This window comes from Okeania sp. SIO2C9 (genome assembly GCF_010672455.1).
In the GTDB taxonomy this organism is placed as follows: Bacteria; Cyanobacteriota; Cyanobacteriia; order Cyanobacteriales; family Microcoleaceae; genus Okeania.
In genome coordinates, this window is record NZ_JAAHGO010000012.1 from 116,698 (window position 1) to 174,368 (window position 57,671).

The 57,671-nt window shown below is 35.7% G+C and carries 46 protein-coding genes and 2 pseudogenes (1 of these 48 running past the window's edge); 25 read left to right on the top strand and 23 right to left on the bottom strand.

What is annotated here, in order from left to right:
* From F6K23_RS11105 to psbM, 3 genes are all read left to right on the top strand, one after another.
* Positions 1-2,516, top strand: a 2,516-nt coding sequence (locus F6K23_RS11105) for a TolC family protein (RefSeq protein WP_367267686.1), incomplete at its 5' end; no start/stop codon positions are given.
* A gap of 391 nt (positions 2,517-2,907) precedes the next feature.
* Positions 2,908-3,213 carry a 2Fe-2S iron-sulfur cluster-binding protein gene (locus F6K23_RS11110; protein WP_293154731.1) on the top strand — a complete coding sequence of 102 codons (306 nt, stop codon included), beginning with the start codon at positions 2,908-2,910 and terminating at the stop codon, positions 3,211-3,213.
* A 53-nt stretch (positions 3,214-3,266) separates the two neighbouring features.
* Positions 3,267-3,371, top strand: a complete 105-nt coding sequence (gene psbM, locus F6K23_RS11115) for a photosystem II reaction center protein PsbM (protein ID WP_124147322.1) — start codon at positions 3,267-3,269, stop codon at positions 3,369-3,371.
* Positions 3,372-3,670: 299 nt separating this feature from the next.
* On the opposite strand, the gene F6K23_RS11120 is transcribed toward psbM, so the two are convergent.
* Positions 3,671-4,525 carry a universal stress protein gene (locus F6K23_RS11120; RefSeq protein ID WP_293154734.1) on the bottom strand — a complete coding sequence of 285 codons (855 nt, stop codon included), beginning with the start codon at positions 4,523-4,525 and terminating at the stop codon, positions 3,671-3,673.
* A 104-nt stretch (positions 4,526-4,629) separates the two neighbouring features.
* Here F6K23_RS11120 and F6K23_RS11125 point away from each other — a divergent pair, with 104 nt between their 5' ends.
* The 8 genes from F6K23_RS11125 to F6K23_RS11160 all read left to right on the top strand — a co-directional run bounded on the left by F6K23_RS11125 (position 4,630) and on the right by F6K23_RS11160 (position 14,150).
* Positions 4,630-5,112, top strand: a complete 483-nt coding sequence (locus F6K23_RS11125; protein WP_293154737.1) for a thioesterase family protein — start codon at positions 4,630-4,632, stop codon at positions 5,110-5,112.
* A gap of 220 nt (positions 5,113-5,332) precedes the next feature.
* Entirely contained in the window at positions 5,333-6,298 is a 966-nt protein-coding gene (gene hpsE / locus F6K23_RS11130; RefSeq protein ID WP_293154740.1) for a hormogonium polysaccharide biosynthesis glycosyltransferase HpsE, read from the top strand.
* Positions 6,299-6,449: 151 nt separating this feature from the next.
* Positions 6,450-7,973 carry an alkaline phosphatase family protein gene (locus F6K23_RS11135; RefSeq protein ID WP_293154743.1) on the top strand — a complete coding sequence of 508 codons (1,524 nt, stop codon included), beginning with the start codon at positions 6,450-6,452 and terminating at the stop codon, positions 7,971-7,973.
* A 14-nt stretch (positions 7,974-7,987) separates the two neighbouring features.
* Positions 7,988-9,589 (top strand): hypothetical protein, encoded by a 1,602-nt coding sequence (locus tag F6K23_RS11140; RefSeq protein ID WP_293154746.1) that lies wholly within the window; start codon positions 7,988-7,990, stop codon positions 9,587-9,589.
* A gap of 151 nt (positions 9,590-9,740) precedes the next feature.
* Entirely contained in the window at positions 9,741-10,907 is a 1,167-nt protein-coding gene (locus tag F6K23_RS11145; RefSeq protein ID WP_293154749.1) for a glycosyltransferase family 4 protein, read from the top strand.
* A gap of 568 nt (positions 10,908-11,475) precedes the next feature.
* A complete protein-coding gene (locus F6K23_RS11150) occupies positions 11,476-11,778 on the top strand; it encodes a sulfotransferase domain-containing protein (RefSeq protein WP_293154752.1) in 303 nt (100 codons plus the stop codon).
* Between the two features lie 168 nt (positions 11,779-11,946).
* The gene (locus F6K23_RS11155; protein WP_293154755.1) at positions 11,947-13,134 is read left to right on the top strand and encodes a glycosyltransferase; all 1,188 of its coding nucleotides are present in this window, start codon (positions 11,947-11,949) and stop codon (positions 13,132-13,134) included.
* Positions 13,135-13,316: 182 nt separating this feature from the next.
* Positions 13,317-14,150: a sulfotransferase gene (locus F6K23_RS11160; protein WP_293154758.1), complete on the top strand. Its 834-nt coding sequence runs from the start codon at positions 13,317-13,319 to the stop codon at positions 14,148-14,150.
* Between the two features lie 148 nt (positions 14,151-14,298).
* On the opposite strand, the gene F6K23_RS11165 is transcribed toward F6K23_RS11160, so the two are convergent.
* The 3 genes and pseudogenes from F6K23_RS11165 to F6K23_RS11175 form a co-directional block, all read right to left on the bottom strand.
* Positions 14,299-14,472, bottom strand: a complete 174-nt coding sequence (locus F6K23_RS11165) for a hypothetical protein (RefSeq protein ID WP_293154761.1) — start codon at positions 14,470-14,472, stop codon at positions 14,299-14,301.
* 878 nt (positions 14,473-15,350) lie between these two features.
* A complete protein-coding gene (locus F6K23_RS11170; protein ID WP_293154764.1) occupies positions 15,351-17,273 on the bottom strand; it encodes an efflux RND transporter periplasmic adaptor subunit in 1,923 nt (640 codons plus the stop codon).
* Positions 17,274-18,495: 1,222 nt separating this feature from the next.
* A pseudogene (locus F6K23_RS11175) lies at positions 18,496-18,681 on the bottom strand (PadR family transcriptional regulator); the annotation flags it as partial.
* Positions 18,682-18,925: 244 nt separating this feature from the next.
* On the opposite strand from F6K23_RS11175, the gene F6K23_RS11180 reads away from it, so the two are divergent.
* Positions 18,926-19,183, top strand: coding sequence for a hypothetical protein (locus F6K23_RS11180; protein ID WP_293154767.1), 258 nt, complete (start codon positions 18,926-18,928; stop codon positions 19,181-19,183).
* Between the two features lie 584 nt (positions 19,184-19,767).
* On the opposite strand, the gene F6K23_RS11185 is transcribed toward F6K23_RS11180, so the two are convergent.
* Positions 19,768-20,016: a hypothetical protein gene (locus F6K23_RS11185; protein WP_293154770.1), complete on the bottom strand. Its 249-nt coding sequence runs from the start codon at positions 20,014-20,016 to the stop codon at positions 19,768-19,770.
* A gap of 911 nt (positions 20,017-20,927) precedes the next feature.
* Here F6K23_RS11185 and ftsH point away from each other — a divergent pair.
* On the top strand, positions 20,928-22,919 hold the full coding sequence (gene ftsH, locus F6K23_RS11190; RefSeq protein WP_293154773.1) for an ATP-dependent zinc metalloprotease FtsH: 1,992 nt from the start codon (positions 20,928-20,930) through the stop codon (positions 22,917-22,919).
* Positions 22,920-23,709: 790 nt separating this feature from the next.
* Here ftsH and F6K23_RS11195 read toward each other — a convergent pair.
* Positions 23,710-24,372 carry a M23 family metallopeptidase gene (locus tag F6K23_RS11195; protein ID WP_293154776.1) on the bottom strand — a complete coding sequence of 221 codons (663 nt, stop codon included), beginning with the start codon at positions 24,370-24,372 and terminating at the stop codon, positions 23,710-23,712.
* An 898-nt stretch (positions 24,373-25,270) separates the two neighbouring features.
* The gene (locus tag F6K23_RS11200) at positions 25,271-26,641 is read right to left on the bottom strand and encodes a sensor histidine kinase (RefSeq protein ID WP_293154779.1); all 1,371 of its coding nucleotides are present in this window, start codon (positions 26,639-26,641) and stop codon (positions 25,271-25,273) included.
* A 1,314-nt stretch (positions 26,642-27,955) separates the two neighbouring features.
* On the opposite strand from F6K23_RS11200, the gene F6K23_RS11205 reads away from it, so the two are divergent.
* Entirely contained in the window at positions 27,956-28,099 is a 144-nt protein-coding gene (locus F6K23_RS11205; RefSeq protein ID WP_293154782.1) for a hypothetical protein, read from the top strand.
* Between the two features lie 174 nt (positions 28,100-28,273).
* Here F6K23_RS11205 and F6K23_RS11210 read toward each other — a convergent pair whose 3' ends face one another.
* Positions 28,274-29,644 carry a sensor histidine kinase gene (locus F6K23_RS11210; protein WP_293154785.1) on the bottom strand — a complete coding sequence of 457 codons (1,371 nt, stop codon included), beginning with the start codon at positions 29,642-29,644 and terminating at the stop codon, positions 28,274-28,276.
* An 845-nt stretch (positions 29,645-30,489) separates the two neighbouring features.
* Between F6K23_RS11210 and F6K23_RS11215 the strand changes: the two genes are divergently transcribed.
* From F6K23_RS11215 to F6K23_RS11240, 6 genes are all read left to right on the top strand, one after another.
* A complete protein-coding gene (locus tag F6K23_RS11215) occupies positions 30,490-30,873 on the top strand; it encodes a hypothetical protein (RefSeq protein WP_293156114.1) in 384 nt (127 codons plus the stop codon).
* Between the two features lie 280 nt (positions 30,874-31,153).
* A complete protein-coding gene (gene nfi, locus F6K23_RS11220; protein WP_293154788.1) occupies positions 31,154-31,813 on the top strand; it encodes a deoxyribonuclease V in 660 nt (219 codons plus the stop codon).
* A gap of 885 nt (positions 31,814-32,698) precedes the next feature.
* Entirely contained in the window at positions 32,699-33,838 is a 1,140-nt protein-coding gene (locus F6K23_RS11225; protein WP_293154791.1) for a glycosyltransferase, read from the top strand.
* Between the two features lie 240 nt (positions 33,839-34,078).
* On the top strand, positions 34,079-34,495 hold the full coding sequence (locus tag F6K23_RS11230) for a XisH family protein (protein ID WP_293154794.1): 417 nt from the start codon (positions 34,079-34,081) through the stop codon (positions 34,493-34,495).
* Entirely contained in the window at positions 34,483-34,818 is a 336-nt protein-coding gene (locus F6K23_RS11235; protein ID WP_293154797.1) for a XisI protein, read from the top strand. The genes F6K23_RS11230 and F6K23_RS11235 overlap by 13 nt, the downstream gene beginning before the upstream one ends.
* Before the next feature lie 51 nt (positions 34,819-34,869).
* The gene (locus tag F6K23_RS11240; RefSeq protein ID WP_293154800.1) at positions 34,870-35,427 is read left to right on the top strand and encodes a Uma2 family endonuclease; all 558 of its coding nucleotides are present in this window, start codon (positions 34,870-34,872) and stop codon (positions 35,425-35,427) included.
* Positions 35,428-35,639: 212 nt separating this feature from the next.
* Here the strand turns inward: F6K23_RS11240 and F6K23_RS11245 are convergent, their stop codons facing one another.
* Both F6K23_RS11245 and F6K23_RS11250 read right to left on the bottom strand, forming a co-directional pair.
* The gene (locus F6K23_RS11245; RefSeq protein WP_293156117.1) at positions 35,640-36,161 is read right to left on the bottom strand and encodes a methyltransferase; all 522 of its coding nucleotides are present in this window, start codon (positions 36,159-36,161) and stop codon (positions 35,640-35,642) included.
* 185 nt (positions 36,162-36,346) lie between these two features.
* The gene (locus F6K23_RS11250) at positions 36,347-36,664 is read right to left on the bottom strand and encodes a hypothetical protein (protein ID WP_293154803.1); all 318 of its coding nucleotides are present in this window, start codon (positions 36,662-36,664) and stop codon (positions 36,347-36,349) included.
* Positions 36,665-37,372: 708 nt separating this feature from the next.
* On the opposite strand from F6K23_RS11250, the gene F6K23_RS11255 reads away from it, so the two are divergent.
* Positions 37,373-38,305 carry an Rpn family recombination-promoting nuclease/putative transposase gene (locus tag F6K23_RS11255; RefSeq protein ID WP_287274257.1) on the top strand — a complete coding sequence of 311 codons (933 nt, stop codon included), beginning with the start codon at positions 37,373-37,375 and terminating at the stop codon, positions 38,303-38,305.
* Positions 38,306-38,500: 195 nt separating this feature from the next.
* Here the strand turns inward: F6K23_RS11255 and F6K23_RS11260 are convergent, their stop codons facing one another.
* From F6K23_RS11260 to F6K23_RS11275, 3 genes and pseudogenes are all read right to left on the bottom strand, one after another.
* Positions 38,501-38,839, bottom strand: coding sequence for a XisI protein (locus F6K23_RS11260; RefSeq protein ID WP_293154808.1), 339 nt, complete (start codon positions 38,837-38,839; stop codon positions 38,501-38,503).
* Positions 38,827-39,179, bottom strand: a pseudogene (locus F6K23_RS41745) (element excision factor XisH family protein). The gene F6K23_RS11260 and the pseudogene F6K23_RS41745 overlap by 13 nt, the downstream one beginning before the upstream one ends.
* A gap of 410 nt (positions 39,180-39,589) precedes the next feature.
* On the bottom strand, positions 39,590-39,679 hold the full coding sequence (locus tag F6K23_RS11275) for an element excision factor XisH family protein (protein WP_293126488.1): 90 nt from the start codon (positions 39,677-39,679) through the stop codon (positions 39,590-39,592).
* A gap of 152 nt (positions 39,680-39,831) precedes the next feature.
* Here F6K23_RS11275 and F6K23_RS11280 point away from each other — a divergent pair, with 152 nt between their 5' ends.
* Both F6K23_RS11280 and recQ read left to right on the top strand, forming a co-directional pair.
* On the top strand, positions 39,832-40,011 hold the full coding sequence (locus F6K23_RS11280) for a hypothetical protein (protein ID WP_293154814.1): 180 nt from the start codon (positions 39,832-39,834) through the stop codon (positions 40,009-40,011).
* A 202-nt stretch (positions 40,012-40,213) separates the two neighbouring features.
* Positions 40,214-42,409, top strand: coding sequence for a DNA helicase RecQ (gene recQ / locus F6K23_RS11285; RefSeq protein WP_293154817.1), 2,196 nt, complete (start codon positions 40,214-40,216; stop codon positions 42,407-42,409).
* A gap of 604 nt (positions 42,410-43,013) precedes the next feature.
* Here the strand turns inward: recQ and F6K23_RS11290 are convergent.
* The 7 genes from F6K23_RS11290 to F6K23_RS11320 all read right to left on the bottom strand — a co-directional run bounded on the left by F6K23_RS11290 (position 43,014) and on the right by F6K23_RS11320 (position 49,389).
* Entirely contained in the window at positions 43,014-44,153 is a 1,140-nt protein-coding gene (locus tag F6K23_RS11290; RefSeq protein ID WP_293154820.1) for an ATP-binding protein, read from the bottom strand.
* Entirely contained in the window at positions 44,140-45,648 is a 1,509-nt protein-coding gene (locus F6K23_RS11295; protein WP_293154823.1) for a hypothetical protein, read from the bottom strand. The genes F6K23_RS11290 and F6K23_RS11295 overlap by 14 nt, the downstream gene beginning before the upstream one ends.
* A gap of 352 nt (positions 45,649-46,000) precedes the next feature.
* Positions 46,001-46,309, bottom strand: coding sequence for a hypothetical protein (locus F6K23_RS11300; protein WP_293154825.1), 309 nt, complete (start codon positions 46,307-46,309; stop codon positions 46,001-46,003).
* A 189-nt stretch (positions 46,310-46,498) separates the two neighbouring features.
* Positions 46,499-46,636, bottom strand: a complete 138-nt coding sequence (locus F6K23_RS11305) for a hypothetical protein (RefSeq protein WP_287286945.1) — start codon at positions 46,634-46,636, stop codon at positions 46,499-46,501.
* A gap of 218 nt (positions 46,637-46,854) precedes the next feature.
* Positions 46,855-47,157, bottom strand: coding sequence for a hypothetical protein (locus tag F6K23_RS11310; protein ID WP_293154827.1), 303 nt, complete (start codon positions 47,155-47,157; stop codon positions 46,855-46,857).
* Entirely contained in the window at positions 47,154-48,056 is a 903-nt protein-coding gene (locus F6K23_RS11315; RefSeq protein ID WP_293154829.1) for a hypothetical protein, read from the bottom strand. The genes F6K23_RS11310 and F6K23_RS11315 overlap by 4 nt, the downstream gene beginning before the upstream one ends.
* Positions 48,057-48,282: 226 nt before the next feature.
* Positions 48,283-49,389: an AAA family ATPase gene (locus F6K23_RS11320; protein WP_293154831.1), complete on the bottom strand. Its 1,107-nt coding sequence runs from the start codon at positions 49,387-49,389 to the stop codon at positions 48,283-48,285.
* Positions 49,390-49,592: 203 nt separating this feature from the next.
* Here F6K23_RS11320 and F6K23_RS11325 point away from each other — a divergent pair, with 203 nt between their 5' ends.
* Positions 49,593-49,790 carry a hypothetical protein gene (locus F6K23_RS11325; RefSeq protein ID WP_293154834.1) on the top strand — a complete coding sequence of 66 codons (198 nt, stop codon included), beginning with the start codon at positions 49,593-49,595 and terminating at the stop codon, positions 49,788-49,790.
* Between the two features lie 330 nt (positions 49,791-50,120).
* Here F6K23_RS11325 and F6K23_RS11330 read toward each other — a convergent pair whose 3' ends face one another.
* Positions 50,121-51,488, bottom strand: coding sequence for a spondin domain-containing protein (locus F6K23_RS11330; protein WP_293154837.1), 1,368 nt, complete (start codon positions 51,486-51,488; stop codon positions 50,121-50,123).
* Between the two features lie 1,387 nt (positions 51,489-52,875).
* Entirely contained in the window at positions 52,876-53,778 is a 903-nt protein-coding gene (gene murI / locus F6K23_RS11335) for a glutamate racemase (RefSeq protein WP_293154840.1), read from the bottom strand.
* A gap of 1,798 nt (positions 53,779-55,576) precedes the next feature.
* On the opposite strand from murI, the gene F6K23_RS11340 reads away from it, so the two are divergent.
* Complete coding sequence (locus F6K23_RS11340; protein ID WP_293154843.1) at positions 55,577-56,965, top strand: ATP-binding protein; 1,389 nt, start codon at positions 55,577-55,579, stop codon at positions 56,963-56,965.
* A gap of 609 nt (positions 56,966-57,574) precedes the next feature.
* On the opposite strand, the gene F6K23_RS41750 is transcribed toward F6K23_RS11340, so the two are convergent.
* Positions 57,575-57,671, bottom strand: the end of a protein-coding gene (locus F6K23_RS41750; RefSeq protein WP_367267687.1) for a recombinase family protein. The gene runs 110 nt beyond the window's last position; the window shows 97 of its 207 coding nt (coding positions 111-207); its start codon lies beyond the right edge, outside the window; the stop codon is at positions 57,575-57,577.

Below are 57,671 nucleotides of genomic sequence, written 5' to 3' on the forward strand. Positions count from 1 at the left end.
CAAAGTCTGGCAATTCTCCCAGAGCAGCAGAAATTAATCCTGGTAATGAAACAGAATTTCAACAGTCAATTACTTTGGCTGGTAAAGGTGCTGAAAAAACTGATGTAGACTCGAAAAAATTGGCTGAATTAGAGAAATCAAATTCCAGTTTATTAGATTTATTACAGTCAAAGTCTGGCAATTCTCCCAGAGCAACGGAAATTAATCCTGGTAAGGAAAAAGAATTTGAACAGTCAATTACTCTGGCTGGTAAAGGTGCTGAAAAAGTTGATGTAGAATCGAAAAATGTGGCTGAATTAGAGAAATCAAATTCCAGTTTATTAGATTTATTACAGTCAAAGTCTGGCAATTCTCCCAGAGCAACGGAAATTAATCCTGGTAAGGAAAAAGAATTTGAACAGTCAATTACTCTGGCTGGTAAAGGTGCTGAAAAAGTTGATGTAGACTCGAAAAATGTGGCTGAATTAGAGAAATCAAATTCCAGTTTATTAGATTTATTACAGTCAAAGTCTGGCAATTCTCCCAGAGCAACGGAAATTAATCCTGGTAATGAAACAGAATTTCAACAGTCAATTACTTTGGCTGGTAAAGGTGCTGAAAAAACTGATGTAGACTCGAAAAAATTGGCGGAATTAGGGAATTCAAATTCCAGTTTATTAGATTTATTACAGCCCAAATCAAGTAATTCTGAGGTAGCAACTGAAGTTAATCCTGTCAACGAAACAAATAACCCCAAAACAACATCGGAAATAAATTCAATTCTAGGAAATTCTTACCGAGTAATGACAAGCATCAATCGAGCACCAATAATGGAGACAGTCAATGATTTAGCACAGACTGAAACCCAAGCATTAGGCTTAACTAATCCCCTAAGATTACCCGGTAGAAATAACCGAAATTCAACCACAACTATTCTTAATCCTCCTACTTTTGGCAATACTTCAACACAGAAAAAATCAGCCCAGATAACCACAGGTCTCAATCAAACTTCAAACAGCAATACTGTTCCTAATTTAGCCAGAATAGAAAATCAAAAACCTTCATCAAGAAATAGTGGCTTTATCATTGTTCAACAAACAACAGAAAGTTTTCCTCCACCAGTACCAGACGGAACCTTACAAACAAATCCTCCCCCTCAAATTCAACGAAAACCTAACCCACTAAACTTTCCAATTACCCCCGATGAAGTACAGATAGAAGAAACCATACCAATTACTTTAGAACAAGCAATTGACTTAGCCCGACGCAATAATCCAGAAATAGAAATTGCTCAATTAGAAGTCGAAAGAAGTAGAGCAAGTATGCGAGAAGCTCAAGCCGCTTTATGGCCTAGTCTAACTTTTGAATCAGCCCTACAACGTACAGAAAGTGCTAGTGGTGATTTGCAAGCTAGAGCTCAACAACGACTTGCAGAAAGTAGGGGTACAGAGTTTATAGACACAGATATTCAAAATTTCCCAGTCACGACTTTTGATAATACATTTCGATTTGACTATGACCTTGGCCTTGGTAAAGCTCGTTCTGCTAGAATTGGAATTGCTAGAGAGCAAATGCACCTCCGAGAACTAGAATTAGAAAGAGTTTCGGAACAATTGCGCTTTGATGTATCTGACGAATACTACGATCTGCAGGAAGCAGATGGACGAGTCAGAATTGGGGAAGCTGCTGTGGCTAACGCTAGAAAAAGTTTAGAAGATGCAGAAGCATTAGAAAGAGCTGGAGTCGGAACTAGGTTTGATGTACTGCAAGCTCAAGTAACATTGTCAAACGAACAACAAAACCTCACAAACGCATTTCGAGACCAGCGTACTGCTCAACGTCGCTTAGTAGAAAGATTGAATATAAGTCAGTTAATCAATTTAACGGCTGCTGACCCAATTGAACCAGCAGGGTCTTGGCCTTTATCTTTAGATGAAACAATTGTGTCTGCTTTTCAAAACCGAGCTGAGTTAGAACAGCAGTTAGTGCAAAGAGACTTAAGTGACGAGCAGCGAAAATTAGCTCTCTCAGCAGTCAGACCAAGCTTAAATTTCTTTGCCACTTACAATGTACTGGCGTTAACTACTGATAACTTAAGCCCTTTTGCCGCCAGGGGTTGGGCTGATGGAACTACCGTAGGATTCAACTTTAGATGGAATTTCTTTGATGGTGGTGCAGCTAGGGCGGCTGCTAGACAGAGTATTTTAGATCAAGATATTGCAGAAAATCGGTTTGAGCAAGTTAGAAATCAGGTTCGTCGTGAAGTTGAAGAAGCCTTTTTTGGTTTGGAAGCCAGTTTTGAGAATATTTCTACAGCAGAATTAGGCGTCGAACAGGCCAGAGAGGCTTTACGTTTGGCGCGACTAAGATTTCAAGCTGGTGTGGGAACTCAGTTAGAGGTTATTGATGCTGAGACAGACTTGACCAGAGCTGAGAATAATTTGCTAACTGCAATTATTGATTATAATCGTTCTTTGTCTGAGCTACAGCGAGCTGTTAGTAATCTTCCTGGTGGAGATTTGTCGGATACTCCTTGAAGAAGTCAAAAGTCAAAACTCAAAAGTCAAAAGTTAAAAGTTAGGAAATTCAGAAATAGAATAGGGTAAAAAGCGGATGCGACCCTGCGTCGGCATCAGACGCAAGGGAACGCGCACCAAGCAGGTAGAAAAATGCTCTCTCATATCATGTCCGGTTGAATAATTAGGGTTTGCACTCATAAAGTCTTTTTGCTGAGGTAGGAGACAGGAGTGGGTTGTCTCCTGTCTCCTGTCTCCTGTCTCCTGTCTCCTGTCTCCTGTCTCCTACCCTTACCCATAAGACTTTTTCAGCAAACCCTAAATAGATATAGCAGCAAAGCGAGTTAAACTTCTCAACATTAGTTAACATTTTTTTAGAATAGCCAATCTCAATATAAGTTAATAATTCATAATGGCCAACATCAAATTTGAACAAGAAAACCAGGAAATAATTGCTGCTGACGGAGCAAATTTAAGAATCAAAGCTCTAGAAAACCGTATTGACCTCTACACCTTTACAGGCAAAATGATGAATTGCGGAGGCTATGGACAATGTGGAACCTGTGTCGTAGAAGTTGTCGAAGGCCTGGAAAATCTTTCACCCCGTACTCCAGTAGAAGAACAAAAGTTAAAAAAGAGGCCCCCTTCTTATAGATTAGCCTGTCAAACCCTAGTTAACGGTCCTGTTACCATCAAAACAAAACCAAAACGCAAATAACAAATAATGGTATTCTTAACCTTGTGGTTTTTTCAATTCAAGGTGGGTTAATCATGGCAGTTAATGATTTAGGCTTTGTGGCAACCATTTTGTTCATATTTGTGCCAGCCGTTTTCTTAATCATTCTGTATATTCAAACTGGCAACAACGAAAGCTAAATTAGCAGCTTACAAACTCAGAGTAGGAGCATAATTTTAAAAATTGTCCTCCTACTTTGCCGTTTTTGTCTAATGAGGGTTTGCTGATTAATTATCAAAGCATTGACTGATATTGGCTTTAGTCTTTTTAGGGTCGAAAAAAGTGCCTGGTTTTCGGTACCTCAGAGCTAAAAAATATGAGCATTTTGGGCAAGAGTTGGGCAGAAAAATCCCAAATTGACAATTCTTACTCCTACCTCCTGTCTCCTGTCTCCTGTCTCCTGACTCCTCCCCTTACCAAAAGACTTTTTCTGCAAACCCTAACTAGCACTCTGGCGAGCTAACAATACAGGACAATTGGCATAAACCCGCACATAGTCCGATAGAGAATTTCCTAATAGTCTATCAAGGTCCACAAGATTCTTAGCACTGGATGGACGGCGGTCTGGTGAACCCAATATCAATAGGTCTACATTCAAATCCTGGGAAATTTTACAAATTTCTGGACCAGGTTTACCACTAGCAGCAACACAACGATATTTAATACCCATTTTTTTGGCTTCTGCTGCAGCTTCAGCTACAACAGGGTCTTTTTCTGCATCGGCAGTGTAATCTTGCATAGATTTTCCACTGGGGTCTTTCTTCACGTGACTCAAAATTAATTGTCCCCCAGGAACTTGATTAACCAAGTCAATACCCAACTTTAGACAACTTTTTCCTCCTTCCGATGAGTCTAGAGCTACCATCACATTTCTAATTTTTTTGATGTAGATATCGTCTTTCACCAGTAACATCGGATGAGAAGTTAACTGGAAAACATATTGACTAACTGAATTTTCCAGAATAGCTTGCAGTTTGCCTAAGCCCCGCGAACCCATAATAATTAGCTCAGATTGTTCTTCATCAGCTACTTGACAAACAATATCCTTGGGGTCTCCTTGTTTGAGTCGGGGATTTACTTTTTTTGGATCTATTTTTAAAGATTGGACAGCTTCTGCCAGAATTTTTCCACCTTCTTCTAACTTAGCAGACATACCTTCTGCACTAGCTTGAGGGGGGACAACGTGCAAGACAGTCACAGATGCTACTTGGAAGTATGGGACTTCTATCAACATATTGAGCATCTGCTCACATAGTCCCCGACCAGCAACAGCTAACAAAATTTTGTTGATCATTTTTTAATTGAGTGAATCAGCAAATAATAACGTTTAAAAATAGCATAAATCTCCCGCACCCATGATAACTTTGAGAAATGTAGCGTTTTAGCAAATTTTGTAAAGTGGCCTCATCAGAACAATCTCAATCTCAGTTACCCACAAGTGCGATAGAAAATCAATCTACTCAGAAATCAGATGCTTGGTTTGAATATATAATCCGAGTTCATCCTCACCACACTGACTATGCTGGTGTTGTTTGGCATGGGACTTATATTTCCTGGATGGAGGAGGCACGAGTAGAAAGTTTGCGTTCTATTGGTATAGAGTATGCTGAGTTGGTTAACCTTGGTTGTGATTTACCAGTAGTAGAACTTTCAGTACGTTATCACAAAGCAGTCAAGTTGGGGATGGTAGTTGCAGTGAGGACTCGTATGACAAATACTGAAGGAGTCAGACTAGACTGGGATTACCAAATTCAGTCTTTGGATGGTAAAGAATTATATGTTACAGCCAGAGTAATATTAGTAACTGTTGACCGAGAAAAAGGCAAAATTATGCGCCGTTTACCTCCAAAAGTAGAAGCAGCTTTAACTAAGCTTTATTAATAGTTGAAATTGGTTTTTATGATTACTATTGGGAAGGTAATAGACGGATGAAATTTGTAATCACCTCCCATTTTAGTAGCGATTAATAAAATCAAACAAATTTTAACTGTTATTAGGATTAAAATTTTAATATGATTAATAGACTTTGAAGTTAAAAATGAAAAGTGACTTTTGATTGTTGATTTTAGTAGATGAAAGTTAAGTTTTTAATTTATGTAATATGTTTAACTTTAGCACTGCTATTCGTACCTATAATGGAGAAAAACGTCTACCATTACTCTTAGAAAAACTGCGATCGCAAATCAATACAGAAAATCTTTCCTGGGAAATAGTTATTGTTGATAATAATAGTGCAGACAATACTGCTAAAATTATTCAAGAATATCAGTCAAACTGGCATATATCGTGCCCAATTCAATATTATTTTGAACCTCGACAGGGAGCATCTTATGCCAGGCAAAGGGCGATGAAAGAAGCTAAAAGTCCACTGGTAGCCTTTCTGGATGATGATAATTTACCCTCTCCTGACTGGGTAGCTTCTGCTTATGCTTTTGGGAAGTCTCATCCCCAAGTAGGTGTATATAATGGTCTAATTCACCCTATTTATGAAGTTTCACCTCCCAAAAATTTTGAGAGAATAGCTTCTTGTTTAGCAATTATAGAATGGCCGCAAACAGAACCATTTTGTTTGAATTCAAAAAAAACAGGAGGACTTTTACCCCCAGGAGCAGGGATAGTTATTAGGAAACAAGCTTGGGTAGAAAACGTTCCTGATACTTTAGAATTGAAAGGACCTGTAAGTGGTTCTTTAACTGCAAAAGGAGAAGATATAGAAGCATTTTTGTATATCAGAAATGCAGGATGGGAAGTTTGGTTTAATCCAGCAATGCACATATACCATCAAATTACAAAAAGTCGTTTAAAAAAGGAATATTTGATCCGATTATTAAGGGGTGTTGGTTTAAGTCGTCATCGGACAAGAATGTTAGGATATAAACCTTGGCAAAGACCTTTAGTAATTCCTTTATATATGGCTAATGATTTACGGAAAGCAGTTAGTCACCGACTCAAATATGGAAAAGAATTAGAAGCTGATATAGTTGCTGCTAGTGAAATGGAAATGTATTTAGGAAGTTTGGAAAGTCACTTGCTAGGATTAAGAGAATTTTTGAGAAAAAAAAACTAATAAAAAAATATAAAATATCTACCTAAGTAGTCCCTATAAAGAATAAATTAAATAATATTTTTAAACAAAATTGTCAATTAAAACAAGTTTAAACCAGTGTTAAATTGTTAAAATAATACTTGGATAAATAAAAAAATAATGAGTGAAAAACATGGCAACAAAAAAGATATTATTCATTGGCTTAGATTCTGTTGAACCAGAACTTCTGAAGCAGTGGTGTGAAGATGGTAGTCTCCCTAATTTGCAAAAAATTTGGCTTAGTAGTATCTGGGGAAATGTAAAAATTCCCACGGGTTTTAGTAATGGTGCGATGTGGCCTTCTTTATTTACAGGTGTCGATCCTAGTAAACACGCTAGATATAATTACCTTTGCATTGAACAAGGTACATATAATTTTAGGAATTTTTTTGATGATGATACTGACTATCAAGTGTTACCTTTTTGGGTTGATTTGAGCAAACAGGGAAAACGAGTGGGAATTGTTGATGTACCTAGAGCACCTCTGACTCCAGACATTAATGGGTTTCAAATAGCTGATTGGTTAACTCATGATCGCCGAAAGGCTATTGCTAGAAGTTATCCAGAAAGTTTAGCTCAAAGTGTAATTGATACTTTTGGTGAAGATGAAATGGGAGAAAAAGCAGAATTGTACCTTCACAATCATAGTTATCAATCTTTTCTGGAATTAATGAAAAAAAGAATTGCCCTGAGAGCAGAGCAAACAATTCAACTAGCTCAAGAATCAGATTACGATTTTTTCATGACAGTGTTTGGCGAACCCCACGATGTTGGTCATATGTGTTGGCATTTTCACGACCGTACTCACGAAAACCATGATGGTAGCTTTGGCGATCCAGTTAAAGATGTTTATATAGCTCTAGATGAAGCGATCGGTAAAATAATTAAAAATCTTGAATATACTGAGATTATGATATTTGCTGGACCAGGAATGACTAATAATTATGGTGCAGATGAAGGCTTCGAGCTTATATTACAAAAAATCGAACAAAATTATTTAAAACAATCTAAACTGACAAAAAAAAGACATCAATCTCTGATTCCTCAAATCAGAAGTTTGGTAAGAAAATATCTACCAAAAAAAATCCGAAATAAGATTTATAGTCAAATACCTGAAGCTGTAAAAAAACAGGAAAAAAAATTATTAGCAAGTCAACGAAGATTGTTTATTTTGCCTTTCGGAAATACTGGTTGTGCAATTAGACTTAATGTAGTTGATAGAGAACCTAATGGCTTGATTAAAAGAGGTCAAGAATATAATGAAATATGTGATTTTCTGCGTGATTCTGTTTCTACCTTAAAAAATCTTGAAACAGGAACTCCTTTGTTAAAGGATGTTATTCAGTTAAATCAGATTTATCATGGGCAGGCTTTAGATAGACTACCAGATATTATTGTCACCTGGAATAGAGAATATCCTATTAGAAGAGTAGGCTCAAAAGAACTAGGAGAATTTGAATTAAAATGCTACACTAAAAGAACAGGAGAACACAATGATCGTGCAGTATTTTGGCTTGATAGTATATCTTTGACTCCTCAAAAACTGGAGAGTTCTATCAGGGTAGAAGATTTAGCACCAACGATAGGTACTTTATTAGATGCAGATTTACATAAGACAGATGGTACACCTATCCAGGAAGTTTTAAGTAACAAATAAAGATTATTTCAACTATGAATAAGAGTCAACAAATTCGTTTTTGCTTGTCTGCCTTAATTACTTTACTTGGATATATTTTCTTTATTAGTTTACAAAATGTCATAGAATCTCATCCACCTCTACAAGTCGGCATTTTAATGGCTTTAGGATTTGGCTGTGTTTTCTGGATAATTACTAGCCCTAAATTTTTTCATCAGTTTGTGAGAGAAACTTCAGCAGAATCTCTGGCAATAATTAGAATTATTGTCTGTAGCATTACCTTTTTTATAATTCTTTTATTTAGTGATGTTTCCCAGACAGCGTTACTTCCAGAATCAATGATTCAACCAATGGGGGTAATGCAATTTTTTTATGTGATTCCGGGATTAATGGAATTAGGCAGAAATCAAGGATTTTTACAAATTTTACAGTGGGTTACAGCTTTAATTTTATTTTTGGGAATTATTGGTTGGCAAACACGAATAGCAATACCATTAGGAGCTTTATGCTTTCTATTTTTAGGAGGTATTGAACGACAATATTCCTACTTAACTCATCAGGGTATTATTTTATTTGATTTACTGATTGTACTTTCTTTTACCCCTTGTGGTAATGCGTTATCTATTGATAGTTATAGAAATTTCTCTCCAAAAGAATCTAACTCCGATTCTCAAGAGATGTTATCTATTTATGGTTGGTCGAGATATGCTTGTTGGGTAACAGTTGCTGTGACTTACTTTATTGCAGGTATGAGTAAGCTTCGCATCGGAGGTTTTTTTTGGTGGGAGCCGATTAATTTGAAAACAAAACTTTATCAATGCAGTTTAATTCCTTGCGATAACATTAGTAATTTTGATTATTCTTTGAAACTAATCCATGCACCAGATCTAATGTTCGCTATTTTCGGGATATTTGGGTTTTTTGGGGAATTAGCATTTGTTCTAGTTCTGTTTTATCAAAATTTTCGCATCGTATTTCCTCTGCTAATGATTTCAATGCACATAGGTATCTTATTCTTACAAAATGTACTATTTATTGACTTTATTTTATTGCAATTAATTTTCTTTGATTTAGAAAAAGTAAAAATTATCTTTCCCAAAAAGTTATCATTGTTCCCTTCTATTAAGCTACCTCTATTCAAATTTAAATTGTCCAAAATTAACCAGCAAACTAATGTTAAAAATTCCATACTTTTTTATCCTTCAATGATCAGCATGATTGTGATAATTTTGAGTATATCTTGGTATTATCAATTTAAATTTTATCCCTTGACCCCCTGGGCTGTTTACTCCAATCGGCAAACTTCAGGGAAAATTACTTATTACAAGCTTAATGCTAATTATGAGTCTGGATATTCCGGTTCTGCTCATCCAGAAAAACTTTCTACTGACTCATTATATAATGCCTATAAAACAGCTATTAAAAATTGTTTTTCAGAGGAAAAAGCGCAAGTTGCTATCTGTGAAGAATTTGTTCAAGTATATCCAGAACTTAACAAGCAAAATATAGATCGAAAAAATCAAATAAAAAGCTTAAAATTAGAACAATGGCAATGGGATTTCAAGAAATATCCTGGCGATAAAAATTACGGTAATTTAATAGATTCTCGCAGTTACAATATTGAAAATAATCAATAATTTTTTACTGATATACAGATATTAAAAAAAACTTAGATATTTATGTTTTTTAGCTCAAGTAATTAACCTTGTAAATTATAATTTACTATTTAATTTTTAAATAGAATTGGTATGATTTTAATGTATTAACACTCAGTACCTAAACTTTGTAATGGATAACTCACAAAAAAATTCTCTGAAACTAGGTATTATTTGCAATGAATTTTTTGCTCTCTCTCAAGGGAGAATGGGAGGATTTGGTCGTGCAGCTAGTCTGGTGGCTGAATGTTTTAATAATCATCCAGAATTAGGAATAGAAGTCGTTTTTTTGGCAGGAGAAGGTTATGGAGAACCAAATCAACCCAATCCTATTATTCATGATACTCCTTTAATATTACGGCAAAGAAATAAATTAGCTTACGCTCTACGTATTTGGCAAGAAAAAATAGACTTGATTTTATCCATAGATTATCGCTCTAACTATCGTCCTTTATTTTTGCTTTTACCCCGCACTCCAATTATAGTTTGGGTTAGAGACCCTCACCCTCCAGAAGATATCGTTAAGATTAATACTGTGCGTATACCTGGTCAGGAAAATATCCAACCTCAAGGCTTAAAATCTGCTGATTGTACTTCTTTAGCTGGAGTTTTTAAGACATCTAAATTCTTAAAACGTCAGGTCTTATTTGCAACTGTATCACCTTTCTTAAAAGCAAAAATCGAAGGAACTTATGGAGTTCAACCAAAGGAAGTGACAATCTTACCTAATATTATCAATTTAGAGCCAAGGGAAATTAGGAAAAGTGCAAAACCTACCGTTATATTTTTGGCACGTCTCGATCCCTATAAACGACCTTGGTTATTTGTGGAATTAGCTCGTCATTTTTCAGATGTAGATTTTCTAGTTTTAGGCAAATCTCATTTTCAAGGAAAAGGAGCATGGCAACCAATGAATTTACCTGAAAATATTCAATTAATGGGTCATGTGGGAGGAGAAGAAAAAACTCAAATAATTACTTCTGCTTGGGTATTAGTTAATACTTCTATTCACGAGGGTTTAGCAATTAGTTTTCAAGAAGCTTTACAGTGTGAAACACCTCTTTTAAGCTGTGTTAATCCTGAAAATGTGGTATCTGAATTTGGTATTTATGTAGGACGCTACGATGGTAGTGGGATGGAAGGAATACCCAAATTTGTAGAAGGTTTAAAAACTCTTTTAGAAAACCATGAATTACGAACTAAGTTAGGAAAAGAAGGAAGAAAATGGGTAACTAAAACCCATAATCAGGATAACTTTAAAAAAGTCTTTTCTGATTTGTGCAAGAAAGCAAAAGTATAGCGCTGCTCGCTTCTGTCAAAATATACTGAAGAATAAATGAAAAATTTTGAAATTTTCCCCAAAATTCAAAGATTTAAAGTTCGACTAGATGATTGGCTTTTAGCAAAAAAAAATTATCAAAGGTCAAGATAAGTATCAAAAATTTATTGTTCTCACTCGTGCTAGAACAGGCTCAAATTTTTTAATTAGCTTATTGCAGTCTCATCCTAAAATTCGTGCATTTGAATAAATTTTTTTCAGAAAAGAAACAAAAATTCATTGGGGTTATACAAAGTATCCTCGGTCTTCTGAAGTTCTGAAAATTAGAGAAGAGCAACCTGTAAAATTTCTAGATGAAGTTGTCTTTCGGCAATTTCCTCCCTCTGTCTCAGCCGTGGGTTTTAAATTATTTTATTATCAAGCTCAATCGGTAGAAAGACAACAAATATGGCAATATTTGGAGGGAGATAAAAATATAAAAATTATTCATTTGAAAAGAGATAATTTACTAAAAGTATACTGATCTCATTATCTGGCGAAAACTACCAATCAATGGATTTTGAAAGATGAAAAGTCTCGACATAATTCTATGGCAGTTCAACTAGATTATGATGATTGCTTGAAACAGTTTGAAGAAACTAAAAAATGGGAAGAGGAGTATGATAGCTTTTTTAACAAACATCAAAAAATTGAAGTAATTTATGAAAAATTAGTACAAGATACTGTTCAAGAGACTAGGCGAATGCAGGATTTTTTAGGAGTGAAGCCACAAAAATTATATTCATTAACACTCAAGCAAAATCAAGGTACATTGTCTGAAAGAATTTCTAACTACTATGAGCTAAAAGAAAAGTTTAAAGATTCTCCTTGGATCAAGTTTTTTACTGATTGATATCATTGATTTATTTAGGTATCAGTAAGCAAGATTTAGTTTAAAAAATAATTTACTAACTACAAATATATTTATTCTTTGCTGAAATTGAAAGAATTGTTTGCCAATGTTGATAATTTTACAGGACATAAAAAAGTCTAATATTGTTCTTTTTTGCCAAAGCAACTAATGAAACCAACAGTAATTATCTATCGCGACCAATTAATTCCCTACTCAGAAACTTTTATCCCAGCACAAGTAGAAAATTTTTCCTCCTATCAAGGATTCTACGTTGGCTCCTCTGGTTTCCCTACTGCCAAATCAATGCTTCCCCAGAATAGAACGATTATTCTGGGTGACTTAGCCTCTCCTCCTGGTCTCTGGAAAATAGCCTACAAATTAACTGGTTTTATCCATCCTCGCTGGCTGAAATGTTTGCAAGATTTATCGCCTCAGTTAATTCATGCTCATTTTGGTCTAGATGGGGTTTTAGCACTACCACTGGCAAAAAAGTTAAAAGTACCCCTCATCATAACTTTTCATGGTTATTATGCTACCACAGAAAAAACCCTGAATCAATCTAAAGGTTTTTATACACAGACCTGGAATTTTGTCAAGAATCGCGGTCAATTTTTTCGAGAACTATATTTTAGGAATCGCGATCGCCTATTTCAAGAAGCGGACTATTTCATAGCTGTTTCTGAATTTATCCGCTCCCAACTAATAGAAAAAGGATGCCCGTCAGAGAAAATAAAGGTTAATTATATCGGTATAGATGTAGATAAATTTACACCAAATCCAGAAGTAAAACGAGAACCAATTGTTTTATTTGTCGGACGGTTAATAGAAAAGAAAGGATGTGAATATTTGATTCGGGCGATCGCTCAAGTACAAAAAACTATTCCTAATATAAAATTGGTAGTTATTGGCGACGGAATATTACGTTCATCTTTAGAAAGTTTAGCTGGAAGTTTATTGTCTAATTACTGTTTTCTTGGAGTTCAACCACCTGAAGTTGTCAAAGAATGGATGAATAAAGCTTTTTTATTAGGAGCGCCGAGCATTACTACTGCTACTGGAGAATCTGAGGGTTTACCAATAGTTATTCTAGAAGCACAAGCAATGGGATTACCTGTTATTAGTTCGATTCATGCAGGTATTCCAGAAGCAATAATTGATGGAGAAACAGGTTTTTTGGCGCAAGAAAAAGATTGGGAGAGTCTAGCTAAATATATTTTGAATCTGCATGAAAATGTGGAATTAAGAGAACAATTTTCTGCTTTGGGTCGCAGACGAATAGAAACAGAATTTAACCTCAAATTAAATGCTGTAAAACTAGAAGAAATATATCACAAGATTATTAAAACAACATATTGAGCATTTGCTCGCAGAGTCCCCGACCAGCAACAGCTACTAAAATTTTGTTTATCATTTTTTAATTGAGGATATTATGTCCGGTAGCATCGTTTGTGTATAGAATTAGGTCAAAATTGGAAGAAACCCTTCTGCCTTCTGGCCTCAGCATAGCTGCCTTTCTATCAAAATATACTGAAGAATAAATGAAAAATTTTGAAATTTTCCCCAAAATTCAAAGATTTAAAATTCGACTAGATGACTGGCTTTTAGCAAAAGAAATTATCAAAGGTCAAGATAAGTATCAAAAATTTATTGTTCTAACTCGTGCCAGAACCGGTTCAAATTTTTTAATGACCTTATTGCAGTCTCATCCTAACATCCGTGCATTTGAAGAAGTTTTTACAGAAGAAAAAAGAAAAATTCATTGGGGTTATCCAAAGTATCCTCGGTCTTCTAAAGTTCTGAAAATGAGGGAAGAACAGCCAATAAAGTTCATAGATGAAGTTGTCTTTCGTAAATTTCCTCCTTCTGTCTCAGCCGTAGGTTTTAAATTATTTTATTATCAGGCTCAATTGTCAGAATTACAACAGATATGGCAATATTTAAAGGAAGATAAAGAAATCAAAATTATTCATTTGAAAAGAGATAACTTACTCAAGGTATGCTTATCCTATTATCTGGCGAAAACTACCAAGCAATGGATTTTGAAGAATGAAAAATATCGACATAATTCTGTGGCAGTTCAACTAGATTATGATGATTGCTTGAAACTTTTTGAAGAAACTAAAAAATGGGAAGAGGAGTATGATAGCTTTTTTAACGAACATCAAAAAATTGAAGTAATTTATGAAAATTTAGAACAAAAAACTATGCAAGAAACTAAGCAAATACAGCATTTTTTGGGAGTTAAACTACAAAGATTATATTCATTAACGCTCAAGCAAAATAAAGGTACATTGCCTGAAATAATTTCTAACTACTATGAGCTAAAAGAAAAATTTGAAGGTTCTCCTTGGAGCAAGTTTTTTACTGAATAACTGAAGTTTTTTGAATAAACAGTTAAGCGATCGCCATAGTCATATCAAATCCGGTAGCATCGGTGTTATTCAGCATTCTAAAGATAAGAATCTATATTGTAGGGGCGAATGGCATTCGCCCTTACCCATTGTATTATGATCGACTGAATTATATTACTCCGAATTTGAGTTTAACGATCGCTTGCCCTTTGGATACAAAAACTGCTTCATAAAACTGATATAAAACGTCACATAGCGTGACATTCCAATGTTTACTTCCTGCTTTCCTACGGAATGCTACGCAAACCACCGGAACTGTCGGCAGCACTCCGTCCACAGGCATTAACGGTCAAGCCGACCGCATTCCTTAAATTAAGCGTGATCAAAAATCTTTTCCCTTCTAACTCATATTCCGCACGTCAATTTGTAGCATTAAAAGTAGTATTAAAAATGATAATTTGGTCAGTATTTATACTGTATAAATCATCGTCATTGACCTTTTTCAGGAGTCAAAATTTCAGGAAAATATTAAGTATAAATACTTGATCTACCCAGACATAAGCTGTACATCATTTCCTACTGACTACTTGTCTTTATCCTACATTTTGTCGTGCAGGATGTAGATTCTAACCTCTTCTTTCCTCCTGCCTCCTGCCTCCAACATAGCTCTTAACTCCTCCGGAGTGTAAGTATTCAACCGGACATGATATTAAAGGGCTAAAGCCCAACTACAAACAAAAACTTATCAATAATTATCCGATAGTGTAGCTCCCCTCCTGGGGGCAGGGCTGTTTCATTCTCGATAGACACGGAGACATGGAGACACGGAGATGGGAGAAACAGGCAACGGTTTCGGTCATTTTATGTGAATAAATTTTCTTGAATTTCAGCAGAAAATTTCAGTAAATTGATGCAAATAAGAGCCATAAACTTGGAGATAAATTGAATATAAAAAGCTTTATTACCTTAGCTACCCTAAATTTTAGCCTTATTCAGCAAGCCCTAATTATCCGAATACTATATGATATCAAATCCGTTGGCTTCGGAGTAATATAATTCCGTCGATCGTCATACAATGGGTAGTGGCTTTCTGGCATTGGCGTTCCGCCAAGCTCCGAATTGCGCCCTTACAATAATGTTCCATCACAAGCGCCATTGCCAAATATTTCCCCTACTCCCCTACTCCCCACACTAATTACACCAATGCTACCGGATTTGATATTACTTCTTCTTTTTTCCTTCTTCCCTCTTACTTCTTCCTTCTTCTAAATTTAAAAGCTTCACAGCAGAACCATCCTTCAACTTTTGCACCCCTGAAACAATCAACTTATCGCCAGGTTGTAAACCAGACACTACCTCAGTCACATCACCCTTAACCAAACCTAACTCAATGATTTGGCGTTTTGCTTTCTGCTCTTCACCCGCTCCTTCCAACAAATACACAAACCTTTCTTCTCCTAGAAAACCTACCGCCGTCATTGGTATAACCACAGTTTGACGTCTATCCCAAATCATATTTACCCGCACAAACTGACCATCTTTTAACTTTCCAGCACTATTATTCACATCTGCTTTAACTAAAATAGTTTGAGAGTCACTACTAACAGTAGGAGAAATAAAACTAACCTTCCCCATTCCCACAGGTTTCCCTTCTGAACTCTTAATCTCCACAGGTAAACCCAATTTTAAATCCCCTCGTCGCTCTAAAGGAATTGGTAAATTTATTTCCAATACTTGATTTGCCGTCACAGTAGTAATAGTGTCATCATCAGTAACAAAATCTCCCATTTTCACAATCATATTTCCCACAATTCCAGCAAAGGGAGCTACAACCACCGTATCCTGTAACTCCACTTCTAAACTCTCTACCTCTGCTTGTGCTGCTGCTACCTCTGCGGTGGCCTGAGCAATTTCTTCGGGACGAGTACCATTTTGTAACTCCTCTAAATTACTACGAGCTTCTGCCACCTCCGCTTCTGCTCTAGCAATTTCTTCAGGACGAGTGCCATTTTGCAACTCCTCTAAATTACTACGAGCTTCTGCTACTTCCGCTTCTGCTCTGGTAATTTCTTCAGGACGAGTGCCATTTTCTAACCTTCTCAATACTTGGAGTTGTTGTTCCACCGCTGCTTCTAATGTCTCAATTGTAGATTCTCGATTTCTTTGCAATTGAGTCACTCGTCTTTTTGCTTCCTCTACTCTTGCTTTAGCTGCCTTCTCTTGTTTAAAAATTTCCTGAAACGTTAATTCAGCGATCGCTCCTTCATCTCTCAAATTTTGATTTCGCTTTACTTGTTCGCTAGCTAAGTCTAATTCTGCTTGTTGTACTTCTATTTGCGCCTTAGCTTGAGCAATTTCTTCTAACATACTACCTGACTTGGCATTTGTCAGTCGTGCTTCTGCCTCTTGTAGTTGTGCTTTAGCCTGAGCAATTTCTTCATTACGAGTACCTGCTCGTAGTTCCGCTAAACTTGCTTGAGATTGGTTGAGACGCGCTCTAGCTGCAGCAATTTGTTCTGGCCTTGCTCCAGTTTTGAGTTCTGCTAAACGTGCTTGAGATTGGTTGAGACGCGCTCTAGCTGCAGCAATTTGTTCTGGTCTTGCTCCGGTTTTGAGTTCTGCTAAACGTGCTTGAGTTCGCCGGAGATTTGCTTTGACTCTTCTTAAGTTGGCTTCCACATTATCACTTTTGAGTTTGGCGATCGCCTGTCCTTTGGATATAAAGGTTCCTTCCTGGACTAAAATTTCTATTACCCTACCATCTATTTCTGGTCTAATTCTGACTGAGCGTTTAGCTTCGAGAGTCCCGACAAATTCTGAAGTTTCTTGGAGGGAGGTAGTTTCTATTGGTATGGCTTTAACTAGGGTACTTCGTCGTCTACCTGGAGTTGCTGTTGATGGTTTGTTAGCTGTTTCGCTACTTTGAGACTCCCACCATTGTCCTCCTAAAAATCCTATTCCGAGAGTGGTAATAATTACTGTTGCCCAAAGTACGCCAGAAAAATTCTTTTTCTCAGGTTTAAACCATTCCGGAACAGTTTTTGTCTGGTCTTTATATAGTTCTATTGTGGTATTTCCCTGAATATTTTCTGGTGGTTTAGTTTTGTCTTTAATTGCTGAGTTTGATGAGTTGAAGTTTGGCATTTTTTTTGACATTTATTGTTTATTATTTTGACTAATTATTTCGTAAGCATTTCCTAGGTCATGCTGCGCAAACAGCCGTCAGCTATTAGCTATTAAGCTATTAATTTTGGAGAAGGTAAAAGCAATTTAGAAATTGATAAAGAATAAAAAATTACCGAAAAATTGTGATTGAAAGCCTCCTCTTTTAAGAGGATAAAAAGCGGTCGTTTGCGCAGCATGACCTAGGATGGGATGGCGAGGTCAAAGGAGCCATATCCAATCGACTCCTGTGAAGAAAAATTTTCATCTCTTTGTCAATCCTATCCGTTTTAAAGGAGAGGTAATTCTAAATTCGCGCATTCTAAATTCTAAATTATTGAATGCCAAAGCACCCTTCCTACACCTTAGAAGTAATTATTTATTCTTAATTGCTGTTAACGCAGTTCCTCCGGAGGAGGCTAGCTGACTGCTAATAGCTAAATGCTTACTATTTTTGTAGTTAATATATAGTTTAAAATAGTTTTTTTTGCTTAATCGGGTTCAAAATTTATCAGTTATAATTCTTTTACTAATTATTCCCTGAGCCATTGCATTTCTGCATTTAGCATTAATTTTGCTCGATTAAAAGCAGAATATTGATAGTAGTATCGTGGCATATTCTCAGATTGTTGACTATCTAAATAGGGCTTGCTGATTAAATATAAAAGCATTTACATATAAATATTTTAGCCTTTTTGGAGTCGAAAAAACTGCGCCTGTTTCAGTCTAAAACGCTCAAAAAGTTAGTATTTTAGGCAAGAGTTAGGCAGAACAATCAAGGGACAATTCTTACTTCTACCTCCTCGCTCATTCCCATTTCTTCTGTCTCCTGTCTCCTGTCTGCTACCCTCACCCATAAGACTTTTTCAGTAAACCCTAAATATTTTTGATGTAGTTGACAAACTATTAAACGATGCTCGATAAGTTTGACTCGTCCAGTAGGTTCTAAATCACTGAAAAAGAAAAATTTAATCAGAAATTTAGAGCGACCTTTTACCGAATAATTAAAGTAAAAATCCTCTCCTTTAAAGGAGAAAAAGCGGTCGTTAGTTTAGCTTTCCGAAGGTTAGGATGGCGAGGTCTCGGAGCCATATCTGATCGATCAATAGAAGAAAAAAATTTTCCTTTTGCGTCAATCCTCTCCTTGAAAATAAGAGGTAATTGTTAATTATTAATTATTAATTATTAATTATTAATTGTTTAAGGCTTCCCCTAGTTCTTCTGTAACCACAAAAACATAACCCCGCTCTTCTAATCGTTTCAGCAAAGGATATATAGCACCATAATTGATGCTAATACAGCTACTCATAAATAATTCTAACTGTTGCTTTAAACGATAGCCGTGCAGAGGTTTCTTTTGTAGTAAACCGAGGGCAGATAACTCAAGCATTTATATCAGTCTGATATATTTGTTTATTTTTTAATTATATTTCAATTAATTTTATCTGACGAAATAAAAATTAAAAAATCTTCAAATTATATTCTATGCCCTGGGAGTTGGGTAAGGGAAGCATCGGATTTGCGGTGCATAGAAGTCATAAGTCAGAATGGTTGGGGGTAAGTTTAGATAAGTCCAGTGTTAACATCTTCCTTCTCTTTTATTGCGTATGTCGCAATAATACAATGTAAGACAAATGTGTTTCAGGCGTTGGCTCAGAGACACAGAGCGATCGCCTATATCAGATATAAAACCCTTATGGAAGCTATTTAAAAATAGAGGTACAGAATTTTGTGAGGTAGTTCTATTTCAGCAAAGGCGGATACCTTATACCATCTCTCAAAAACTTTTCTACATTTTCTTGAGCTGGGGAGTAGGGGCAAACGACCGTTTGCCCCTACAGAACTTTATGAATATTGCTAATGGGGTTGGTGAGGCTGATATGAAATACTAAAATTTTGGCGACAAATACCCACGGCTGTTTCCAGGGCTCAAGCAGCCAAAAGCACAGAGCGTGGGCTAATATTCCGTAAGGGTTTTATAAAGCTCCTAGTTAACATCTTCCTTCTCTTTTATTGCGTATGTCGCAATAATACAATGTAAGACAAATGTATTTCAGGCGTTGGCTCAGAGACATAGAGCGATCGCTGGTATCAGATATCAAACCCTTATGGGAGCTATTTAGGGTTTGCTGTCTTTTTCAGGAGTAGGGGACCCACCCCTAACCCCTATCCCTTAACCATAAGTCTTGAAACCCTTGTGGGGAGCAGGGGAGCAGGGAGCAGGGGAGAAGGGATAAAAAATCGTAGTAGCTAAGTAAAACTACTGAAATAGTCAAAAAAAAAGTACTTTTCTATACATTTTTTTTTCCGAAAAAGCCGAGCCAATACTTATGCATAACTCGTCTATTTTGTCAAGCTTTATGTTAAGAAAGATGTGGGTAAAGCATAGCCCTAACCCCCAGGGTCAATTTATTGTCACGCTTAGAAAAATTGGCGTTGGTGAAAAGAGGTATGATATCATGTCCGGATAAGAGTGCTATAGAACTCCGTTCCGCTTACGCGATCGTGCTGACGCAACGCTTCGCGTTAACCTGCGTTTTGCGCCAGCAAACAAAAAACTTTCTCTTTCTACTCTTCTTTCTTCTTCTTTCTTCTTCTTTCCTCCCTCCTGACTCCTGTCTCCTAAGTAATTAAGATTAATATCATACAGTAATTCACCAACGCCGAAAAATTGATGGGGAGATGGGGAGATGGGGAGATGGGGAGATTCTGAATATTTGCACAATTATAAATATTCTCTGACGACAAATAATTAGTCCTGCTCCCAGGAGAGAAAGAGGGAAATGGAGAGTAGTTAGGAGGAGCGGAGAATAGAATTTAATTAGGAGGTAGTCGGATATATTTATCCCTTAATTATTGCTCTGCTGATTAAATCTAAAAGCATTGACATATAGAACCCATTTGGGATCTTCATAAATATCAAGTTTTTTTAGCCTTGAGTCAGGAGACAGGAGACAGGAGACAGGAGGCAAGAGGGAAGATGTGGGTTCGTGATAATACAAAAAATTCAACACACCAACAGAAGATTTTTCCTCAGAATTGATGCGCGAAAAGACTTGACTACCATAATTATATAGCGATCAAATGGGTTCTATCAAGACAAGTGCCTTTTTGGAATTGAAAAAAGTGCCTGTGCCTGGTTTTCAGCTCTTCATGGTCGTGCATGGAGCGTATTAATGGCAAGAGTTGGGCAGAAAAATCCCAAATTGACAATTCTTACTCCTACCTCCTCGCTCCCAAGCCATTTCTCCCCTCCTGGGAGGGGCGCGCGGGTGGGTTGTCTCCTGTTTCCCCCTCCTGGGAGGGGCGCGCGAGTGGGTTGTCTCCTACCCCTACTACTCATACTTTTTCAGCAAACCCTAATTATTTTCTTGAGACGGGGAGTAGGGGAGTGAGGAAGTGGGGGAGAAGTAAAAATTAGAATAATTAATATTAACTAGCTAATAATTACCAAAAATGTCATTTGGCTTGTGTTAATTACTTAATAATTGAAGTGCTACTTAAGTTAAGCATTAATCCATGGTAATTGGTATCAGATATGAATCAAACTACCACTACTGCAAAAATAATGAAATACGCTATTGATATAGATATATACCCTTAACCTAAATAAAAGGCCACCACTCAAGAATACTAATGAAAAATTTCTGGAAACAAATAGAAACAGATGGGCTAAATAAAATTAACAACCATCACCCATCACCACGCAACCCTAAAGCTAATACCCAAAACACCAAAACTATTCTTTTTCAAAAATATAGAAAACTTATATGGAGAATTTTGGCGACTGGGATAATTACTCAAAGTGCCTTACTAGGAACTCCAGCTTTTGCTAATAAAACTAACACTCAAAACACTCTCACCTACACTCAACTATTAGAGAAAATTAACGCTGGAGAAGTTACAGAAATAGATGATTATCCCTCTCAAGGAATTTTTAAAGTTAGCCTGAAAGGGCAAAAAAGTAATGAACCTATGTATACCGTCAATGTATTTGAGTATAACCCAGAGTTACTGGACCGAGTTCGCGCTCAAAAAATTGACTTTGAACTGAAGCGCTCTGCAGACAATAGCGCTGCGATGGGTATTATATTCAATATCCTTATAGTCTTTGTAGTTATCATTGTACTGCTAAGTATTCTGCGTCGTTCTAGTCAGTCACAGGGAAATGCTTTAAACTTTGGCAAGTCCAGGGCACGTTTTCAGATGGAGGCCAAAACAGGAGTATTATTCGATGATGTGGCAGGTATCGAAGAAGCAAAAGAAGAACTTCAGGAAGTAGTTAGTTTCCTCAAAAAGCCAGAAAAATTTACAGCTATTGGGGCAAAAATTCCTAAAGGAGTACTTTTGGTAGGACCTCCGGGAACAGGTAAGACTCTATTGGCAAAGGCGATCGCTGGAGAAGCAGGAGTTCCTTTTTTTAGCATCTCTGGCTCAGAATTTGTGGAAATGTTCGTGGGTGTGGGAGCTTCTCGTGTAAGAGACCTATTTCGCAAAGCCAAAGAAAATGCTCCTTGCATCATATTTATAGATGAAATAGATGCGGTGGGTAGACAACGAGGAGCTGGTATTGGTGGGGGTAATGATGAACGGGAGCAAACCCTAAACCAGTTACTTACAGAGATGGATGGGTTTGAAGGCAATACAGGCATCATTATTATCGCTGCAACTAACCGCCCTGATGTCCTGGATGCTGCATTATTACGTCCTGGTCGGTTTGATAGACAAGTAACTGTAGATTTACCTACTTATAATGGACGCTTGGGAATTTTAGAAGTCCATGCTCGGAATAAAAAACTAACTCCAGAGATTTCCTTAGAGGCGATCGCTCGACGGACACCAGGTTTTTCGGGAGCAGATTTAGCGAATATGCTGAATGAAGCAGCTATTCTAACCGCTAGAAGACGTAAGGAGGCAATTACACCTTCAGAAATTGATGATGCTATTGACCGAGTGACCATCGGTTTGAGTTTAACTCCATTATTGGATAGTAAGAAAAAACGGTTAATTGGTTACCATGAAGTCGGACACGCTTTGTTAATGACTTTGCTCAAAAATGCCGACCCTCTGAATAAGGTGAGTATTATTCCTCGTTCTGGAGGAGTGGGTGGTTTTGCTCAACCAATTATGGATGAGGGAATGGTTGACAGTGGGTTATATACCCGTTCTTGGTTAATAGACAGAATTACAATTTCTCTAGGTGGACGTGCTGCGGAGGAAGAGATTTTTGGTCCTGCGGAGGTAACAGTAGGAGCTGCTAACGATATTAGGAGTGTGGCTAATTTGACTCGTGAAATGGTAACTCGTTATGGAATGTCTGATTTAGGGCCAGTTGCTCTGGAGAATCCTAGTGAGGAAGTCTTTTTGGGTCGAGGTTGGCAGTCACAGTCAGAATATTCTGAGGAAGTTGCGACTAAGATTGACCATCAAGTTCGAGCAATGGCTGTTCATTGTTATGAGGAAGCTCGCCGAATCATTAGAGAAAATCGTGTGGTGATGGACAGGTTGGTAGACCTTTTAATAGAAAAGGAAACTATTGAGGGTGAAGAGTTCCGGAGAATTGTTTCGGAATATACAACGTTACCTGAGAAACAGGCTCTTTCTATTAATTTAGAAAAGAAAAGTTGAGGTTTAATCTATAGCAGGGAATAGGGAATAGGAAATAGGCAACAGTGGGGAAAATATTTCCCTGTCTTACGGTTTATTATCAGCATAAGTCTTAATACCAATTCACTTTAAAGATGTCACAAATAGTTTCAAATTACATAAGTGAAATAATTTCCTGAAATTAATGTGGCATAAAAGTTTGGAGCCTATAAAATCTTACTTTTGAGTTTTGAGTTTTGATTTTTAACTTCCGTGAAAGGGTATAACCAACCTATTCTTTGCTATATAGCACTACGCAATTAGGGGGCGGACAATACTAAATGCTGAAAGTAAGTCAGAGATTACTTTTGAATTTTGTACGGGTACCATTCGGAACTTTGCGTTAGCAAATGGCAATTTGACCCTACTGATTTTTAACTTACCGAATAATTAAGGTTTAAAGTCTATCCTTTAAAGGAGAAAAAAGAAAAAATTTTCACGCTCCACGTCTATCCTATCCGTTTTCAAAGAGAGTTTAATAATGGATAATTGATAATTACCTCTCCCTAAAACGGATAGGATTGAATAAAAGGAAAAAATTTATTCTTTTGGTCGATTGGATATGGCGAGGTTTCCTCGCCATCCCACCCTTCGGGAAGCTGCGAAGATCGACCGCTGTCTTGGTTGATTGGATATGGCGAGGGGACCTCGCCATCCCTCAACCGCTTTTTTCCCCTTTAAAGGGTCGGCTTTAAACCTGAATTATTTAATTATTTAATTATTAATTCTTCGGTAATTATTAATTATTAATTGTTAATTATTAATTGTTAAACTATCTACCTTGTAAACCTGATAAACTCCTGGTTTGTTGAGCATACATCTCTCGTAAAATTAAACCAGGGTCTACCCAACGACCCCCATATTTCAAGCCCCAATGAAGATGGGGGCCACTGGTTCTACCAGTCATTCCCACTCTAGCTATTCGAGTCCCAGCGGGTAGCATTTGACCTTGAAGTAACATAATTCCACCACCACGATCTACTAAATAACGACGTCCGCCATGAGTTTCTACTCTTCCTTGAACATGGCAGTAAACGTGTTCCCAATAGCCTGACTTAACGACAATGCCAGTACCACATCGCCTATCTTCCCAGACTTCTACAACTTTGCCTGCCCACCAATTTCGGATGTAGCTTCCTTGAGGTGCTGCTAGGTCTAACCCATAATGAAATCCTCCACCTCTAGGGCCAAAGGGGGATGTATATCCTTGAAAGTTTTCGACTGGGAAGGAAGCATTTTGCCAGTTATTGACGTAGGCTATTTGTTGATTATTAATTGTGGGTTCTTGAGCTGTGACTAATTCTTGTTTGAGTCCTGTGGTTGTGAAGCCAACTCCGATAATTCCTAGTAATAGTAAAATTTTTTTTGATTTATTAAAATACTGCTTTATAGGATTAGATACCAAAGGCAAACCAAGGGGAATTGGATTTGACATGGTTTTTATTCACTCCTCAATTTCTTGTGACCAGGGATGATTTGACGCATCTGAAGATTCTGAGGAATTTTATCATAATTTAACCATGTTGCCATTAGACATCTCCACCAAAAGAGGGGGTAGGGAGTAGGGAGTAGGAATTAGGGGGAAAGAATTGATAATTTATGTGCGATAATTGATTTTATTTTTGATTATCACTAGATGTCTATTATGAAAAAATTAGTTTACTAAAAATTTGGGTATCAAGCTCTGTCCCTTAAGGAAAAGTTTGTGAAGCTATAGTGTTATGTATGTAGTGTTTTAACTGGTTAAATGGAAAATTATGACTCATTTTTACTGAGTAAAACACCAATAGACATCTGTTCAACAATGAATAATGAATAATTACCTCTCTATGAATTGAAGAGGATTGACAAATTCATGAAATTTTTTTTTATTATCCCCTTAAAAGGGGAGGCGCATACCCACAATTTTTCGGTAAAAATCAAAAATAAAATCAATTCTTATCCATCTGTGATCAATTATTTTTCCCTGTTGCCTTCCGGAGCTGTTGCCTCTTTTGGAGGAGATGTCTAATAGTTATCTTTTTGCCCATGACCAGACTATCGATATAGTCAGTGTAGTAATGTACTCCAGCCATATTCCTGTCAAATAAATATTCGCTGCAATTTTGTTTAACTTATTTCCTACTGTTAAAGGTTCAGCTAGAGAAAATTCACTATACACTTTAAGAGACGATTTTTGAATATTTTCGTCCAGCACTGGTACATACGCTATTGGTATATCAGTCGAAGGAAAAGGCACGGACAGTCAAAAGCTTAAAACTCAGACAAAACAAGATTTCTCCTTCTCTCCCAGATAACTAAAGCCTTCTTATTTCTGCTATATATCAGTATCTTTATGTTGGTATTTCAATCACAAATTTCGCTCCTTTTTCAGGAGAAGAAATACATTTGATTCTGCCCTCATGTTGTTCAACAATAATTTGATAACTTATCGATAATCCTAAACCTGTGCCTTTACCAACTTCTTTAGTAGTAAAAAAGGGGTCAAAAATTTTATAACTATTTTCCTCTGTCATACCCAAACCATTATCAGAAATATAAATCCCTATCCAATTATTTTCTAATTTTTTTGTTTTGATACGAATTGTTGGTTGTTCTTCTGTAAATTTATTTGGAGAAAATTTTGTTTCTAGTGCATCAATAGCATTATTGATAATATTCATTATTGCTTGGTTGAATGCACTAGAATAACAATTCACTAGAGGTAATTCACCATAATCTTGAATCACTTTAATCTGAAACGGTAGATTTTGTAAACGAGCTTGAAAAATTAGTAAAATATTATCAATATCTTGATGAATATCTACATATTTTATTTCTGCTTCATCTAGGCGAGAAAAAGTTCGTAATGATTTGACAATGTTACTAATTCGATTTGATCCGCTTGCCATGGAACCTAATAGCTTGGGTAAATCTTCTTCAATATAATCTAATTCCATCTCTTCAATTTTTGCTTCAATTTCATCTGGTAAATTTGAGGAATTTTTCTGAAAAAGGTGAACTAAATCTAATAAATCTTTTATATAGTCGTTAACATGATTTAAGTTACCCGAAATAAAGGTTACAGGATTATTAATCTCGTGAGCAACTCCAGCAACCATTTGCCCCAAAGCAGACATTTTTTCAGCGTGAATGAGTTGAGTTTGAGTTTTTTTCAACTTTTCCAGAGTGTTTTGTAAGTAAATATTTTGCTGTTTTAAGGCTTTTTCAGCTAATTGACGCTCAATTTCAGCTGCAGACCGAGCTGCAAATATTTTTAAAATAGATTCTTGTTGGGAATAATTGTATTTTAAAGGTTTAGTATGTAAGCCTGCAATATGACCAATATTTTTTCCATGACTATCTACAATAGCAATTCCTAAATAACTTTCAGCTTGCAAAGTTAATAAGTCTTTATCTTCTGGGAAAAGCTGTTGAATTGAATTTGGATAAATTTGCAGACCTTTTTCATAAACAATACCACAGGGAGTTCCGGTTAAATTATATTCAAAATTAGACCCAAAACAACCTCCTGTCCAAAAGGCTAAGATATTAGCTTTTGGCTGCTCGTTATCTACAAATTCTGCAATTAGTGCATATCTAACTTGCAACACTTGAGCCAGGTATTGAACACAAACCTGAAAAAATTCTTCGCCGATTTTAGATGCAATTCCTGCGACAATAAGTTTGAGATTATATTCCGATTCAAAATTATGATTTGTCATAACATTATTATATGATTATAGGTATTATTTCTATATATTTGTCTTGATTTGTAAATCATTCTTAGACTATTTATTGAAGTTCACTCAGTATTATTTCTGAGAGATTTAGTAATCATATTTGACTTTATTTTTGTCTTCTTAAGTATCTTCAATATAAGATATAATCCAGAGCTAAACTTCACCCATGTAGCTATTTTAGCATCGCCTAATTTAGGTGATTTTTCTGCTTGAGTAACAACAGATAATACTAATTATTTAATTTCATCTTTATGCTTATATAGATATAGAGAAGAAAAACTATATTGCTATATATATAGCGCTACGCGCTAGGTAACAATAGACTTTGAAAGAGTTCCAGGATGTAGAAATGTCAAGTGCCAATATACGTAGTGCTATATGTAGTGTTTCAACCCTTAAAATGGAAAATTATGGCTCATTTTTGCTGAATAAATGTAGAGCTCTGAGTCATTTAGTCTCTAAGAATTTTCAGTAGTTTCTCTCAAAACGGGATTTCGGAGATTAACGCTAAATATAGAGAAGAAAAACTATAGTGCTATATATATGTGGTGTTTGAATCTCTAAAATCGAAAATCCTGACATCTTTTTACTCATTTGGCTCAATATAGAATTAGTCTATAGGCAAATATATGAGCCGATATCCAGGAATTATAAGATTAACGCTAGATATAGAGAAGAAAAACTATAGTGCTATATATATGTAGTGTTTGAATCTCTAAAATCGAAAATCCTGACATCTTTTTACTCATTTGGCTCAATATAGAATTAGTCTATAGGCAAATATATGAGCTTATCTCCAGAAATTTCGAGATTAAAGCTAAATATAGAGAACAAAAACTATAGTGCTATATATATGTAGTGTTTGAATGGTGAAAATCCAAAATCCTGACACATTTTTACTCATTTGGCTCAAATAGAATTAGTCTATAGGCAAATATATGAACTTATCCCCAGAAATTTCGAGATTAACGCTAAATATAGAGAACAAAAAATATAGTGCTATATATATGTAGTGTTTGAATGGTGAAAATCCAAAATCCTGACACATTTTTACTCATTTGGCTCAATATAGAATTAGTCTATAGGCAAATATATGAACTTATCCCCAGAAATTTCGAGATTAACGCTAAATATAGAGAACAAAAACTATAGTGCTATATATATGTAGTGTTTTAGCGACTCAAATAGAAAATCCTCACTCTTTTTTGCTGAGTAAATTTAGAGGTCTGAGCAATTTACCGAAAAATTGGGTTTAAAGCCTCGCCCTTGTAGGGCGACTTTTTATTTGATTTGCAAGTGAATTGGATATATGCTAAACTGTTATTAGTTGCCGGGGGGCACTCGGAAACTCTAAACGGACGTGGAGGGAAGCATCAGACTACCGCCAAGGAAGCAGCACCCTGTGAAGCGTCAACCCGCCGAAGAGCTACGGCTAAGTAGGAATCCCCGCGCCTTTAGGCCGGGGAGGATGTCAATGCCCAATCATTTTTAGTAGTTTCTATTGGTATAGAAGTCTAAGAAAAGGGAGCAGGCACATCAAAAGCTCTAAACTCAGGCAACACAAAATTTTCCCTTCTTCCTTCTTCCCTCTTCCTTCTTCCTTATCAAAACATTTCAAGTTGGTATTTCAATAACAAATTCCGCTCCTTTTTCAGCAGAAGAAATGCATTTTATTCTCCCTTCATGTTGTTCAACAATAATTTGATAACTGATTGATAGTCCTAAACCTGTGCCTTGACTGACTGGTTTAGTTGTAAAAAAGGGGTCGAATATTTTAGAGCAATTTTCCTCTGTTATACCTAAACCATTATCAGAAATATAAATCCCGAGCCAATCATTTTCTAATTTTTCTGTTCTGATAGAAATTTTTGGTTGTTCTTCTCCAAATTTATTCTGAGAAAATTTTATTTCTAGCGCATCAATAGCATTATTCATAATGTTCATTATTGCTTGCTTTAATGCATTAGGATAACAATTAACTAGAGGTAGATCGCCATAATCTTGAATGACTGTAATATGAAACAATGGATTTTGTAAACGGGATTGAATAATTAGTAAGATACTGTCAATAATTACATGAATATCTACAGGTATTACTTTTGCTCTATCTAAGCGGGAGAAAACTTGCAATGATTTAACAATTTTACTAATACGGTTTGCCCCTCCTTCCATTGAATCTAATAACTTGGGTAAATCTTCCTCAATATAATCCAATTCAATTTCTTTAATTTTGTTTGTAACTTCATCAGGTAAATTTGAATAATTTTGATGCAAAATATTAGCTAAATCTAATAAATCTTTCGTATAGTCATCAATGTGATTTAAATTACCCACAATAAAGGTTACAGGATTATTAATCTCATGAGCAACTCCGGCAACCATTTCTCCCAAACTAGACATTTTTTCTGCCTGAATAAGTTGAGCTTGAGTTTTTTTCAATTTTTCCAGAGTTTCTTGTAAATAAGTATTTTGTTGTTTTAAAGCTTTTTCAGCTAATTGACGCTCAATTTCAGCTGCAGAGCGAGCGGCAAATATTTTTAAGATAGATGTTTGTTGTTCATCATTGTGTTTTAAAGGTTTAGTATCTAAGCCTGCAATATGACCGATATTTTTTCCATGACTATCTACAATAGAAATCCCTAAATAACTTTCAGCTTGCAAAGTTAATAAATCTTGATCTTCTGGGAAAAGTTGTTGAATTGAATCGTGATAAATTTGCAGACCTGTTTCATAAACGTTACTACAGGGAGTTCCTTCTAGATAGTATTGAAAGTTAGGTATAAATCTGTCTCCTGACCAAAAAGCTAATACCCTAACTTCTGGTCGATCGCTGTCTAGACATTCTGTAATAAATCCATATTTTATTTGCAAAACTTGAGCCAGATATTGAGCACAAGCCTGAAAAAATTCTTCACCAATTTTAGATGCAATTCCTGCAACAATAAGTTTGAGATTATATTCCGACTCAAAATCATGATTTTTCATTACATTATTATATTATTCTAGATGTTTATATGTATATTTATCTTGATATGTAAATTATACTTCGACTATTTATTCAAGTTGATTAAGTATTAGTTCTGAGATATTTAGTAATCATGTTTGAGTCGATCATTGTCTTTTTAAACATTTTCAATATAAGATATAATCCAGAGCTAAACTTCACCCGTATAGTTATTTTTTCATCGCCTGATTGGGTGATATAAAAGCTGAGAACCTTGAGATATAAACTATTATTATGTTGATTTAAAAATTCTATTAACTTGTTCTAGATAAAATCCTAATTTAGGTGATTTTTCTACTCGAGTCGCGACAGATAATACCAATTATCTAATGGAACTTACACGGTCGTAGAGTCATAAAATAGTCCTAAATATATTACAGGTAGAGAGTTTCACATCAAAAAGGTATAATTCCTTCGCAAGCAAGGGTTACAGCCATTTTTAGGGCATTGACGTAATTGCCTTATTATATATAGACTTTTCCTACGGAATGCTACGCAAATAGGCATTTTTTAACCAGAAAATGTGTAATATCAAATCCGGTTAAACAGTTATAGATTGCTTAAGTAAGGAGGACTCAGGTAGGGGACTCGTCGGATTGGCGACGTACAGGAGGATCGAGTCAGGAAGAGAGAGAATCACAAAAATGAGCGTATTTATGACGATTGAAGAATTTTTTTATGTCCAATTAAACGGATTTGATATCAGTACCACTAATTTCATGTCAATGTTTAATTGAATACTTAAAATATAATCATCACTGAAATTTGCTATAATCCAAGGATTTAATATTTTGCCTAAAAATAAAATATAAGATTAAAAAAAATGATACTTGAAGAAATTTTTCCCTTTAGATTGGCCATTGATGCCACAGCGATCGCAGGTGCATCTCTCTGGTCTTTGGCCTTATATTGGGGTTTTTCCCCTCTGAGTGAGTGGGTGACGTTACAACTTAATCGTTGGTTTAATTTTGCAGAAAGAGCGTTGTATACATCTGAGAAAGAATTTGAAAAGACCCGTAAAGCAAGAGAGTCTCAGAATGCTTTTTATGCTTCTATTTTTAGTATTGTGCCTTTTTTAATTGTAGGAAGTTTGTGCAATTGGGGTGTAGAAGTTGGTTTAGATAAAAGTTGGTCAATTAGTATTGGGATAATTGTTTGTGTAATCTGCGGTGTTTATGAGTTGGGAAGAAGAGATAGTAAATCTTCTTAAGTAAGACTTCTTGCAGAAGTCAGGCAATAGTTTAATAATTAATAATTAATAATTAATAATTAATAATTAATAATTAATAATTACCTATCCTTGAAAGTGGATAGGATTGACTAAAAGGAAAAAATTTTCTTGTTTCTCCTTTAATGGAGAGGCTTTTTACCTTAGTTATTCGGTAATATGAGGAGCAGCATAGGAAACAAGTAAAAAATATTTACCCCGTCAACTCTACTTCATAATTTTGGAAATTGCTGTAGCTGAATTATTAACCTCTATATATATTATGAAAATAGACCAAAAGTTTCCTTTTCCTACTGATGTAGAAACAGCGATCGCTCTGCAACAAAAACTTCGTCATCAAGTAATAACTGAAGACCAATTTGGAACTATTAAATATGTAGCTGGTATTGATGTTGGTTATAGTGATTCAGATAAGATTACTCAAGCAGCAGTAGCAGTTTTAAGTTTTCCACAATTGGAATTATTAGAACAGTCTATAGTTAGACGTCCTACTTCTTTTTCTTATGTTCCTGGGTTATTATCTTTTCGAGAGATACCTGCTATTTTAGATGCTTTAGAAAAGCTAAATATTACTCCTGAATTATTGCTTTGTGACGGTCAAGGATTGATTCATCCTCGTAGATTTGGTATAGCTTGTCATTTAGGAATTTTGGTTAATATTCCTAGTATTGGTGTAGCTAAATCTCACTATATTGGTCAACATAATTCTGTTGGTTTAGAAAGGGGTAATTGGCAACCAATAATAGACGAAGAAGAAGTGATTGGTGCAGTTGTGAGAACTCGTACTGGAGTTAAGCCAATTTATGTTTCAACTGGTCATAGAATTAGCTTAAAAACTGCCATAAATTATGTGTTGAAATGTACTACTAAATATCGGTTGCCTGAAACAACTCGTTGGGCAGATAAATTAGCTTCTAACTAAGAAGGAAGAAGGAAGAAGGAAGAGGGAAGAGGGAAGAAGTAATATTATGTCTGGTTAAATACTTATAAATAACTACGGAGGAGTCAGGATTCAGGAGAGAAAAAGAAGGAATAAGGAAGAATAAAATAACCAAAAAAATTGTACAGTAAATTCTAAATTAATGTTGTATAGTTAACGGGATAAATATTTTTTGTTTGTTCCCTATCCTGCTCCTTATCTTACCGAATAATTAGGGTTTAAAGCCTCTTCTTTAAAGTAGAAACAAGCGGTCGAGGGATGGCGAAGTCCCCTCACCATATCCAATAGACCAAGAGAGAAAAAATTTTCCTTTTAGTGGTACTTAGACATTTTTTGATAGGAAAAATGCGTCAAAGTCAGTCTAGACAAGGGAATTACGTTAAAGCCTGAAAAATGGCTAGAACCCGTGCTTATTCAGGATTTATGCCTTTTTGACGTGAAAGCCTCTGCCCATCTATAATTTGAGTCTATTTTATGTTTATTTTGTGTAAGTCCCATTAGTCAATCCTCTCCTTGAAAAGAAGATATAATTAGGGCTTGCTGATTAAATCTAAAAGTATTTACAGATAAAGGTTTTAGCCTTTTTGATGCCTTGAAAAAGTGTCTGGTTTTCAGCTCTTCACGCTCAAAAAGGAGCGTATTTTAGGCTCATAGTTGGGCAGAAAAATCAAGGGACAAAACTTAGCTCCTACCTCCTCTAAATTCCCTTTTCTCATGTCTCCTGTCTCCTATCTCCTGTCTCCTACCCTCACCCATAAGACTTTTTCAGCAAACCCTAATTATTAATTATTAATTATTAATTATTAATTGTTAAACTATTCCTACAATTGTTCAATCCTTAAATAGTTAAATAGTTAAAAATATACTGTGGAAATAAAATATGCTCTTGTTCATGAATGGTTAACACCTAAAGCAACTGGTGGTTCAGAACTGGTTGTTAAAGAAATTATCCAGCATATTAATGCCGATTTATATGCTTTAATTGATTTTGAATCTAGCAATCCTGAAAGTTATCTTTATCAACGTAAAATAGGCAAAACATTTTTACAACATTTGCCTTTAGCTCGTAACGGAGTACAAAAATATTTACCTCTATTACCAATAGCAATTGAACAATTAGACTTGCGAGAATATGATGTAATTTTATCTTCCTCTCATGCAGTGGCTAAAGCTGTTATTACTACACCCTATCAACTGCATATTTGTTATTGTCATACTCCTATGCGTTATGCTTGGGATTTAACTTTTGACTATCTAAATAGTAGTAAATTAGGTAAAGGTATCCCTGGTATTTTTACTAGATATCTTTTACATAGACTCAGGGAATGGGATGTAATTTCTGCTAACCGAGTAGACTATTTTATTGCTAATTCTCAACATACCGCCCGCAGAATTTGGCGTTGTTATCGACGTGAAGCAGAAGTAATTTATCCGCCAGTAAATGTGGAAAAGTTTCCTTTTCAATCTCAGAAACAAGATTTTTATCTGACAGTTTGTAGATTAGTGAGTTACAAAAAAATATCTTTAATTGTCAAAGCTTTTAATCAGTTAGGACGAGATTTAATAGTTATTGGTACGGGTGAAGAATTAAATAAATTACGTCATCTTGCTAAATCTAATGTCAAAATTATGGGTTGGCAACCTGAAGAAGTAGTTGCTCAATATATGTCAGAAGCAAAAGGTTTTATTTATGCTGCTTGTGAAGATTTTGGGATGGCTTTAGTAGAGGCACAAGCTTGTGGTACGCCAGTTATTGCTTATGGGGTTGGTGGAGCGACTGAAACAGTTTTAGATATGAGAAAATATCCAGATTCAGCAACAGGTTTATTATTTCCCGAACAAACAGAAAAAGCTTTAGTTGAGGCGGTAGAAAAATTTGAAAATTCTCAGGCATATTTTCAGGCAGAAATTATTAGAAAGCACGCCTATAAATTTTCTCCAGAAGTATTTCAAAAACGTTATTTAAATTTTGTGGAAAAGTGTTACGAGGGAAAAGGTAATGGGTAACGAGCAAAATATTTATTATCATAAAAATCAAATTAGAGACTGTTGGTCATTTCAGTTATCAGTTATCAGTTATCAGTTATCAGTACCTCTGCAATAAGGAGGCAAGAAAATACGGAATTCTCTTTTTTTTCCCTTAAAAGGGGGAGCTTTAGACCACGATTTTTGGGTTAAATAACTATTAATAAACTTGTTGTTCGACTCCTATTGAACAAATTTGCTTTTGAATTAAAAATAGAAAAAATGGCAGCAAAAGATATTTTCCATGAAGCCGTAAAACGAGCTTTAGAGAAAGACCAATTGATTATTACCAAAGAGCCACTAGAATTAGAATGGGAAGAAGTTATAGTTAAGATTAATTTAGGTGCGGAAAGATTAATTGCTGCTAATAGAGGCAACGAAAAAATTGCTGTGGAAATTAAAAGCTTTGTCAGTATATCTGCTATCAGTAGTTTTCATACTGCTTTAGGCCAGTTTTTGAACTACCGCATTATGCTAGAAGTGAATGACCCAGAAAGGTTGCTTTATCTAGCAGTTCCTGTTGAAGCTTATCAAACTTTTTTTCAGAGTCGTTTAGCTCAGGTGGTAATTAAGCCTTATCAACTTAAACTTATTATTTACAAACCCAAAACGGAGGAAATTATTCAATGGATAAGTTAGAAAGTTATCGTTCCTGCATTGAAATTTTGTTAGAAAAGTATGCTCAATTTCAAACTGAAAATAAAGAGGTAGAAAATCAACTATTTTTTGACCCAATACGAAATCATTATCAATTTATGCGAGTAGGTTGGAAAGATTTAGAACGAATTTATTATACCGTTTTACATTTTGATATTAAATATGGAAAAATTTTGCTTCAGCAAAATGCAACGGAGAGTGATGTTGGTCAAGAATTAATAGAAATGGGCGTTGATAAAGAGGATATTGTATTAGGGCTACATCCACCTTATAAGCGTCCTTATACAGGCTATGGTGTTGCTTAAATAACCACCTAAAATACACCTAAAATAGAACAAAATTGATAATAATTGACTATGAGAACTGTTTTAGATTTAACACCATTAATTACATTAACAAAAGAAGATTTTTATCAACTCTGTCAAGTTAATCCAGACGTACCATTAGAACTTAGTCGTAATGGAGAATTGATTATTATCTCGCCTGTAGGTGGAGAAAGTGGTAATCAAGAGGCTAATTTAATTGCTGATGTTATTATTTGGAATCGAAAAACTCAGTTAGGATTTGTATTTAGCTCCTCAACAATATTTAATTTACCTGGTGGTGGTAGTCGCTCTCCTGATGTCTCATGGGTAAAACGAGAAAAATGGGAAGCTTTAACTGTCGATGAAAGGAAAAAGTTTCCGCCTATTTGTCCTGATTTTGTGATTGAATTACGCTCTCCTAGCGTTTGCGCAGCATTCCGCAGGAATAGATTAAAACCTCTACAAGAAAAAATGAAAGAATATTTAGATTGTGGTTTGAGATTAGGATGGTTAATTAATCCTCAAGATAAAACTGTAGAAATTTATCGCCCTCAAAAATCTGTGGAAATATTAACTTTACCTGTCTCTTTATCTGGAGAAGATGTTTGACCTGGATTTAATTTATTCATCTAAGCATTCAGCGGTTAGCTATCAGCTATTAGCTAATCATTTCAGTTATCAGTACCTCTGTAATAAGGAGGCTTGAAATACGGAATTATCTTTTTTTTATGCCTTTAAAAGGGGAGGCACATACCCATAATTTATCGGTAAGATTTTATTAAAACAAAATCTTGTAAATTTATTAGTTTTTGATGAAAAAGTTACAGACTTGGTTTGAGATAAAACCATTTCATAATTGTTGGACGTCCTTCTGATAATAGTCGTCTGCGATCGAGTAATCCGTAATCTTGTAATTCCTCATAACAGTAAGAACAATTTGCTTTGATAACATGGCTTATACTTTCAATAACAGTGATCGAATGAGTATCAGAAAAGAATTTTCGCAATGTAGAGGAAATACTAGGATCAATAAAATCATGTATTTCAATTAATAAATCAAAGTTCGCGAAGAAGGAAACATCTTGTTGTGTAAATAGTTGTTTTTCATAGCCCTCACAATCACTAATAATCAGAGCTTTTTTTGTAAATGGAATACTTTTAAGGGTATTGATATCACAGAAAGATCCAGTAATTACTCTATCAGCTACATTGTTAATTTGAGCCATTTGTCTACATAAATCTATTGCTTGACCTTTTATATCATATGCAAAGACTCTAGCAGTAGGTATTCGCATTGCTAAACCAACTGCATAATATCCTTCTGCACACCCTATATCAACTATTTCACTATAATCCGTGTTACCGAAGAATTAATAATTCAATAATTCAATAATTCAATAATTCAGGTAAAAATCCTCCCCTTTCAAGGGGAAAAAAATAAATTTTTTCCTTTTATTCAATCCTATCCGTTTTTAGGGAGAGGTAATTATCAATTATCAATTATCAATTATCAATTATCAATTATCAATTATTGAAATATTTTGCCTATAATCTGATGAAGTTCTGATTCATATGAACCTACAATTTTAGGGATTAAAGCACTACCAACTGATTTCTGGTCAGGATATTTCATCCCTTTAAAAGGACCGTGTTTAACGATTAAATCAGGAGATATTGATAAAACTTTATCTTTATGATTAACAACCTGTTTACAGTTTGGTTCTTGTAAAATAATCCTTTCAGACTTAATAAATTCCGAAGCCCTAACTACAGTATTATAAAGTATTCTCCAACCAATATCATTTTGGAGAATTTGGGAAACAATCTTTTTGAAAAAAAATTTCATTATTTTATCTTTTATGACATAGTAATTTGAACTTTAACTACTTTAGCATAAATTAAATTGGTCTAATGCTAATGCTAGAGAAGCTGTTACCAAGTGCCAACTCCAATTTCACAATTTTTAGTCATTTTTTAAACTGTTTTGATAACGTACTTCCTGCACAATTTCGCAAATTTATGCTGTTATTAATTGGTTAGGATCGGGGTTAGTTGCTTCAACTCGTCGCCCCCATTCATCCCAGTCAAAACCCTTTTTAATCTTCTGAAAAACTAAGCTATCTTCTGTCATTGTAATTTTATCTAAATAATATGGGTCTAAAACCCCGCCTTTTAAGGCGCAATATTTTTGGAGAGTTGCTCACGCATCCCCGTTACAAAAATAACTTCTAACTCTCTTGGTGCGCATTCCCTTGCGACTGGCGTCGTCGCGGGGTCGCACCGCTTCTGACTTCTGACTTCTGACTTCGTTAAAGCGATCGCCTGGAGTAAGTTGGCTTTGAATTTCCGCAGGAATTTTTAACTGCTTGTCTTGGGTAACATTAACTATAATTTATCGTTTCATAGATACTTCTAGTTGTTAATTTTATAATAATTATTGTGTCTCAGAAACTATTATGATTGTCAAATATGACAAGGAATTTTGTACCTCACGCTTTTTGGAAATTGCTATAATATTTTTAATAATTCAAATGTTCTTAAGGGAAAAATCACTATGGATTTTGTTAGTCCCAAGGTTGATTATGCTTTTAAAAAAATATTTGGTTCCGAGGAAAGCACAGAAATTTTAATCAGTTTCCTAAATGCCATAATTTATAATGGAGAAAAAACAATTGAGTCTTTAAGGATTATTAACCCTTTTAATCAGGGTCAAGTAATCAGTTTAAAGGATACCTATTTAGATATAAAAGCTGTTTTATTTGATGGTTCGGTTGTAGTTATTGAAATGCAAGTAGCATCGATGACTGGTTTTAGTAAGCGAGTCATGTACAATTTAATTAAAGGTTATGGCAACCAGTTAAAAACAGGAGATGATTATCTTCTACTACGTCCGGCAATAGCGGTAACAATTACAGATTTTATTTTCTTTAAAGATAAAAAAGTAGTAGATGTAATTAATTCTTTTGTGTTTAAACATGAAGATAAAAACTGGAAATATCCCGATGTAGAATTGCGACTAATATTTGTGGAGTTACCGAAGTTTAAAAAAACTTTGGCCGAGTTAGAAACTTTGACAGAGAAGTGGATTTTCTTTCTTAAAGAAGCTGCTCGCTTAGATTATATTCCAGAGAATTTGGGAGTAGTTGCAGAAATTGAACAAGCTTTAAACATTGCTAATAAAATTAACATGACACCAGAAGAGTTAGAAATGGTTGAGCGTCGGGCCATAGCATTGCAGGATCAAAGAGGACAAATAGCTTATGCAGAACAAGAAGGAGAAGCTAGGGGAAAAGTTGAAGGACGTCTATCTGAAGCGATCGCTTTTGTTATGCGTTTACTGAAAAAAAGATTTAAAGATATTCCCACTTCAATAAATAATCAAATTGAAGATTTAGCTGTTGAAGAGTTGGAAAGTTTAGGAGAAGATTTGTTAGATTTCAACAGTCTAGAAGATTTGGAGAGTTGGTTAAATTCTCGCAACCCCTGAAAAGTTAAAAGTCAAAAGTCAAAAGTCAAAAGTTAAAAGTAAGATTTGATCGGTTCAAAACTTTCAATTCAAAAGTCAAATTATAAAAAGATGAAAAAGATGGCATACTCCTCAAGAGTCATCTTAAGATGACTTAAACTATTAGCCAAGGATTTCAATCCTTAGAGAGCCATATCATCCGCTTTACAATAATAGTTAATTTTGGGCAAATTCTGTATATTTCCTCAGATTAGGTGGGTGATATGCCAAAACAATATCTTGTGCTGGAACTCCTTTTTCTATTAATTGATCGGCGATCGCTTCTTCAGTCCCATCATGTTGTACCCAGATTTTTCCATCAATAATATCGACATGAATAGCACAACCATAAATTCTGGTACTGTTATTTTTCCACCCTAAATTAACAAGTTGATAGTGGTCTCCTTCGTGGTCAAAAACAGTTTGACTTTTGATTGGGTCATTAGGAGAACGTAACTTAGCCCTTGCTGTTAGTAATTTCTGAATTAATTGACGATATAAATCTAATTTATCCATTGAGCGATCGCCTCCTTTTCAACATCATAAATAATTAAGGGAATTTGGTTACGATGAATTACAGTTTGAATAAATGGATACTTGAAAAACCGCTTATAAATATCTAAAGGAACTGCTAAATAAAATCGTCTTTCTGCTTCTTGTTCTTCCAAAGCAATACGATAATTTATGAATTTTCCAATCGCAGTGTGAACTCATAAATTGTTGAAGCTGCCAAAAAAGTTTTAATTTCAACAGCAATTTTTTCACCATTTTTTGTTGCAGCAATTAACTTTTCTGCACCTAAATCTATATAAAAATCAACAAATCCTAAATCAATACGATAGGGGTCTTCAATAATTAATAATTAATAATTAATAATTAATAATTACCTCTTCTTTTCAAGGAGAGGATTGACTAAAAGGAAATTTTTTTCTTGTTTCTCCTTTAAAGGAGAGCCTTCAAGCCTTAATTATTCGGTGAGTAATTATCCAACCCTGATTCTCAAGAGCAGTTCTAAAATTAATAATTAATAATTAATAATTACCTCTCCTTGAAAAGAAGAGGATTGACTAAAAGGAAATTTTTTTCTTGTTTCTCCTTTAAAGGAGAGCCTTCAAGCCTTAATTATTCGGTGAGTAATTATCCAACCCTGATTCTCAAGAGCAGTTCTAAAATTAATAATTAATAATTAATAATTACCTCTCCTTGAAAAGAAGAGGATTGACTAAAAGGAAATTTTTTTCTTGTTTCTCCTTTAAAGGAGAGCCTTCAAGCCTTAATTATTCGGTGAGTAATTATCCAACCCTGATTCTCAAGAGCAGTTCTAACAAGCTGATGAAAAATATCTTTTGCAGGCATTGTACCGTTTTAGGGAAGTTAAAATTCAAAAGTCATGCATTAAGATTTTATAGGCTCAAAACTTTGACTGATAACTGATAACTGATTTGTTGGGTTGCGCTAGGGCTTAACCCAACCTACAATATAATAAATTATTAAATTAATTATAGCTTATGTCGGTGCAAAACCAAACAAAATTTAATCCACCATCTTTAGAAAAACACTTAAAAAATTACTTTGGTTATGATTCATTTCGCCCTGGGCAAAAACAAATTATTGAAACAGCACTTCAACAAACCGTTTCACGGAAGTTAAAAGTCAAAATTCAAAAGTCATGCATTAAGATTTTATAGACTCAAAACTTTGACTGATTTGTTGGGTTGCGCTGGCGCTTAACCCCACCCAGAATATAATAAATTATTAAATTAATTATCAAAATAATTGGGTCTAAAACCCCGCCTTTTAAGGTGAAATATTTTTGGAGGGTGGCTCAAAATCCCCGTTACAAAAATAACTTATGACTTATGACTTCTGACTTCTAACTTCATTAAAACTATGTCGGTGCAAAACCAAACAAAACTTAATCAACCATCTTTAGAAAAACATCTAAAAAATTACTTTGGTTATGATTCATTTCGCCCTGGGCAAAAACAAATTATTGAAACAGCACTTCAACAGAAAGATATGCTAATTGTTATGCCTACTGGTGGGGGAAAATCTTTATGTTTTCAATTACCAGCTTTACTCAAACCAGGCTTAACAATAGTAGTATCTCCTCTCATTTCTTTGATGCAAGACCAAGTGGCAAGTTTACAAGATAATGGTATTGCTGCAACATTTTTAAATAGCAGTCTTGGAATGACAGAAACTCGCAAACGAGAAACAGATATTATGCAGGGCAAAATAAAACTTTTATATGTAGCTCCAGAGAGATTATTATCAGAGAGATTTTTACCATTTTTAGAGTTAATTAATGCTCAACAAGGTATCTCTACTTTTGCCATAGATGAAGCTCACTGTGTTTCAGAATGGGGTCACGATTTTCGCCCGGAATATCGACAGTTACAAATGTTACGAGAAAGTTATCCAGATGTGCCGATGATGGCTTTAACTGCTACGGCGACAAAACGAGTCCGGGGAGATATTATTGCTCAATTAAATTTACAACAACCTTATATTCATATTGCTAGTTTTTTCCGTTCAAATTTATATTATGAAGTTCGTCAAAAAAGTAGTGCTAAAAATACTTTTGCTGAAACATTGCAGATAATTAGAAAACTTGGTGGTTCTGGAATAGTCTATTGTAATAGTCGAAAAAAAGTTGATGAAATTGCTTATAAATTACGACAAAATCATGTATCTGCATTACCTTATCATGCTGGAATGGATGATGAGGAAAGAGCTATTAATCAAACTAAATTTATCCGAGATGATATTGATGTGATTGTGGCAACTGTGGCTTTTGGTATGGGTATTAATAAGCCAGATGTCAGATTTGTAATTCATTACGATCTGCCTAAAAATATCGAGAGTTATTATCAGGAAACTGGGAGAGCGGGTCGAGATGGGGAACCTGCTAAATGTACTCTATTTTTTAGTTATGGCGATAAGAAAAGTATTGAATATTTAATCGCTCAAAAACTTGATGAACAAGAACAAAGAATTGGTTATCAACAGTTAAGGCGAATTCTTGATTATGCAGATGCTACTGAATGTCGTCACCGAATTTTATTAGGCTACTTTGGTGAAGATTTGCCCGAAAATTGTGGAAATTGTGATAACTGTAAATATCCCAAACCAATAGAGGATTGGACTATTGAGGCAATGAAGTTTTTGTCCTGTGTGGCGAGAACTAAAGAACGGTTTGGTATGAATCATATTATTGATGTTTTAAGAGGTTCTAAAAGTCAGAAAGTTTTAGATAAAAAACATGACAAACTTTCTACTTATGCTATTGGTAAAGATAGAAGTGCTGATGAATGGAAACATTTAGCAAAATCTCTCTTACATCAAGGTTTAATGGATGAAACAACTGATGGTTATTCAGTGTTGAAACTTAATCAAAATAGTTGGGATGTAATGGGGCGAAGAAAAAAGGTAGAAATTGCCATAGAAAAGAAACGTAAAATTGAAAAAACTACTACTTCTTTAGCCGCAGATGAACAAAGATTATTTGAAGAATTGCGAGCATTGCGGAAACGAATTGCTGATGAAGAAAATGTGCCTCCTTATGTAGTTTTTCAAGATACAACATTACAACAAATGGCACAGAAACGACCTCAAACTTTGGATGAATTTATGAATATTTCTGGAGTAGGTAGTCGGAAACAAGATAAGTATGGTAAAAAGTTTATTCAAGCTATTAGAAATTATTGTGCAGAGTCTGGTTTACCTACTAATTCAGAACCTATTCGAGAATTAGCAAAAGTTGTAGATAACGTTCCTTCTTTTACTCAAATAGAAACATTAGAATTGCATAAACAAGGATTAAGTATTGATGCTATTGCTAATCAAAGAGGAATAAGTTCTGGCACAGTTGCTGGTCATTTAGCCGAATTAATAGAAAAAGACCAACCAGTAGATATTGATAAATTAGTAACACCCGAACATCAAGAAAAAATTATTGCTGCAATAGAAGAAGTAGGAGATGGAGCATTAAAACCTATTTATGAATATTTACAAGAACGTTATAATTATAATGAAATTAAATTAGTTAGAGCATATTGGCGGAGCGATCGCTTAGATTTTTAGTAAAAATAGCCGTTCGTAGTAGGGCTTTAGCCCCGTTCGTAGTAGGGCTTTAGCCCCGTTCGTAGTAGGGCTTTAGCCCTTTAATCTGAAATCCAGTGATACAATTGTCTACTGCTTCATAAAACTGATACAAAGCGTCACATAACGTGACAAATTGATGTTTACTTCCTGCTGTACGGACGTTGCATGCAACGTCCCTAAGGCCGTCGGCGGTTACTCATCCACAGGCATTGACGGTCAAGCCAACCGCATCTTTACACTCTATACTTACATTTAAGTCTTTGTCAATTAACATAACTAAAAAAGCCTTCAAACCCTTACTACGCCCTTTCTAGTAGGGAGCGGGATTTCTAGAGAGGTCTATGTCTATATAGATAGACTGCCAGAAATGCTTAAGCAGCGATTAGTGCAGAAGATGCAAATTTCACCCTCGTTACTACTTGTCTGTGAGAACTAGCGTATTATGTCGCGCTCCGTATCGCAAATTGTTAACTAAGTCGAAACTCTATACTTCCTTCCCTTTCTCAATCTTCATTCCTGGGTCTTCCGTCGGTCTTAAAGAGGGCTAAAGCCCAACTACGAGCGGAACAGAACGGAAAGAGGGCTAAAGCCCAACTACGAACAGATCCCTATTCCCCACTACCCAACGCCGAAATAGTTCCACTGCAAACCGCAAATTGCCCTCAGTTTCGATAATGACATCGTGGCGAGCAAGAGTTTCAAGAGCATCATTTAATATACTTTCTTCTAAACCTGTAATTTCCTGGATAGTGGCACGACTACAACCTTCTGGATAGTGAGCTAAACCTCTAAGAATATCTTGCTGTCCCGGTGCATCTTGAGCCGCTTGACCCCAAACTCCTGTGAAATAATAACGCCCATTCTGGAATAGTTCATTTTGATGAATAATGGCTTCCACATCTGCAACAGTAAAGACTGACTCTCGTGGTCTTCCCTGCTCAAACATCTGGTCGTTGTAGCGACGGACAAGTAAAAATCCCAGTAGTTGTACTAGGTAGGGTTGTCCGAATGTTAGGTCGTAAATGCGATCCATTGCTTCTGGTTCGTAGGTGAGCAGGAAGTCTGGGTTGGGGTTAGCAAGGAGTTGCCTGGTTGTTGCTCTATTCAAAAAACCGACGCGGATGGGAATTACGCTGGCAAAAAATGGCTGAAAGTAATCTTCTGTCATTTCTTCAAGAGTGTGCAACCCCGCGAAGGCAAAGGCAATTTTCGGACTCATCTGCACAAACCCCCGCAATACTGCCATGAAGTTAGGGGGGAGCTGTTGGGCGTTAATTAGTTTTTCAATTTCTTCAAATTCATCCAGGGCAATAATTAAGCGTTTGTTGTCTAATTTTTTAATTGCCTGTTGTAAGTAGAGTTTAAAGGTTCGTTGGGGAAGTTTCAGGAGTTCGTCTGTGTCTGGAGGGGGAAAGCTGAGAGCTTCTGAAATTTCATCACTTATGGCTAAAAATACCTCACCCATTCCCTCGGAAATAGCTGCTAAATTTTGGAGGTTGACATAAACAACTTGAATATCTGAACCGGAATAGTTAGCAACATTCCGTAGAATAGATGTTTTTCCCATGCGACGATGACCGAAGAGAACAACAGACTGTAGCTGAGAATTCATTACCCACAGTTCCTTAAGCTCTCTCATAATATCTTCCCGAACCAGAAATAAGTTGCCCTCTACAGGGTCGCCAATGAAATAGGGATTTTCTATAGGTTTAGTAATAGACATCTCCGAAATTTGTAGCAGTGCTTTCTAAAGCTTCTTCCCAAGTTTGAGCAATATCGACAATTAAACCTCTTTCTGCTTGGGGAAGTTTATCAGCATCATCTAGAATTTCTTTTAATTGACCTATAGCTATAGCAAGGGGAAATCCACGAGCTGACTTTGAGGTAGCTTTTACAATAAGTTGCGTATATTCAACAACGCGACACAAACCTTTGAGTGCTTCCCAGGTCGTGGGACGTAGATGAGGTTCAGGTGGAAAGTTGGGAATTTGTACTTCGGCAATGGCATCAGGAGATGTTGCTGTTTGAAATTGAGTTAGGATTTGAGCTAGTAGAAACATTTCCTCGCTGTAGATGTAGAAAAGAGAGCGTACTTTTTCAAATGCTGCTGTCGCTTTTTCGGGTTTCTGTTTGTAGAGATGCCAGAAACCTGTAGAAACTTCATTAGATACAGACATAACAAGTTTCCAGTCATAGGGATTTTCTGCTAGTTGAGCAACTCGCTCAACAATCTGTCGTTGAGGAAGTTCTGCTAAAACCTGATTGATAGCATTAACAACCGGGGTAGATTGTGAGCTATATCTTAAAAGTTGATCGATGTTTTCTAAAGCTACTTGCCAATCTTTTCTCAACCAAAATTTGATCTGATTTGTCAGTAAAGGTAGAGGAATAGGAGTGATTCGAGGTATCAGAAAACTAGGATTATGAATAGATATCAAGTATAGTGGTATCCCAATTAACCAGTTTTCTGGGCGCAAAATCGCCAAGCCCAACGCCACGGGGAACACCACGCCCAAAGCCACGCCGGACATCACGCCGGACTTCACACCGAAGGTTATGGCGAAAATTACACTGAATGTCACACTGGCATTTATAATGGTATTCACAGTTTTGACTACACTTTCTGCCATGCCTCCCGAAAAGTAGGGTGCCACACCTCCTACCACACCAAACTCCACACTTCCTGCTACGCCGAGCGCCACGCCTAACACCGCACTTCCCGCTGCAACCCTCACTACCCCTTCCGGAAAGTTAAGCGCTATGTAGAGCGCCATGTCGAGCGCTACGCCTAACACCACGCCTAACACCACGGCCTCCGCTACGCGTTTCGCCACGTCTCCCGGAAGGTCGAACACCATGCTGAACACCATGGCTCCCACTACACCTCCCGCCACAGGAAACCAATCAATCATAGAATTTGTTCGCAGCAGCAATACACAAAATAAATAGGGAACACAAACAGTCAAAATTAATCCCTGAAACCATAATTTCAATTGGTTAGGATGCTGGAACAAAAATTCTAGCTTACTTTTCCAGGTTGTTTGTTTCGCTAAACCTTCTCCCCCCCCGTAATTTTCCACATACCACCGCAACGCCTGGGGAAAGAAAAACACCCAATACAACAACCGCAAATAATCCAAAGGATTCCAAATAGATAGAGGTCGCTTCAATTGTGGTGCTAGATCCAGACGGGGAACAGAATCGTTGTTTTTTTTCATTATTGTTGGCAAATAGGTTATAAAATTAATAGAATTAGGACTTACGCAGATAAGCTATATATAGTGGTAAAAACTATTGGCCAATAGTCTTGGCACTCTATAAATAGTGCCTTTGCGTAAGTCCTGAGAATAAGACTTATATCAAATCTGGATAATTTGTTATTATAGTCATTGCGACTGGAACGCAGTGGAAGGAAGCAATCTCAGAGGTATCGAGAGATTGCCTCGCTGCCGCTCGCAATGACAGAATTACATTTTTTTGGGAGTTTGAGATTGCTTTCCTGACGGAATGCTGCGCAAACGCTGCCGTTTGCTATCGCAAAGCTGCGCTAACGCAATGACAGAACTACTTTTATTCCAAAATTCCCACAAGCACATCAACCAAAGCCTCCACATCCCCAGGAACTCTCAAAGAATCAATATTTTGCTGAATTAAACGTTGTTTTTTATCCAAAATACCAAATATCCAAAGTTCGCCCATAGTCACACAACCAAAAATTAAATCCTGTTCCGGTTCCCATTCAGATAATGCAATTAACTCCACAGCTAACTGCGTAAAACCTCGCGTCATATCCTCATGTTTTGCTTCAATTACTAACAGTTGAGAATTAGATTGTAGCAAGTAATCAAGATTACCCTTTAACCTTTCATTCACACTCAAAGGATATTCAATTCTGAGCTGACATTGACAGTACCGAGCAACCTCTAAGAGGTTGTCTGAGAAGTCCCTTATGCTACATCACTCGCCCCCTAAATCCCCCAAAATTGGGGGACTTTTACCAGCTAATAGATTCTTGTTCCCCCCATAATTGGGGCGCTAGGGGGGCAAAATTCAGTATTAAACAACTTTTCAAACATCCTCTATTCGCTGACGTAACTCTGGCAAACGTTCCAGTTGGCGATTTGAAGTAGGTAAAGACAATTTTGTTCTTTGGAAACTGTAGTTAAATTCAGCTAAAATATCGTCAATTTCATAAGTCAACTTCATAATGGATAATGGATAATTGATAATGGATAATTACTTCTCCCTTTTAGGGAGAGGATTGACTAAAAGGAAAAAAATTATTTTCTCTTGGTCGAGGGGAGGCTTTTAACCTCAATTATTTAATTATTAATTATTCGATAATAATCAACCACATTAAAAAAATGATAACCCTGTAGGGACGTTCCATGGAACGTCCCTGCAACATTATTACTATAATTTCATCAATTTTCTCCTCCAAATCTCGCTAATAATTCGTCACGAGATAAGTGAGATAACTGTAAAATTGTCCTATTAAAATCTTCTTTTGGCAATCCCATAATCTGTTCAATAATTACCTCTAGTTGACTATCTAATTTGCCAAAGCGAAATACAAGCAAGCTTTCGAGCATTTCTTGATACCCTTTTTGTCTTCTTAGTTGTATATCTAGTTGTATACCTCGTTGTATACCTTGTTGTCTTCCTTCTTGTTTTTCCAACTGAGTAACCTCTTCTAAAGGTTGAGTAAAAAGTAGTGATAATCTCATTTCTCTCCTCCAAATCTAGCTAATAGTTCGTCACGAGATAGACTATTTAACTGTAAAATTGTCCTATTAAAATCTTCTTTTGGCAACTCCATAATCTGTTGAATAATTACCTCTAGCTGGTTATCTAATTGGCCAAAGCGAAACACAAGTAAGCTTTCAAGCATTTCTCGACGTTCTTCTTGTCTTCCCGACTGAGTAGCCTCTTCTAAACGTTGGGAAAAAAGTGGTGATAATCTCATAATTAACTCCCTATCTTCTGGATCTTTATCTGGATTTGCTTCTATATTACTCAGCAAATCTGCTAATAACAATAAAGCATTTTCTCGATGGATATTATCCTTGGGTAATGCTTCTAATTCATCAATAGCTTGAGACTGTACTTTTCCCCTACCTAATATTCTTAGCCATAGAGTTTCTGGAGTTTTTGGTAATTGATGAATCACTACTATTGCTGTGCGGAAATATTCTCCTAAAAAGTAAATTCCCGAACACCAGTTTTCTTCATCTAAAGTAGCTTTAAATCCATTTAATATATTCTGAGAAGCTGTAGGAGTTAATATCCATAATTTCGGATAATCATCCATATAAATACGAGTTTTATTTCGGTTCGCTTCCCGTTTCATTTCTCCTTTAACTTCCAGTAATTTGAGAAGACAACTATCAATTTCATCAGGGGTGACAGGATTACGATAAGGTTCAAATAAAGCTGAAGTTGTAGCCAAACTACCTAATAATCCTAATTCTTCTGGATTTCCTTGAAGTTGTGGTTGGGGTGAAAACCAAACATCTATTTGTCTAACCTCTCCTCGAACTTCACGGGGTGCTTTTACTTCCCCAATACTTGATAGTAATTCTTCTAAATATTGTTTGGCAAATTGATCGTGGGGAAATATAGTCATTTTAGTTATTGTAGGAGGGAATAGGGAATAAAGAACAGTTGGAACTATACCTCATAGATTAAAGAAATACGGCGTTGCTGATTCTGGGTATGATGCAAGCCCCCCGAGCAAGCCAAAATTGGGGGGAATAAAACTCTAAAATCCCCCAAAATTGGGGGATGCGCGGGGGCTTGACCAGAAGCAAACAATCGCAAATTCATACTTCAATTCAGCAACGCCAGAAATACTATAGCTTTTTCTTCTCAAATTTTTCATAACATAGACGCATTACTTCAATAGGATAGCCACCACTTGTTTTAATAATCTCTAAAATCTCATCCTCACTAAACTTAATTTCTTGATATTCTTGCTCTAAAAAATCAGCCTGAAGGCGACTTTCAATAAAAGCACGAATAGTTTCCTCATTCCAGGGTTCCAGATATTCTTCAATACAAATATTTTTAAATGGAGAAGTTTTATCCCCGCTATCTGGAAATAAAATATCTAGTCTTTTAGAAGCAGCAACTACCAAACGTAAAGGAGGAACAATATCATTTGCTAAAGCGCGTAACTGACTACGAAGTTGATTAGTAAACCAGTCATAACTCATATTTTCTACCACATCAAGCAATAGTAAAATTCGATATTTCTTGATATTTCTATTTAATTTATAACCACTACACTTTTCAATACCAACTTCATCACAAAGTGCTGCATAAAAATCATCATCACTATGAATATGCTGCAAATCTATATATATTGGCCTTCGAGGTTGCCGGAGATACTGAGTAGCTTTTTGAGCGATCGCCTTCAACAGAGAAGATTTTCCCACTCCACTATTGCCAATAATAGCAATACTACTACCACTATTAAGTACCTCAAAAATTCTATTAATTTCTCGCTCTCTATTAAAAAATAATTTTGGATTATCTATAATTCCTGTCAATGGAATAAAAGGATTAGAAACTTGTTGTTGAGATTCTGGTAAAACATCAAAATTGTTAACAGTAGAAACTTTTTGTGGAAATTCTGTTAAAATATCAGGATTTTCTTTTCGAGTATACCAAGTTTCATATTCTCTTTTCAGCCAATTGAAGATTTCTTTATATTTACCTTTTCTATCATGGTCTATATCTTTACAAATAATTTTTAATTGACGAAAAACTGCTTTTCTGTAGTACCCAAGTGTGTCTTTCGAGTAATTGCTAAGGAATTGCTCGCGAAATTTTTCTTCCGTCAAATTTTCATTTTTTATGTCAAATCTCTTTAAAAAAAATTCTCTATCTTCACCCTTCAAATCAGCTTCCTTAGCAATAGTTATCAAAAATTTATCCCACTGTTCAAAGTTCCTCATCAGTCTAATTTGTACTTTCTCTTCATTGAGTATAGCTGAAAATGTGCTTTTTCACAAAAGGGTAAATTATTTACCCCAAATCACCTCAAATTACCCCAAATTACTCTTAATTAAAATTAGGGTAAAGTCAAAAAGTCTACCGTATAGTCAAATAAAAATTAGATATCCTGAAATTGTAGATTAATTTTAGGAACAAAAAAATTATGCAAAAAGAATGTAACCAAAATAATTGTTTGTGGGTAAAAGATAACAACAACGGCAACCACTATATGTGTCTTAAGTGTGGTAGAGAACGTTGGTTAAATAAGAGGAGATGGAAACTATCTGTACTATTAATTCTACTTAAATCTGGATTATTTATTGTACTCAAAACAGTGTTATCAGCACTTTTTCTGGATTGAAATTCCGTGAATAAACAAACATTAAAATCAGAGTTAAGTGGGTCGGTCTAATTAAAGGTTAAAAAAATTGTAGGGGCAGGTTTAACCGAAAGCTTTGACGTAAAGCGCGGTCTATATCTAAAAATCCGCCCTCTAATATTGCTCAGAAGTCACGAGATTCAGAAATAGAATAGGGGAAAAAGCGGATGCGACCCCGCGACGACGTTAGTCGCAAGCGGTCAGACCCCGCGCCGCCGTCAGGCGCAAGGGAATGCTGACCAAGAGAGGGAACGCGCACCAAGCAGGTTGAAATTTTCTCCCCCACTCCCCTACTCCCTAGCCAAATGGGAACTAAGCTCGCAAAACAAAGTCGTCTGCAGTTAAAGTTACATCAGTACCTACATTAGCAAACTCGGCACCATTACCAAAACCTTCTGCGGTGCCATTTGGATTATAGAATACACTACCAGTTACAGTATTCTGAACAATTAAAGCTTCAGAAGTAGCAGCAGCTTCATCCGATTCAACCACAGCAAATTCACCATCAACACTAAATCCTGCTTCAGCATCACTTTGGAGCGCAGCAAAAGTAGTCTTGTCAAGGAGTATCAAATCTTCTTGCTCTTGATTGAAGTCAGTAATTGTATCTACACCTACATCATCCGTCGAAAATGTATCATTAGTGTTGAAGATAAAGCGGTCTTTACTTGCACCACCAATGAGAGTATCGTCGCCAGCACCACCATTGATGCGATCGCGACCTTGACCACCACTTAAAATATCATCACCATCACCACCAAGCAGAATATCGTTCCCAGTCCGACCTGCCAAAATATCATCGTCATCACCACCTCTGAGTAGGTCACTACCATTACCACCAACTAACCAGTCTCTTCCACCACGACCATTTAAAGTATCATTACCTCCAAGACCGGAGAGAAAATCCTCTGTCTCGAAACCGTCGATAAGCTCGCTGTCAGAACTACCGACCGTATTTTGTAAAACACTGATGCGCGCTATTTCATTACCTTCACCATCATCTTCTGTGGTGAAATCAGCGTCAGGACGTGCTTGTAAAATATTCCCTTCTTCGTCGCTCTCTTCTCGCACACTGCCAATAAAACCAGGGTGTAACATAACAGTTCCATCTTCATCTACTCCTGTATCTGGAGCTTCTTGACCTAGCGCTGCTGTATTGTCAGGATCTTCGTCATTTAATTCTGTTCCTGCATCCCAGATATCTGTTCCATTAGCAACAAAATCTAGTCCTAAGAAATTTCCATTGTCATCAAAAATTTCAAACCTAGTAGGATTTCCATTACCAGTGAAGGCATCATTACTAGGTAAGATCATGGAAGCATAACTAAAGTATCTGTCCTGACTTTCATCTACGGTAAATCCCTCAACACCAATGTCTCCTTGGAAAAAATCCCTAAAATTGCTCCCCTCAACAACTGGCCCTTGAACTATTCCTTGAACAGTACCAGCTCCACTATCGTCAAATTCAGTAGATAAAGTAGTTGTAAATTCACCTGTTGGTTCGATAATAGCATCTTCAGCTAACCTTTCCAAACCAGGAGTAGCAGCTTCACTTGGATCTGAATTAAAAAGGTCAAAGTTTCCATCATGAAAACCCACCCACATCTGAGATAGGAATATACTGCTCTCTGCACTTTCTCCAGAAGCTACATTCTCAACTAAAACTGTAATATCAGCCATAAATTTTTTTCCTCAGTAATGACTAGATTGATCCACAAGAGTTTAGCATAGCAAATACAATTTGTGAACAGATAGGATATATTTTTGCCTAGTTTTGATACATATCAACTAATTGAACTTGATTCAAATCAACTAATTCAGGCTCAATTGAAATGGAAAAAAATAAAAATAATATCTAAAAAAATAAAATTAATTTAGTTTCTACTAAAAAAAATATTTGACGCTGCTGAATACAATGTAAGTGTCAGAATGGTACCAAATCATAGCAAATCTCAAAAACTTTTCTATGTTTTCTTGAGCGGGGGAGTGGGGAAGATGGAGAGATGGGGAAATGGAGAGTGGGAGTAGTAAACATAAGAATAATATCAAATCCGGTAGCATCGGTGTAATTAGATGGTGAGATGGGGAGATGGGGAGTTAGAGAGATAGGGAGATAGGGAGATAGGGAGATGGGGAGTGAGAGAAATATTTGGTAATGGTTGAAGATGGAAGATTTTTTTATACCGAATTAAACGGATTTGATATAATATACACTTACTGGCTAATAATAGCTATTAACATCATTGAATCTTACTAATTACTAAATCATTGAAGTTTTGCATAAGTATAGAATTCTTTTTGAGGAGTGCGTTAACGAAGTCAGAAGTCAGAAGTTATATCAAATCCGGTAGCATCGGTGTTATTCAGTCTTTAAAGATAAGAGTCTATACTGTAGGGGCGAATGGCCATTCGCCCTTACCGATTGTATGACTATCAACAGAATTATATTACTCCGAAGCCAACGGATTTGATATTAGAAGTCAGAAGTTAACCCACCCCTAGTCCCTCCCCCGACCGTGGAGGGGAAGTAGGGGATTTGAGAAAAGCTCCAAAAACCCGATCGCCTTAAAAGGCGGGGTTGCGCGACCCATATTATTTTGATAAAAAGGATATTTTAACCCTTGCTATATAGCAATCCTAAATGATTTGTAAAAAATCTAAGGATATATAAAAACTCTGAAACTTTTACCGAAAAATTGTGGGTATGCGCCTCCCCTTGATCGGGGATAATAAATAAAATTTTTCATCTCTTTGTCAATCCTATCCGTTTCCAAGGAGAGGTAATTATTAATTATTCATTATTAGTTCTTCATTATTGAACCTTGTTCCCTAAATTCAAAGATATTTTTACCTGCAACTGAAATAGGATTGCTATAGCAAGGAACGAGTTGGTTAGGAAATAGACTGATGATCAAACCTAGAAATCCTTTTTCCACTCTTGCCTGTTCCCTCACACCGAGTGCGCTACCAGATGCTAGGTTGGCTTGCGAATGCACCCACAGGTGGCGCTTTGTTCAGACCTCTGTCGCACCCCGCGGTGTCGCACCGCTGTTCCCTGCTATATGAATCAAGCTACAGATTCAGATTGAACTGTTACTCTTTCCACTTCTAAACAAACTTGCTCTACTGTCGGAGTAAAACCCAGGAATAGCTGCACCTTTTTTGCAAATTCTTCTGGGTTACCACTGACATAGAAGTTAGTACAGTGTGGAGGGTGATCGCTTAATATCCCCAAACGTTGAAGTTCCCGAGCAGCAGTGCTAACAACAGCAATGGCAGGGTCTACTATCTGTACTGAATTGCCTAAAATTTGTCTAAATAGATGAAGTAGATGGGGATAGTGGGTACAACCTAAGATCAGGGTATCTATCTGTTGTGCAATTAGGGGTTTCAGATATTGTTGCACTACTTCAAAAGTATACACATCATTAATGCGGCCTTGTTCAATTAATGGTACTAAAGCAGGTGCTCCTACTTGAAATACTAAAACTGAAGGATCTAATTTAAGAATAGTATTTAGATAAGCATTGCTGTTGACTGTCTGTCGAGTGGCGATGACACCTATTTTTTTGTTCCCTCTGTTGACAACTGTATTTGCACCAGGTTCAATCATACCAATAATGGGAAAATTGTATTCAACTGCTACTCGATCTATTGCTGCAGCAGTAGCAGTATTGCAGGCAACGATCGCCATTTTTACGCCTTGATTTTGCATCCATGTTAGCACTTGCCGTACAAATAGTACGATTTCTTCCTGAGATTTTGTACCATAGGGGAGTCGTGCTGTATCAGCAAAATATATAAAGGTCTCTCTGGAGAGTTGGCGATATGATTCTTTTAAGACACCAATTCCACCCACACCACTATCAAAGATGCCAATTGGATTTCTCTGTAGTTGTCTAGATTGAGTTTGCCCTAGGTAAGAGGTAATATATTTACCCTTATTAAATTGATAAAAAATATTTGTCATCGTTACAATAGAATTGACAAAAAATAGTAGGTTTGGAGCCAAACCTTGCTAAATAGGAATAAATTAGGGTTAGCATCTATGATTTGCTGCTGACCCTTTACCTTTAAGCACTATAGTGTTGATCGAAACCGGATTTAGTATGAATCTTAAATCTAATTATTGAAATTACTCGTCCTGGTCAAAAGTTGTTTTTTTAAAGTCACAAGTCAATTTAGAGGTATTTCTCATGGAAAACACTAGGGCAAAAATTTTACTTATGGTAATAGACAGGTAGGTTAGGACTTATGCTGATGATGATCCGAATGTTTTTCCTGCTGTTCCCAGATCCGGTTTCATATCAAATCCGGTTGAATACTTATTATATACTGGGGAGTAGGGGAGTAGGGGACTGGGGGAGTGGGGGAGTGGGGGAGTGGGTCCGATTAAATATTGAAGTAATTTAAGAAGGTATAAACAGATATTATATAACCAGATTCTATGTGCAATTAACCGGATTTGATATCACTACTATAGAACCCATTTGATAGCTATCTATTTATATAGTTAAAGATAGGGAGATGGGAAAATGGGGAGATGGGAATATTTTTTTACCTGCTTGGTGCGCGTTTCCTTCTCTTGGTCGGCGTTCCCATGGGGAGGAAACCGTTCCCTACGGGACGCTTCGCGAACGCCGGGTCGCATCCGTTTTTTCCCCTATTCTCGTTCCTGAATTTCCTGACTTGACCAGGACTGAATTCTGAGTTCTATGCCAAAAGCACATACCGCGTGCAAAGATATCAAATGGGTTCTACTGAGAAGTATTTGATTTAGTTCTTTCAACAATTAATAATGAATAATGAATAATGAATAATTACCTCTCCATGAATTGAAGAGGATTGACAAATTCATGAAAATTTTTCTTCACAGGAGTCGATTGGATATGGCTCCGAGACCTCGCCATCCCACCCTACGGGAAGCTCCGAAGATCGACCGCTTATTATCCCCTATCCAAGGGGAGGCGCATACCCACAATTTTTCGGTAAATAAGGAATTTTACTCTATTTTATGAATTAAGTAATTCTAAGGCATTTTATTAATAATCAATATTCTTTAGCTAATAATTTTGATTGATATTCACAGATGTCTAATACTTTTTTATTTAAAATTGCTATTAATGGTTTTAAGTTATCATCTATAAATATTTTTTTATGCATAATTATATAGAGATAAATCGCCCAAGATAATTTGATAAAAATTCAGAGAAAGATTATTTTTAGGTAAAGAAAAGGTTAAGTATATGATGAAAACTATAAAGAAATTTATAGATTTTATATGTTAGTTTAGTATAAATACTTAAGTTGAAGTAAAATGGAAAAATAAATAGTTGATAATTGTTGTAAAATATGTTTATATTTTTCTTTGGTGAATTCAAGAATATTGGCAATTAACTCTTCAACAAATAGGCAAAGGTATATTTGATTGGAATATCAAGAAAAAGGAAATATTTTATTCCACAAACAGAAAAGCAATTTATCGGACCTTCTGACAAATAAATTTTCCACTTAGTTTTAAGGTTATAGAGGTCAGTAATGCTAAACAGGTTTGGGAGTAAACTCAGGTTATTCATCCTCAATTAGTAATGCTTTGATTGAATTAAATTAAATTGATTCAAAAAATTTTGGTATCATAAGACCATCAATATTTATCAGTTATTACGTCATCTGGAACTGTATTTGAAGTCGTTCGGTATCTTAGCTAAAAAGATTTAAGAACAAATTACTCAAACTTTACAATAGTCATTAATTATTCTTTATTACCTATGTTTCCTTACTTAAATAACCATCTTGATTTAGGTTCCACTGTAAAAGATTTACAACTTCATAGTATCCGGGTTGAAATTGATACATCAGGAGTTAGATTAGCTAAAGTTTTTGAAGAAAATCCCCTACTTCCAGGTATTATTTTAACAAAATCTGGTAAATTCATTGGTATGGTTTCTCAACAGCAATTTCTCAAAACGTTGAGTCGCCAATATGGAAGAGAAATTTTTTTAAATCGTTCCGTTAAGGTCTTATACGACTTTATTAAGTATGAATTATTAATCTTCCCAGGAGATACACCTATTGTAGATGCTGCTGATAAAGCAGTAAAGAGACCTCAAGAATTTATTTATGAACCAGTTGTTATAGAAAACTCTCCAGAAGATTATCAAGTTTTAGAAACTCAAAAGTTACTTATTGCTCAATCTTATATTCATCAACTTGCTAAAGATTTATTACAGAAACAAACTCAAGCACAACTAATTCAAACTGAGAAACTTGTAATGTTAGGACAAATGGTGACAGGTTTAGCCCACGAACTGAGAAATCCAATTAATTGTGTGGCAGGTAATTCTAAGTTTATGTCTGGTTATTATCAAGACTTTCTTAAGTTGATTAATACTTATGAGAAAAATATTCCTGAACCAATAAAAGAAGTTGAAGATTTAAAAGAAGATATTGATTTTGAATTTGTCAAACAAGATTACTTGGAGATGATGAATAGTATAGAAATTTCGGCTGACCGGATGATGCAACTGGTTAGTAGTCTCCGCAATTTTTGTCACATGGAAGGTACTAAACGCAAAGAAACAAATATTAATGAATGTTTAGATGGTACTCTATTAATTTTAAAGAATCGTTGGAAGATTAGTGGAGTTGAAATTATTAAAAATTATGGGGATTTACCGTTGATTTTGTGTCATTCTGGTCAAGTTAGTCAAGTGTTTATGAATTTGATTACGAATGCTCTTGATGCTCTAGAAGAGTATCAAGAAAAAGAAACTGATAGTAGACCAGGTAAAATATGGATTCATACTAAAGTTAAAGATTTATCTGAAAATACAGATCAAAATGTGGATAAATCTGCTAATGAGGTAGAATTAAATCCTAATAATGAGATGAAAGGTAATGTAATTTCTACTGAAGATACTAAAGCAATTTATGGTTGGCTCTCAATTCGTATCGTTGATAATGGTCCTGGTATTGCCTACGAAATTCAAAAGCAAATTTTTGATAGATTTTTTACTACAAAAGCTGTAGGTAAAGGTACTGGTTTAGGACTGGCAATTAGTTATCAAATTGTTGTTGACAACCATCAGGGAAATTTACATATTAACTCAACTCCTGGAGTAGGAACTGAATTTGAAATATTGTTGCCTATCAAGTAAAATTAATGAGGCTAATTAGCTGTTTTTTATTTAGCAAAAAATTTAAACGTATCTCAAGAGCGATCGCTCAAAATTATCTTTATTCCCTATTCTCTCCATACCTTTTTTATAGCACTTGGTCTCCACATCTCAGATAAAAGCGCTATATAGCAATCAGGAATCAGATGTGAGAATTGAGGTGTATAGAATATAACAGTTGTCTTATTCTTATGTATTCGTTTTTTTCTTCTTCCCTGTTGCCTGTTCCCAGCTCCGGTGTTCCCTGTTCCCCAAAAGTCTCCAATATCTCACAACTAAAATCATATTGCTATACATCATTTTCAGTCTAAATAATTTTTATCATAAAACTTTTAGTTGCACTTCAGATATTTCTTTTACCGAATAATTAAGGTAAAAATCCTCTCCTTTATAAGGATAAACAAGCAGTCGTTAGCGGAGCTTCCCGTAGGGTGGGATGGCGAGGTCTCGGAGCCATATCCAATCGACCAAGAGAGAAAAAATTTTCATAATTACTCAATCCTCTTCTTTTCAAGGAGAGGTAATAATTAATTATTAATTATTAATTATTAATAATTAATTGTTGAAAGTATGGTTAGTGCAACTCAATTACTAACTGCTATCTTTTATCCATTTCCTAATTGAAGTAAGACTAAAAGGGTTATTCTTACTATTTCTATAACCCTCAGACTCTAATTTTTCAGCTATA

What these genes read in the sequence shown, in the direction of transcription:
- F6K23_RS11135 (WP_293154743.1), top strand. Translation starts at nt 6,450, where the DNA reads ATGGCAACAAAAAAGATATTATTCATTGGCTTAGATTCTGTTGAACCA.
- F6K23_RS11120 (WP_293154734.1), bottom strand. Translation starts at nt 4,525, where the DNA reads ATGATCAACAAAATTTTGTTAGCTGTTGCTGGTCGGGGACTATGTGAG.
- F6K23_RS11330 (WP_293154837.1), bottom strand. Translation starts at nt 51,488, where the DNA reads ATGGCTGATATTACAGTTTTAGTTGAGAATGTAGCTTCTGGAGAAAGT.
- F6K23_RS11235 (WP_293154797.1), top strand. Translation starts at nt 34,483, where the DNA reads ATGGATAAGTTAGAAAGTTATCGTTCCTGCATTGAAATTTTGTTAGAA.
- F6K23_RS11255 (WP_287274257.1), top strand. Translation starts at nt 37,373, where the DNA reads ATGGATTTTGTTAGTCCCAAGGTTGATTATGCTTTTAAAAAAATATTT.
- murI (WP_293154840.1), bottom strand. Translation starts at nt 53,778, where the DNA reads ATGACAAATATTTTTTATCAATTTAATAAGGGTAAATATATTACCTCT.
- F6K23_RS11200 (WP_293154779.1), bottom strand. Translation starts at nt 26,641, where the DNA reads ATGACAAATCATAATTTTGAATCGGAATATAATCTCAAACTTATTGTC.
- F6K23_RS11320 (WP_293154831.1), bottom strand. Translation starts at nt 49,389, where the DNA reads ATGAGGAACTTTGAACAGTGGGATAAATTTTTGATAACTATTGCTAAG.
- F6K23_RS11160 (WP_293154758.1), top strand. Translation starts at nt 13,317, where the DNA reads ATGAAAAATTTTGAAATTTTCCCCAAAATTCAAAGATTTAAAATTCGA.
- F6K23_RS11155 (WP_293154755.1), top strand. Translation starts at nt 11,947, where the DNA reads ATGAAACCAACAGTAATTATCTATCGCGACCAATTAATTCCCTACTCA.
- F6K23_RS11275 (WP_293126488.1), bottom strand. Translation starts at nt 39,679, where the DNA reads ATGCCTGCAAAAGATATTTTTCATCAGCTTGTTAGAACTGCTCTTGAG.
- F6K23_RS11290 (WP_293154820.1), bottom strand. Translation starts at nt 44,153, where the DNA reads ATGTCTATTACTAAACCTATAGAAAATCCCTATTTCATTGGCGACCCT.
- ftsH (WP_293154773.1), top strand. Translation starts at nt 20,928, where the DNA reads ATGAAAAATTTCTGGAAACAAATAGAAACAGATGGGCTAAATAAAATT.
- F6K23_RS11140 (WP_293154746.1), top strand. Translation starts at nt 7,988, where the DNA reads ATGAATAAGAGTCAACAAATTCGTTTTTGCTTGTCTGCCTTAATTACT.
- F6K23_RS11305 (WP_287286945.1), bottom strand. Translation starts at nt 46,636, where the DNA reads ATGAAGTTGACTTATGAAATTGACGATATTTTAGCTGAATTTAACTAC.
- F6K23_RS11165 (WP_293154761.1), bottom strand. Translation starts at nt 14,472, where the DNA reads ATGCCTGTGGACGGAGTGCTGCCGACAGTTCCGGTGGTTTGCGTAGCA.
- F6K23_RS11170 (WP_293154764.1), bottom strand. Translation starts at nt 17,273, where the DNA reads ATGCCAAACTTCAACTCATCAAACTCAGCAATTAAAGACAAAACTAAA.
- hpsE (WP_293154740.1), top strand. Translation starts at nt 5,333, where the DNA reads ATGTTTAACTTTAGCACTGCTATTCGTACCTATAATGGAGAAAAACGT.
- recQ (WP_293154817.1), top strand. Translation starts at nt 40,214, where the DNA reads ATGTCGGTGCAAAACCAAACAAAACTTAATCAACCATCTTTAGAAAAA.
- nfi (WP_293154788.1), top strand. Translation starts at nt 31,154, where the DNA reads ATGAAAATAGACCAAAAGTTTCCTTTTCCTACTGATGTAGAAACAGCG.
- F6K23_RS11295 (WP_293154823.1), bottom strand. Translation starts at nt 45,648, where the DNA reads ATGAAAAAAAACAACGATTCTGTTCCCCGTCTGGATCTAGCACCACAA.
- F6K23_RS11150 (WP_293154752.1), top strand. Translation starts at nt 11,476, where the DNA reads ATGGCAGTTCAACTAGATTATGATGATTGCTTGAAACAGTTTGAAGAA.
- psbM (WP_124147322.1), top strand. Translation starts at nt 3,267, where the DNA reads ATGGCAGTTAATGATTTAGGCTTTGTGGCAACCATTTTGTTCATATTT.
- F6K23_RS11340 (WP_293154843.1), top strand. Translation starts at nt 55,577, where the DNA reads ATGTTTCCTTACTTAAATAACCATCTTGATTTAGGTTCCACTGTAAAA.
- F6K23_RS11325 (WP_293154834.1), top strand. Translation starts at nt 49,593, where the DNA reads ATGCAAAAAGAATGTAACCAAAATAATTGTTTGTGGGTAAAAGATAAC.
- F6K23_RS11145 (WP_293154749.1), top strand. Translation starts at nt 9,741, where the DNA reads ATGGATAACTCACAAAAAAATTCTCTGAAACTAGGTATTATTTGCAAT.
- F6K23_RS11310 (WP_293154827.1), bottom strand. Translation starts at nt 47,157, where the DNA reads ATGAGATTATCACTACTTTTTACTCAACCTTTAGAAGAGGTTACTCAG.
- F6K23_RS11260 (WP_293154808.1), bottom strand. Translation starts at nt 38,839, where the DNA reads ATGGATAAATTAGATTTATATCGTCAATTAATTCAGAAATTACTAACA.
- F6K23_RS11250 (WP_293154803.1), bottom strand. Translation starts at nt 36,664, where the DNA reads ATGAAATTTTTTTTCAAAAAGATTGTTTCCCAAATTCTCCAAAATGAT.
- F6K23_RS11195 (WP_293154776.1), bottom strand. Translation starts at nt 24,372, where the DNA reads ATGTCAAATCCAATTCCCCTTGGTTTGCCTTTGGTATCTAATCCTATA.
- F6K23_RS11180 (WP_293154767.1), top strand. Translation starts at nt 18,926, where the DNA reads ATGTGTTTCAGGCGTTGGCTCAGAGACACAGAGCGATCGCCTATATCA.
- F6K23_RS11210 (WP_293154785.1), bottom strand. Translation starts at nt 29,644, where the DNA reads ATGAAAAATCATGATTTTGAGTCGGAATATAATCTCAAACTTATTGTT.
- F6K23_RS11315 (WP_293154829.1), bottom strand. Translation starts at nt 48,056, where the DNA reads ATGACTATATTTCCCCACGATCAATTTGCCAAACAATATTTAGAAGAA.
- F6K23_RS11280 (WP_293154814.1), top strand. Translation starts at nt 39,832, where the DNA reads ATGTCGGTGCAAAACCAAACAAAATTTAATCCACCATCTTTAGAAAAA.
- F6K23_RS11230 (WP_293154794.1), top strand. Translation starts at nt 34,079, where the DNA reads ATGGCAGCAAAAGATATTTTCCATGAAGCCGTAAAACGAGCTTTAGAG.
- F6K23_RS11240 (WP_293154800.1), top strand. Translation starts at nt 34,870, where the DNA reads ATGAGAACTGTTTTAGATTTAACACCATTAATTACATTAACAAAAGAA.
- F6K23_RS11110 (WP_293154731.1), top strand. Translation starts at nt 2,908, where the DNA reads ATGGCCAACATCAAATTTGAACAAGAAAACCAGGAAATAATTGCTGCT.